The following is a 57413-nucleotide window of genomic DNA, read 5'->3' as shown; positions in this document are numbered from 1 at the left end:
GCGGGGGCGGCATGTTCCTGGCCTTCGGGATGGTGACAGGGATGCTCAAGGCCGCGCGCACCGGACAGGGCGACGTGGTGGATGCGGCCATTGTCGATGGAACCGCCGCGCTGATGACCATGATTTACAGCCGCCGCGCAATGGGTGTGTGGCGCGACGAACGGGCCGCCAACGCGCTGGACGGCGGGATGCCGTGGTACGGTGTCTATGAATGCGCCGACGGTGGCTGGATCACGATTGGCGCACTAGAGCCGCAATTCTGGGCGGTTCTGCTGGAAAAACTGGGACTGAGCGAAGCCGAACTGGGCGACCGCAAGGACCGCAGCACGTGGCCCGCCATGCGCGCCCGTTTCACCGAAATTTTCGCCAGCCAGCCGCGCGATTACTGGACGGCCCTGCTGCAAGACAGCGACGCCTGTTTTGCCCCGGTCCTGTCGCCCGCCGAAGCGGCGGATCATCCGCACAACCGGGCGCGCGGCATTTTTGGGGGCGCGCAGCAGCAACCCATGCCTGCGCCGCGCTTTGCATCCTCGCAAACGCCGCTGCCCAGCACGCCGCCAACCCCCGGCCAAAACAGCCGCGAGGCGCTGGAATGTAGCGGGTTCTCGGCTGACGAGATTGAAACACTGTTCGCAAAGGGTGTTGTGAGCTGATCGCAACGCAAAGGAGGAAACCGAACATGACTATGCCTGACGTTTTGAAAGACCTGCGGATTCCGCTGATCGGCAGCCCGCTTTTCATTATCTCGACCCCCGAACTGGTGCTTGCACAATGCAAGGCCGGGGTGGTCGGTTCCTTCCCGGCGCTGAATGCGCGCGAAAAGGACGGGCAGTCGCTGGACGAATGGCTGACCCGGATCAAGGACGATCTGGCACGGCACAACGATGCCAACCCCGACCGCCCCGCCGCCCCGTTCGCGGTGAACCAGATCGTGCATAAATCGAACACACGGCTGGAACGCGATGTGGAACTGTGTGTCAAACACAAGGTTCCGGTCTGGATCACCTCTTTGGGGGCGCAGAAATGGGTTTATGACGCGGCGCATAGCTGCGGAGCCATCGTTCTGCATGACGTCATCAATGATCGTTTCGCCCACAAGGCGATTGAAAAAGGCGCCGATGGTCTGATCGCCGTGGCAGCAGGTGCGGGCGGTCACGCGGGGGCGCAATCGCCGCTGGCCCTGATTCAGGAAATCCGCGCGTGGTTCGATGGCCCGCTGTTCCTGTCCGGCGCGATTGGCCGGGGCGATTCCATTCTGGCCGCGCAGGCAATGGGCGCAGACGGCGGCTATGCCGGGTCGATGTTCATCGCCACCGAAGAAGCGAATGCCGTGGATCGTTACAAGGAAATGATCACCGAAAACAGTGCATCGGACATCGTGTATTCCGATCTGTTCACCGGGGTCTGGGGCAACTACCTGAAACCTTCGATCGCTGCCGCCGGAATGGACCCGGACGCGCTGGAACGGTCCGACCCATCCAAAATGAGCTTTGCCGAAGATCGTCAGAAGCCCAAAAGCTGGAAAGAAATCTGGGGATCGGGTCAGGGAATCGGTGCCGTGAACCAGATCGTACCCGTGGCAGAACTGGTGGATCGACTAGAGCGCGAATACATCGCCGCACAAGAGCGTCTTTTGGGAACATTAGGGCGTGCGTGACGGCAGATAACCCCGTATCGGACACATTTAGATTGCTAGATAACATTTATCTTGCTATTTAAGTTAACAGGAAACGCGGGCGACATTCCGCAATCTTAGGGAGGAACATCATGAAACATCTGACGAAACGACTGCTGGCGGCTGCCTCGGTTTCGGTACTGGCCATCGCGGCGCAGGCGGAAACCCGGCTGATTGCGAATGAACCCGGTCCGAACAAGGGCGTTCGCGCGGCAGCGGTGAACTACATCGCGGAACAGATCGCAGAGCGCACCAACGGCGAAGTGACCGTCGAACAAAACTGGGGCGGCGCGCTGTTCAAAACCAACGCGGCGCTGCAATCCATCGGTCTGGGTGTGGCCGATATGGGCGTGCTGATCGGGGCATACTCGGCTTCGGAATTCCCGGAACTGCAACTGGCGGGCCTTCAGCTGAAACCGGCGCACCCTTGGGTGATGATGCAAGCCATGTACGAACTGATGAGCACCAACGAGCATCTTCAGCAGCGTTACGAAGAAATGAATATCGAGTATATCTCGACCTTCTCGCTGTCGCCGGGCATTCTGGCTTGCTCGGGTGAAGGTATCCGCTCGCTGGCGGATGTTCCCGGCAAGAAAATCGCGCACACCGGCAGCTCGACCGACATCTTCGGCGAACTGGGTGGCAACCTTGTGTCCATGCCGATCTACGAAGTGTATCAGGGCATGGAGACCGGACTGGTCGAATGTTCTGTGACCTACGCCTATTACGCGGTTGCCTCGAAGCTGAACGAGCTGGTCAACACCGTGACGGACATGCACTTCTCGCCGCTGGCCAGCCTTGCCACGTTCATGAACAAAGACACCTACGATTCGCTGACGCCTGAACAGCAGGCCATCATCAAGCAAATCGGCCGTGACACGATGGACTTCTACGGTGAAATGCTTGCTGACGCAGACGTGAAGGCAATGGAAACCCTGACCACTGGCCCCAAAGCTGTGGATCTGGTCGAACTGCCCGCCGAGGATTACGCCCGCATTGCCGAACTGTTCAAACCGTCCGTTGCAAACTGGAAAGCAGATGCTTCGGCCGTTGGGACCGATGGCGAGGCGCTGATGGCCGAGCTTTACACGCTGATCGACAAATGGACTGCCGTCATGGAAAAAGACGGTCTGCCTTGGGAACGCAAGTAAGCTGCACGACCACTACCGGCCCGGACGCCCCTGCGCTCCGGGCCGTGTATTATACCATCCGACAGAATGAGACCGACTATGAAACGCATCGAGCATATCCTCGATACGATGGCGGCTGTCGCCATCGTTCTTCTGGGCCTCTTGATCACAGCCAATATCGTTGCCCGCGAGGTCATCCAGACCGGCGTTCCCGACATCATGATCATGGTGCAGGAACTGATGATCCCCGCAATTCTTTTCCCGTTGGCCAGCGCAACCGCTGCGCGTGCGCATATCGCAATCGAAGTGATCGCCAATCTTTTCCCGGCGTCGCTTAATCGCTGGATCGCAGTTTTTGCAGGTTTGACCGGCTTGCTGATTGCGTCTGTGTTGCTGTTTGCCGGATGGATGGAATTCTGGAAAACCTTCAATTCGCACGCCCACTACGGCGGAACCTTCTTCTGGCCGAAATGGCCGGGCCGGGCGCTGTTCGTGCTTGCAATTGCCTTCTTCGAACTGCGGCTGCTGACCGTTGTCTGGGCCGACCTGCGCGCCGCCCTGACCGGGCAACCCGCCCCCGAAACACTCTGAGCCGAAAGGAACTGACATGGACCTGGCTACCGTCGGATACATTGCGTGCGCCGCCGTCATTCTTCTTTTGGCGATCCGCGTACCTATTTCGTTTGCCATTGGTGGCGTTGCCGTGACCGCGATTTTTATCGTGTTCGCGTTCCGCACCGGCACGTTCCTGCCCGAACGTGCGATCAAGACCACGTTGTCTTTGGCGTTTTCTTCCAGTTTCGACCTTGTACACAGTTACGACCTGTCGATGATCCCGCTGTTTATCGCGCTGGGGCATGTGGCCTATAAGGCCGGGATCACCACCGAAATTTACGAGGCCGCCCGCGTCTGGCTGGCCCGTCTGCCCGGTGGTGTTGCTATTGCATCGGTTGCCGGTTGCGGTGGGTTCTCGGCCATTTCCGGGTCGTCGATTGCCTGTGCCTCGACGATGGGCCGCATATGTACCCCTGAAATGCTGCGTATGAACTATGACCCGCGCCTTGCCACCGCATCGGTTGCAGCGGGCGGGACGCTGGGATCGCTGATCCCGCCGTCGGTTCTGTTCATCATCTACGGTATCTTCACCGAAAGTTCGATCAGTCAGCTTTTCCTTGCCGGTTTCCTGCCGGGGATCATTTCGATGATCGGCTATTCGCTGGTAATTGTGCTGTGGGTCAAGCAAAGCCCGGAAATCGCGCCGCGCCCCACCGAAACCGTGCCGATGGCGCAGAAAATGCAGGCCGCCATCCGTAGCTGGCCCGCGGTTCTGCTGTTCGTACTGGTGATCGGTGGTATCTATGGCGGTATCTTCACCGCGACCGAAGCCGCCGCACTGTCGCTGTTGTTTGCAACGGGGTTGGGCATCTCGCGTGGGCATATCCGGTTCCGCGACATCATTCCGCTGCTGCGTGAAACGATGGCAACCACCGGGGCGATTTTCTTTATCGCTGCTTGTGCCAAGATTTTCGTCGCGCTGATTGCACTGACTGGTTTGTCCAACTCGCTGGTTGGCCTGCTGGATAACGCGGCAATCGGGCCGGGCGTTTTCCTGCTGCTGGTCTGCCTGATCTATCTGGTGCTGGGCATGTTCCTTGATCCGGTTGGCATCATGGTTCTGACCCTGCCGCTGATGATCCCGATGGTGGAAAGCTATGACATGAACCTGATCTGGTTCGGCGTGGTGATCGTGAAGCTGCTGGAAATCGGCCTGATTACGCCACCTGTAGGTCTGAACGTCTTTGTCTTGGCCAGCGTGCTGGAAGACAAGGTCGACATCGGTCAGATCTTCTCGGGGCTGTGGCGGTTCCTTGGGATTGACCTTGTGGTTCTGACCCTGCTGATCCTGATCCCGTGGCTGTCGCTTGCCATCCCCATGTCCATGAATTGAGGTGAATGATGTTACGTTTCGTCCCATCTACCGTTGAAAACGAAACCCTGCTGAATTTCGGCCAAGAGATCGCGCGCAATGCCGCGCGGATGGGGGACAAGCCTGCCGTTATCGTTCCGGGTCGCACTGTCACCTGGTCTGACTTCGGCGCGATGGTGGCGCAGGTCACTGGTAAACTGCGCGCCGCTGGCGTGGGGCGTGGGACGTTCGTGGCAACATTGTCCGAAAATTCACTGGAAAATGTTGTGCTGTTCTGCGCAACTCTTTCGGCTGGGGCCTGTGTTGTGCCCCTGCCGTTTTCCGCCACGTCCGAGGCGCTGACCCGGATGATGAGCGATAGCGGGGCGGGGATGTTGTTCGCCTCGCCCACCCAAATGGACACCGCCAAGGGGCTGGGCGCGCCGGTTCTGCTGGACCTGTCCGACCTGATGGATTGGGCTGCCGATGCCGAACCTTTGGCCCCGCAAGAGGTGCAGGCGGATGATCTGTTCAATATCATCTATTCGTCTGGCACCACGGGCCTGCCCAAGGGGATCATCCACGATCACCGTTTCCGGTCGCGGCAATTGGCGCGGATCACCCGGTTCGGGCTGGATCAGGACGCGCGGTTGATCATTTCCACCCCGCTTTATTCCAACACCACCCTGTTTGGGATGCTGCCCACATTGTCGTTGGGCGCGACGCTGGTCGTGATGCCGAAATTCAACACGATTGAATTTCTGGACCTATCGCAACAGCACGCGCTGACCCATGCCATCTTGGTGCCTGTGCAATACATGCGCCTGATGGCCGAACCCCGGTTCGACGACTTCGATCTGAGCGCCTATCAGTGCAAATTCTCGACTTCGGCCCCGCTGCCGGGGACGCTGATCAGCAAAATCATAGACCGCTGGCCCGGCAACCTGATCGAGGTGTACGGCATGACCGAGGGCGGGATTTCTACCGCGCTGAACTGCACCGCCTTCCCCGACAAATGGGACACGGTTGGCAAGGCTGGCGAAGGGATCGACGTCCGCGTGATTGACGAACAGGGCAACGAACTGCCTGCGGGTGAATTTGGCGAACTGGTGGGCCGTGGTCCGTCCATGATGCCCGGCTATCACAACGCCGAAGACAAAACCGCCGAACTGCTTTGGACCGATGCAGAGGGCAACCATTTTATCCGCACAGGCGATATGGGCCGCATTGATGAAGATGGCTTCATTCACCTGATGGATCGTAAAAAGGACATGATCATTTCCGGCGGGTTCAATATCTACGCCGCCGATCTGGAGGCTGTTTTGCGCCAGCATCCCCAAGTGGCCGACGCCGCCGTCATCGCCATCCCGTCAGAGGCATGGGGCGAAACCCCACTGGGCTTCGTAGTCCTGTCCAACGGCGCGGACACCACCCCCGAGGACGTCTGCGCATGGGCGAATGAACGGCTGGGGAAAACCCAACGCCTGTCCCGCGTCATCGGCATGGATGAATTGCCCCGCAGCGAAATCGGCAAAGTGCTGAAAAAAGACCTGCGGGCGCCTTACTGGGAAAAGTAAGCGATCCTTCACAGTTAACATGGCCCGCCCCGTCAGTGGCGGGCCATTTGCGTTACAGCGGGGCGGCGGCGTTTATGCGGCGATACCCAGCTGTCCCGTGATAAAATCCATTGCTGACTTTTGTGCCGCCACACAGATTTTCCAAGGACTCCTGCGCTTGGTCCAGCTCCAGGGTTTCATCCAGTACGCACCGGAACAGCGTGGCAACGGCCACCATATCCACCACCTGCGGCATCAGGCGCAAATGGGTGACGCCATCGCCGACCAGCCGCGCGGATTCCGGCAGTAAATCAACATAGCTTTCTGATTGGGTTTGAATCCCATTCACGCGCAGGATCGGGTTTTGATCCGTGGTGCGCAGGGGCATCCCATCCGGGTCGTCCTCGCATACGAACAGGCAATTGTCTTTGGTGCGGTTATGGGCGCGGGCGTGATAGCAGCGGGCCGAAACAGCCAATGACGCGCGGCCAAACGCCTGCACCTCGACGCCCAGCCCCAAATCCCGCGCGGCCTTGGCAGCGACAGCAATGGCCGGACCGGGCAATTCCGTGGGCAGGCAGACATGGGTCGCGCCGTTCGTCGCCATCCATGCAATCGTGGCTTCGTTATAGGCGTTCATAAATGGCCCGATGCGATGCGGGCGTTTGCCCCGCGCGAACAGGCCAGCGGCGTTATTGAATTCGATTTCCGGGCTGTCCAGCTCAGCCAGATCCGCCGTGGCCTTGCGTTCGCGTTTCAGCATCACTTCGGCCAGTGACGACAGGATCACGGTTTTTCCCCCGCGTTCCAGCCGCTCGATGATGTCAGGCAAATCCGCCTCTTGAAAGGGCGCGCGTTTGGAACAGATCACTTCGCCAAGGTACACCTCGTCCACGGGGGCTTCGTCAGCGATTTTGGCGTAAAAATCGCGCCGGACCTCGGGGGACCAGTGATAGGCAATCGGGCCAAGGGTCAGTTTGGTCATGGGTCTTACCGCCATTTCTTTGTTTCAAATGCACCTTGGGTCTGTTTTTGGCCTTCGGTCAGGGCCACCAGATCGGCGATATTGGCGGGGCGACCCGCGCGGATGTCATCCACGGCCTGCCGAAAGGCGGAAACCACCCCCCGCACATAGGATTTGGATCGCTGGCGGCCTTCGATCTTGAAGGCGTGAACCCCTGCGTCGATCAAGTCGGGCAACAGCCGCGACAGGTTCAGGCTGATCGGTTCCTCAAAGGCATAATACCCGTCCGGGCGGTGGGGGGCCGTGTAGCGCCCCTTGCAGATGGTGGGATACCCGGCCTTTTCATTGGGTCCGAAGCAATCAATGGTGAACCCCGCCAGTTGCGACGACATCGACCCGTCCTCGTGGCGGCGATAGTCCACGTCAGAGGCGGGGGAACACACCCCGTCCATATTGGTGGATTGCCCGGTCAGGTAATTCGTCAGGCTGCACCGACCTTCGACCATCAGCCCGTGATTGCCAAAGATAAAGGTTTCGATCTCACAGGGGATTTCCTTGCGGATCTGGCGGATTTCCGGGATCGTCAGGATACGCGGCAACACCACACGTTTGACGCCGAAGTTTTCGCAATAATACCGGATCGCCTCGGGGCTGGATGCGGCGGCTTGCACGGACAGGTGCAGGCGGACCTGTGGGTGGGTTTGGGCGATATATTGCGCCACACCCATATCCGCGACGATAAACGCATCAACCCCGAACTGCGCGCCAGTATCTGCCGCGTGCCGCCACAGATCGACCTTTCCCGCCGGGGGATAGGTGTTCAGCGCCAGCAGCACTTTGGTGCCTTTGGCATGGGCATAGGCCACGGACGCTGCCAACTCATAGGGCGTGAAATTCAGCCCCGGAAAGTTGCGGGCGTTGGTCGCATCCTGAAACCCACAATATACGGCATCCGCACCAGCATCCACCGCAGTACGCAACGCGGCCGGGGTGCCAGCGGGACAGATCAGTTCGGCAAGGCTCATGGCTGGGGGTATCCTTTGGTATCATCGGAATAGGACCGGCGCAGGCGTGACAGGATGGCCCGCCCCGGTTTTCCGAACATGGCGGCGGTGTCTTCGGCGATGGACCCATCAATGTCATCCAGCGCATTCCTAAGCCGGACAATGGCCTCGGTATCGCCGGACACCTCCAGATCGCGCGAGAAAAAGGCCGCGTCGCCGTCCTGTTCGGAATCAAGCAGTTCCAGAAGCAACAGGAACTGCCCCCGGATCGTGGCGCCAGCATCGGGGGCGGCATCACGCGGGACGGCGCGGAAAATCAACGCCTGCGGATCGGGGCGCAAATGCAGGGCAAAGGGCAACTCCACCGGATCAATCAGGAAATCGGTGGATTGATGCGCCCCAAGGCGGGCAAAAAGGGATGGGTGTTCCTGTGCAATGCGCCGGACGATCCGGGACAAGAGCGGTTGAACGACGGTGCAGGCCATGCGTGACACGAATAATCGTGCCGGGTTTGGCGTGCCGGTTTGCGGCGGTATCGGGGGGGCTGTATCTGTCATATCTGGGGTGCAGGATGGTTGCTGATGGCGGCAAACTGTGTCCCGAAGCGCGGCGCGGCCTTGATAATTGTCAATTATACTGGTGTTTCCTATGTCGCACCCCGTTTGAGACGGCCCGCGCAGTCGCGGCCATGTTGACCTGAGTGTTTTTGTCGTCTACTGGCTGATCGCATAACCACGCAGCCAGGTTGCCGTCCCCGACGTGCTTTCAAGCAACGTAATCGCACTCAAGGGGACATTTATGACTATTCGCCTGACTGGCCGCAGCCTGTTGCTGCTTGGCACTTGTTTCATTGCATCACCACTGACCGCCCAAGACGGTAACGCGCTGGATTTGGGAACACTGCGCATTGATACCGCCGCCGCGCAAAACGTGCTGGGCAATGACGAAATCACCGAAGAAGAAATCGAAAATCGCGCACCCGCCACGATGGGCGATGTGTTCAAAGGGGAATCCACCGTAACCGCCAGCGGCGGCGCGGCAATCGCCCAGAAGATTTTCGTGAACGGGATCGAGGAAAGCCTGCTGTCCGTGACCATCGACGGCGCACGGCAGAACAAATCGGCGTTCCACCATTCGGGGAATATCCTGTTTGATCCGGCCCTGTTGAAATCGGTCGAGGTCAGCGAAGGGATCGCGCCCGCCGATGCGGGGCCGAATGCGCTGGCGGGGGGTCTGGCCTATACCACCAAAGATGCCCGCGATTTTCTGACAGCCGGGCAGCGGTTTGGCGGGCTGGCATCGCTGGGCAGCAGTTCCAATGAAAACGGCTTCCGCCGGTCGCTGACCCTGTTCGGGCAGGAAGGCGGGTTTGAATGGCTGTTAAGCGGCACCCGCCACACCAGCGATGAATATACCGATGGCGATGGCGCGGTGGTTCCCGGCACCGAGGCAGACCTGAGCGCCTATGTGCTGAAGCTGGCCTATACCACGCAGGGCGGCAAACGGCTGTCGTTTTCGGCCTCGCAAACCGAGGATACGGGACTGCGGGCTGCGCAGGCGGGGCCGGGTGGGATTTTGTTCATCCGCCCGGATTTCGCCGGTGTGGTCGGACGGCCCAGCACCTTTGTCGAGGCAATGTCGCGGCGCACCTCCTATACCGTGACCTATACGGATGAAGCCCCGCAAGGCTGGTTCGCGCCCACGGTGCAGTTCAGCTATAACGAACAGGAACTGGACGCGTCCGGCGTGTGGGGTCTGAACACCAGCCTGAGCGGCGTGGCCAAAAATGAATGGCAGCTTCGCAACGGGACGCTGACCGCCGGGGTGGATTTCTTTCATGAAACCGCCGAGGGCGAAGGCCGTGGCACGGGGGCTTATGGGTCCAACGGAAAAGAAAAGCTGAACAGCGTAGGACTGTTCGCACAGGCGCGACAGGATTTGACCAACAGCATTTCGGTATCTTATGGCGGACGGGTGGACCGGCAGGAATTCACCGCTGCCGATGGCACCACGTTTGACGATACCGGCGTCAGCGTGAACGGCGCTGTGGATATGCGGCTGACAGATACATTGAGCCTGAATGCCGGTGTCGCCTCAAGCTGGGGTGGCTATGAGCTGGGCGAGGCGGCGCTGATCAATTTCGGCACGCCCTGGACCTATGCGGGGTTCACCTCGTCCCGGTCGCAAACGGCGCGGATCGGTCTGCGCTATGATACCGGGCGCTGGTCTGCCAGCGGGGCGCTGTTCCGCAGCGAAATCAAGGATCTGAACGCGGTTCTGCCCTCCGGCGGGGATCGCGGTGCGCTTAGCGACCTGTCCTCGCAGGGGTTTGACGGATCGCTGACCTATACCGGCGACCGGGGCTATGCGCGGCTGAATTACACCTATGCGGATGTGGAACTGGACGACGCGGCGATTGGCACAACGGCCTATTACTATGGGCGTCCGATGGGGCATATTTTCGGGCTGGAAGCCGGGTATGATCTGTCCAAGGAAATGCGCATCGGCGGCACCGCGCAAATCGCGCTGAAGAACACCGATGGCGGGCTGGACCTGCCGGGATATACCGTGCTGAACGCCTATGTCAGCTATCGCCCGGCGCAGTTGAGCGGGATGGAATTCCGGATGGCGGTGGATAACCTGCTGGACGAAACCTATGCCAGCCGCAGTTCCGACGGCGTGGGGCTGGGCAATGTCGTCGCCCTGAACGAACCGGGGCGGACAATTTCGCTGACCGCATCCATGCGGTTCTGATCCGGGCGGTTCTGATCTGAAACGGGGCGGCCTGCGGGCCGCCCCGATTTTTTGGGCAGGGCGATTACACCGCCTGCCATGACATGCCCTCGAACCCTTCGCGAAAGGCGAAGCGTTTCAAGTGGTCGTCAATGACGTGGCGGGCGCGGGTCAGGCCTTCGGCGTCCTCGGCAGTGATTTCCACCCGTAGCCCGGTGGCGCTGGCGTACAAACGGGCCGGGCCAGCAGGCAGGGCGGCCAGCCCTTCTTTGTCGTCATATTCGACGATCACCTTATGGGCGAAGTGTTTGCACAGTTGTTGCAGATATTTCGATCCGTTGGGCGTTTCAAACTGCCCGGTTTCTGTAAGCGGCATGGAAAATCCTTCCTGATTGTTTTTGTCAGAATAAGGCTTGCGTTCCCATCGCGCAATCCGTTACCACCTCGCAGACACGCACAGCCACCCCGCGCCAATGCACCGGGCCAGCCATGTTTGACTCAGTTCAAAAGGATGCAGCCATGCGCATGATGGTACGGGGCGGGGTTTTGGCCGCTGTGATTTCCGTGGTCGCGGCCGGGGCCGTATGGGCCGATACAGTGACAATTGAAACCGCAACAGGGCCGGTGGCAGTGCCGGAAAATCCAACACCGCTGGCGGTGTTCGATCTGGCGGCGATTGATACCTTGCAGGCGTTGGGGATACCGATGGAGGGCACCCCGCGCCCGCTGTATCTGGACAGCCTCAGCGATGTAGCCAAACAGACCAAACCCATCGGCACCCTGTTTGAACCAGATTTCGAGGCACTGGCCACCCTGCAACCCGGGCTGATCGTGGTGGGGGGGCGCTCCTCGGCTCAGGGGCAGGCGCTGGCGGCGATTGCCCCGGTGGTCGACATGTCGATCTGGGGCAGCGATATGGTGGGACAGGCCAAGGCCCGGATCGCGGCCTATGGAACGCTATTCGACCGCCGCGATGTGGCTGACGATCTGACCGCCCGGCTGGATAGTGCCCTGACCCGCGCCCGCGCGGCGACACAGGGCAAGGGAACGGCGCTGATCGTGCTGACCAACGGTGGCAAGATTTCCGCCTTTGGCGCGGACAGCCGATTTGGTTGGTTGCACGGCGCACTGAATTTGCCCGAGGCGGCGGCGGGGTTGGAATCCTCCTCGCACGGGCATCCGGTTTCGTTTGAATTTCTGCTGGAGACAAACCCCGATTGGCTGCTGGTCATTGACCGGGGGGCCGCGATTGGCGCGGCTGGGCAGGGGGCCAAGGCGACGCTGGACAATCCCATCGTGGCCCGCATGAAAGCCGCGCAATCGGGGCAAATCGTCTATCTGGATGCCGCGCCGCTGTATCTGGCCGGTGGCGGGTACAGCGCGATGATGCACACGCTGGACGAAATCATCGCGGCCTTTGACGGCGGCAACGGCTAAGTGCGATGCGGTTCCAAACCCCGGTTCTGTTGGTTGCGCTGTTGGCGCTGGTGGGGATCAGCCTGTGGCTGGGCGCGGCCTCTGTGACCTCATGGCAGGATGCGTGGCTGTTTGGTGTCAGCCGGTTGCCGCGCACGGCGGCGGCGCTGCTGGCCGGGGCCGGGCTGGCGCTGGCGGGGGTGGTGGTGCAACAGGTGGTGCAAAACCGGCTGGTTGAACCATCGCTGACCGGCACCACGGAATCCGCCATGCTGGGATTGCTGCTGGTCACGCTATGGGCGCCGGGCATGGCGATTGCGGGGAAAATGACGCTGGCGGCATTGGCGGGGCTGGCTGGAACCGGCGGGTTCCTGATGCTGGCGCAACGCGCCCCGCGCCAAGACCCGATGCTGTTGCCGATTGTCGGGCTGATCTATGCCGGGATCATCTGGGCGGCGACCACATGGATCGCGTGGTCCACCGATTTGCTGCAATATCTGGGGGTTTGGCGACTGGCGGAATTTTCCGGCGTGATGCAGGGGCGTTATGAATGGCTGTGGGCCGTGGGGGCGTTGGCGCTGCTGCTATATGCCGTCGCGGATCGCATCACGATTCTAGGACTTGGCCGGGAACAGGCCCGGTCCTTGGGTCTGAACTACGGGCAAACCCGCGCCTTGGGATTGGTGATCGTATCGGTGCTAAGCGCGCTGGTGCTGGTGACGGTGGGGGCATTTCCCTTTGTCGGGCTGATCGCGCCCAATCTGGTGTCCCGCTGGCGGGGCGATAATTTGCGGGGCAACCTGCCGATAATCGCGCTTGGCGGTGGCGGGCTGGTGCTGGCATCCGATGTGATCGGGCGGGTTCTGCGCTATCCGTTTGAAATCCCTGCGGCGCTGGTGTTTTCCGTCTTTGGGGCGGTGATTTTCCTGTGGTTGCTGTTTGCCGCGCCCGCCCGGTCCGGGGGGCAATCATGATCCGGTCCCGGCTGCTCCTGTTGGCGGCGGGGCTGGTGCTGCTGTCAGCGGCGTTCTTGCTGTGGAAGCTGCAAGAACCCACGGGGTTTATCCTGTCGCTTCGGGGCAGCAAGCTGGCGGTGCTGATCTGCGTGGGCGCCGCCACGGGGGTGGCGACAATCCTGTTTCAGACCGTTGCCATGAACCAATTGCTGACCCCCGGCATCGTGGGGTTTGATGCGCTGTTCGTGCTGCTTCAAACCGGGCTGGTTGCGATACTTGGGGGCGTTGGGGCGGCGTTGTTTCCGCCGATGGCGCAGTTTTTGATGGAAACCGCGCTGCTGATGGGCGCCGCGTTGCTGCTATTCGGCGGGCTGCTGCGGCGGGGCGCGGGGGATGTGACGCGGGTTATCCTGACAGGTGTCATTCTGGGAATGTTGCTGCGTGGCCTGACCGAGGTGGTGCAGCGCATGTTGGACCCTGCCGATTTTGCCATCGTGCAACAGGCAATGTTCGCCAGCTTCAGCCGGGTCAGCACCCCCCAAATTTGGACCGGCGGCGGGGTGATCGCGGTGGCGCTGGCGGTGGCGCTGTGGCAGGCCCCGGCGCTGGATGTGGCCGGGTTGGGGCGCAGCACCGCCCGCAGTCTGGGGCTGGCGCATGATCGTGTGGTGCTGATCGTGCTGGGGCTGGTGGCCGCGCTGGTGTCGGTGTCCACGGCGCTGGTGGGGCCGCTGACCTTTTTGGGATTGCTCTCGGCCAGTCTGGCCCGGCAGGTGTTACAGACCCATCGGCATGACGCGCTGATCCCGGCGGCGGCGCTGATCGGGGCGACGATCCTTGTGGCGGGGCAATTCGTATTTGAACGACTGCTGGCCAGCCAATCGGCGCTGGCTGTCATCGTGGAATTTTTCGGCGGCTTGCTGTTCCTTTTCCTTGTTTTCAGGCGGAAACCATCATGATCCAGATCGAAGGCTTGTCGTATCGCGTGGGGAAAACCCCGATCCTGCATGATATTTCGCTGACCCTGAAACCGGGGGGGATTACGGCGCTGATCGGGCCGAACGGGGCGGGGAAATCCAGCCTGTTGCATTGCATTTCCGGGCTGCATGATCTGGCGGCAGGGCATATCCGCATTGATGGGCTGGACCCGCTGCGCGCCCCGGATCGGGATCGGGCGCGGGTGGTTGCGCTGTTGCAGCAATCGCCGGGCGTGGTCAGCCGTTTGCGGGTGCGTGAATTGGTGGGATTTGGCCGCTGGCCGCATCATCAGGGACGACCGACAGCACAGGATACCGCGATGGTCGATGCCGCGCTGGAAAGTTTCACGCTGACCGATCTGGCGGACCGAACGTTGGAGTCGCTGTCCGGCGGGCAGCGGCAACGGGCGTTTATCGCGATGACCTATGCACAGGATACGCCGTGGCTGTTGCTGGATGAACCGCTAAACGCGCTGGACCCGCGCCATGCCCGCGATTTGATGGCGCGATTGCGCCGGCTGGTGCAGGACACGGGGCGCAGTATTGTCATCGTGTTGCATGACATCAACGCCGCCGCGGGATGGGCTGACCGGATCGTGGCGATGAAAGACGGGCGGGTGATCGGGCATCAGGATACGCCAGACCTGTTGACCCCGGACATGTTAGAAACCGTGTTCGACATGCGCTTTGACGTGCTGACGCACCAAGGGCGGCCCGTGGTCATTTCACGCTGAACGCCTGTGTCTGGTGCTGCATCATAAGCGGGCTGGGGGGAATTCGTGTTGTCGCGGGGACGGGTTTCGTTTTGGGTATCCGTTCAGGGGCAAAGCCCTATATGCCAATTATGGTATAATACGGCACTGATCTGAAAGGAGACCCGGAATGGAAATCAGACGCAGCGGCAGCACCCCGTCAACCAAGGGATCGCCGGATTATTTTACCGGAACCGTGCGGTTCGACGCGCCGTTCAAAGGCACGGGTGACGCGCGGATCAGCGGGGCGACCGTGACCTTTGAACCCGGTGCGCGGACGGCATGGCATACGCACCCGTTGGGGCAAACGGTGATGGTAACGGCCGGGTTGGGCTGGGCGCAGCGCGAGGGCGGCCCGAAAGAGGAAATCCGCCCCGGCGATATCGTGTGGTTTGCCCCCGGTGAACGGCATTGGCATGGCGCAACGGAAAGCACCGCAATGACCCATATCGCCATTGCCGAAACGGTGGATGGCGTGGCCGTCGACTGGTTGGAACATGTCGCGGACGCCGATTATACCGGCTGATGGGGGCGGGTCCGGGGCAGGCGGTTGGGGCAGGCGGTTGGGGCTGCCCCGGCGATGCGGATTTTACAGCGCCAGTTTCAGACGACCGCCGTTTTTGGCACGCGAACAGCAGCTCATGACGCGGCGGTTTTCCTGCCGTTCCGCGCGGGTCAACACCACGTCGCGGTGGTCGATGTCGCCCTCTAACACGGTGACTTCGCAAGAGCCGCACAACCCTTCGCGGCAGTCTGATCCCACGTCGATTCCAGCGGCCAGAATGGCATCCAGCATGGTGCCGTCGCGCGGCACCTGAACGAGCAGACCGGAATCGGCCAGCTCCACCTCGAACGGCAGTTCCTTGTCCGGGTCCAGCCCCGAAGACCCCGCGCTGAAATGTTCAAAGTGGAACGTGCCTGCCGGATGGTCGGCGGTCAGGGTTTCCAGCGTGGTCAGCAGATCGGCGGGGCCGCAGGCGTAAATCTGCCCGCCGTCCGGCACCGTCGCCACCAGCGCGGGCAGGTCCATACGCTGACCCTGATCGCTGGGATGCAGGGTTAGTGCCGCGCCATGATCGGCCCGCAAACGATCCAGCAGGGCCATGCTGCGCAGCGCCCGGCCCGCGTAATGCAGCGCATAGGGTTTGCCCAGATGTTTCAGCCGATCCGCCATAGCAAGGATCGGGGTAATCCCGATGCCGCCCGCAATCAGCGTATAATGCGGGGCGGTTTCATCCATCCGAAACAGATTATGCGGCCCACGCATTTTCAGGGTCTGCCCCGCCTGCACCGTATCGTGAATATAGCACGACCCGCCGCGCCCGGCATCCTCGCGCAGGATGGCAATCTGGAACGCGTCATCGCCGGGAGTGCCACACAGGGAATATTTGCGGTCATAGTCGCCCACGCAGATTTCGATATGGGCGCCTGCGCTCCAGCGGGGCAGGGGGCGGTTTTGCGGGTCTTCCAGCGTCAGGCGGATGATACCGTCTGTTTCATGATGCAAATCGCGCACCCGGACCTTGCGGGCGATGTCACGGCGGGCGGGGGCGCCAACGGGGAAATCGCGGTCCGCCTCTCGCAGGGCGGGGGTGATGCGTTCAGGGTTTTGCGCCGGGTTCCATTCCACCCACAGGTGATCAGGCCCCCGGAATGACGTGTTGGGCAGATAGGTGAATTCCTGTTCCGCAAGCCGCAGATGCGGCAGGCGGCGGGTCATTTCTTCGAGGAAGATACGCATTTCCATACGGCCAATGTTTTTGCCCATACATTGATGTGCGCCATAGCCAAAGGTCAGGTGATCCACCGCGTTATCGCGGTAAATGTCGAATGTGGCGGCGTCCTCAAAATGGCGGTCGTCCTGATTGCCCGAGGCCTGCACGATCAGCAGTTTCGCGCCTTCGGGCAGGTCAATGCCGTTCAGGGTGGTCGGGGCGGTGGTCTGCCGCCGCCATGCCACGATGGACCCGGCATAGCGCAGGCATTCTTCGACGGCGTTGGGGATCAGGGACGGGTCGGCGCAAATGTCATCCCACGCCTGACGGTTGGTCAGCAGGGTTTTGAACATGTTGGTTGACGCCAAAGACGTGGTTTCATGCGCTGCAACGATGATCGCCATCATCATGGAATGCACATAGCTGTCGGTGACAACCTCGGGGATTTCCTGATTCATACGAATGGTGTGGTGCATCCATCCGGTGCCGTCTGGTTGCTGGCGCATCTTTTCGATGACCTGCCCGGCGTATTGCCAGAACCGGCCTACGTCATGGGCCACCGCAATTTGTTTTTCGTCGCTGGGTTTGCCCCAAGTATTGACCGAATGCGCGACAGAAAAGGTGCGCAAGGTGGCGATTTCATCCTCGGGGACGCCAAGGAAATGCAGGGCGACCAGCAGCGGCACCTCGTACAACATAGCGTCAACCAAATCGACACGGCCTGAATCAATAAAGGCGTCGATCTTTTCGCGGGTCAGGCGGCGGATCATATCCTGATGCTGTTCCAGATTGGCGGGGATGAAATGATCCATCAACGCCCGCCGCCGTTCCATGTGGGCTGGCTCATCCTCGTTCACCATAGTGCGGTTCATGGCGTAGTCGTAGCTTTTGAGGATTTCCATCGCGTCGGGCGTGGCGGGGGTGATTTTTTCCAGAACGTTTTTAGGGGAAAACAATATGTTATCCCGAAACACGGCTTTGATGTCATCATAACGGGACACCACCCAATAGCCCAGTTTGGGGGCGTAGAACACTGGAAGCTGATCACGCGACCAACGCAGGGCCTCGGCCGGGTCCAGTTGATAGGGGCCATCGAACGGATCGAAGCTGTCGGCCATCATGGGCAGATCGGCATCGGGCATTTGCGCGCCGCTGAACGGACAGGTGCCGCCCGGATTGGTTTGGGGGGATGCGGAACCGGGCATGTCATTTCCTCTCTGGCTGCGTCGTGCGGAAATTTTATGTTACGAATAATGAACAATCAAGCGCGAATAATGATACACATGTTTTGATTATCGGACAGTTTCTTGCACATTGAGGGAAACTGGGGCAGATCAGGCCAAAGGTAGGACAGCGAGGCATATCCATCATGGCGGCAAGCACGCTACAGACATTGGACCGGGGGCTGGATGCGCTGGTGCTGGTGTCACGGACACCGGGGGGGCTGAAAGTGGGCGATCTGGCAGCAAAGCTAGAGCTGCACCGGGCGATTGCCTATCGGATCGTCGCCACGCTGGCCGAACACGGGATGGTGCGTCGGTTAGAGGATGGGCGGATCGTACTGGGTGCAGCGGCGTTTCTACTGGGGGCGCAGACCACGGACACGATCCGCAGCTTTGCCCGCCCGGTTCTGGAAGAACTAGCCGACCGCACCGGGGCAACGGCGTTTTTATCAATGGCCGAAGGGGACGATTGCGTGGTCAGCCTGACTGCCGAACCGCGCGAGGCGATGATCAATCTGCATTACCGGATCGGCACGCGCCACCCTGTCAGCAAGGGGGCGGCAGGCATTGCCATTCTGGCATCACGTCCGGCTGGACCCGAGGACAGCGAGGCCGTGCGGTTCTGCCGCGACCACGGCTATAGCGTGACACGCGGCGAATTGCACAAGGGCGCGATCGGCGTTTCCAGCCCGGTTCACCTGCCGCAAAGCGGTTTTGCCGGGGTAGAGTTATCCATTGGCGTTGTCGCGCTGGAAGAGTTGGATCTGGACAGCGCCACAATCGCGGTGCCAGAGGCCGCGCGAGCCTTGGCGGGGCGGTTTATCTAACGCGCCCCGCGCGGTGATTGGGCGTCAGACCAGCACGTGATCGGGGACGTCCCGTGTCAGGGATTGGTGCGTAGACAACGGGGCCAGAAGACCGGGGATTTTCGGCACTTCGACCGCATAGAAATAGCGGCAGGCCCATGTTTTTTCCTGCGCCATATCCAGCCAAATCCATGCGACGACGCACAGCCCAAAGGCATCAAGAAAGGCCGTGGCATTGGACAGCGCATCGGCGGCGGACCCATCGGCCAGAAGCTGCGAAACCGTGGTTTCAAACAGATCGGCCAGCCCCGCCAGTTGCCCAGCCTGTTCGGCAAAATCGGGATCGGCATTTGCGGCGCTGGCGCGTATCTGCGCGATGAAATCGGCAAAGCACCGCCCCCGGTCCGACAGGATTTTACGGCCCATCAGGTCAATCGCCTGAATGCCTGTGGTGCCTTCGTGGATGGGGTTCAGGCGGCTGTCACGGTAAAGCTGCTCCACATCGAAATCACGGGTGTAGCCATAGCCGCCGTGAATCTGGATGGCCTGATGCAAGGAAACCAAACCCTGTTCCGAAGGCCATGATTTGATAACCGGCGTCAGCAGGCCCAGCAGCGAATCCGCCGCTTGCCGGGTGGGGGCGTCCGGGGCGGTATTGGCCAGATCGCACAGCAGCGCGGCCTTCAGGCACAGGGCCAGCGCGCCTTCGGACAGGGCTTTTTGTTGCAGCAACATGCGGCGCACATCGGGGTGTTGCAGGATGGCGACGGGTTTGGCTTGTGTCTTATCATGGGCGGGGCGGCCCTGAATCCGTTCGGCGGCGTATTGTCGGGACAGCTCGTACCCGCGATAAGCCATTGCCGCACCGCTAAGCCCAACATTGGTGCGGGCTTCGTTCATCATTTGGAACATGATTTTCAACCCATCGCCCTCGGCCCCGATCCGCCAGCCAATTGCCCCGTCTTTTTCACCGAAATTCAGCAGGCAATTGGGGGTGCCGCGATAGCCCATTTTGTGATTCAGACCGGCCACGGCAATATCGTTGCGGCTGCCATCGGGCAGGATTTTCGGAACGATGAACAGGCTGGTGCCTTTGGGGCCGGGCAGGGTGGTGCCGTCCGGTTGCACGGCCTTGGCCAGAACCAGATGCACGATATTGTCCGAGACGTCCTGATCCCCGGCGGAAATCCACATCTTGCGCCCGCTGAGCCGATAGCGCGCGCCCAACGTATCGGTGCCATCTGGCGCGGCCTTTGTGGTGATGTCCCCCAGCGATGATCCCACATCGGGTTCGGACAGGCACATGGTGCCAAGCGCGGTGCCATCGAATTGCGGCTGCGCAAAGGTGGCAACCTGTTCGGGCGTGCCAAAATCCGCAATGACCCGTGCATTGGCAATGGACAACATCACAAAGCCCGAAGCGGCGACATTGGCCGCCATCACCTCGGTCATGGCGCCGGTGGCAATGGCAAAGGGAAAGCCCATGCCGCCAAGTGCGGTGTCCACGGTCGCAAGATGCAGACCGGCCTGCATATAGGTGTGCAAGGCCTGCTTGATGTCCGGCTGAACATGCACATCACCGTTCACCAATTGCGGTTCATCCCGGTCCGCGATTTTGTAGCAGGGCAGGAATTCATTTGCCGAAATCGCCCCGGACAGGTCCAGAAACGCGTCCCAATCCTGACGGTCCTGTTCGGGAAAAGCGGCGGTGCCGATCAGGGTTTCAACCTTCAACCAGTCATAAAGAAGAAAGTCGATTTCGCGGCGCATTGCGGCTGCCATTTGCGTACTCCTGCCTGAATATCATTGTCGGGGATGACTTTACGGTGTGTGCGCAGGCGCGTCTTGTCCCAATCTGCTGCTTGTTGCAATTCTCTGCGTCGGGTGCAGCGGCTTGGGACAAGTGGGGCGGGAAAAGCTGTGCAATGCTTTTGGCAACACACTGCACCGGAGGCCCGCAATGTTCGACAGACCCCAACCCGATCTTTACTTTTCACAGGACCATCTGGCCTTTCGCGCGGTCCTGCGCAGTTTCGTGGACAGGGAAATCACGCCCAATATCGCAGCATGGGAAGACGCCGGGCGCTTGCCCCGGTCGCTGTACAAAAAAGCGGGTGATCTGGGCGTGATGGGCGCGCTGTACCCCGAAGAGGTGGGCGGGATCGGTGGCGACATGTTTTTTCATGTCGTCGTGTCCGAGGAAATCAGCCGTTGCGGGGCCGGGGGTGTTGCGGCATCGCTGGGGTCGCATTCCATCGGTACGCCGCCGCTGGTGAAGCTGGGCAGCGATGCGCTGAAACAGCAATACGCGGTGCCGGTGATTGCGGGCGATATGATCAGCGCGCTGGCGGTGACGGAACCGGGCGGCGGGTCTGACGTGGCGGCGCTGCGGACGCGGGCGGTGCGGGACGGCGATCATTACGTTATCAGTGGGGAAAAGACGTTCATCACATCCGGGATGCAGGCAGATGTTTTCACCGTGGCGGTGCGGACGGACCCGGATCAAAAAGGGGCCGGGGGCATTTCGTTTATCCTTGTGCCGGGGGATACGCCGGGGCTGTCGCGCACGCCGCTGGCGAAAATGGGTTGGCTGGCATCGGATACCGCGCATCTGGTGTTCGATCAGTGCCGCGTGCCGGTGGACAACGTGATCGGGGCCGAGGGCGAGGGCTTCAAAGCCGCGATGATGAATTTCAACAACGAACGCCTGACCATCGCTATTCAGGCCTATAGCATGGCCGAGGTCTGTTACCGCGAGGCGCTGGAATGGGCGCAGCAGCGCCACGCCTTTGGCGGGCCGATTTCCCAGCAGCAGGTGATCCGGCACAAGCTGGTGGATATGGCCGCCCGGATCGACGCGGCCCGCAGCCTGACCTATGACATCATCTGGCGCTATCAAAACAAAATGGACCCGCTGAACGTGCATGTCGCCCGCACCAGCATGGCCAAGGTGACAGCCACCAACGCCATGAAATTCTGCGCGGATGAAGCGGTACAGATTTTGGGCGGCATGGGGTTCATGCGCGGCACCGCGTCCGAACGGATTTACCGAGAGGTCAAGGTGCTGACCATCGGCGGCGGCACGGACGAAGTGATGAAAAACCTTGCCGCGTCGCAGCTTGGGATTTGAAGGAGAGATCGGATGACACAGGCAAAGCTGTTGCGCGAAGGTGATTTGGGCATTCTGCGGATCGACAATCCGCCTGTGAATGCTTTGGGAGAACAACTGGTGGGGGATCTGATCGACGGGTTCGCCCAGTTCGAAGCAGATACATCGCTGATCGGGTTGGTGATTGAATGTGTGGGGCGTACTTTTGTTGCCGGGGGTGATATCGCCGCGTTCGAGAACCCAGAGTTTTCAGCCATACCTATGAATGCTTTGCTTGGCCGGATCGAGGGCTGTTCGCGCCCCGTGGTCGCCGCATTGCATGGTACGGTGCTGGGTGGGGGGCTTGAACTTGCGATGGCCTGCCATGTGCGCGTGGCCCATCCGCAGACAATATTCGGACTGCCGGAAATTTTGTTGGGTCTGATCCCCGGATCGCTGGGCACACAGCGGTTGCCGCGTTTGGTGGGGTTGGAACTGGCCTATCAGATGATTTCGACAGGCAAGCCGATTTCGGCGGCACATGCCTTGTCTGCTGGTCTGGCTGATGCGCTGGACGATCTGCCGGGTGTTGCGGCCCGCACTATGGCACATGATTGCGCCGGGGCTGATCTGCGCCGGACCAGCGAACTGACGCCCCCGGACATAGGAAATGCAGGTGCGGTTCTGGATGCGGCGCGGCGGGCCTCGGACAAGGCACCGTGGTTGCTGACACGGCGCGCAGTGGCAGACTGCATGGCGGCTGCGGCTACGTTACCCTTTGCCGAAGGCGAAGCTGCCGAGGCCCGTGCGTTTAACGGGTTGGTGCATAGCACGCAATCGCGGGCGCAGCGGCGATTGTTCTTTGCGGAACGCGAAGCGCAGAAAATTCCCGGCCTGTCTGGTGATCTGAGGCCCCGTAATATTCAGCGGGTCGGAATTGTTGGCGTGGGCACGATGGGAGGCGGGATTGCCATGTGTTTCGCCAATGCGGGGTTCCCCGTGACTTTGGTTGAAACCACCCCAGAGGCGCTGGAGCGCGGTCGGGGGCTGATTGCCAAAGCCTATGCCGGATCGGTCAAACGCGGGATATTAAGCGCCGAGGCTGCCGCCGAGCGCGAGGGGGCGATGACCGGCAGCACTGACATGTCTGCCTTGGCGGATTGTGACATCGTTGTTGAAGCGGTGTTCGAAGATATGAAGCTGAAACTGGATGTCGCCCAAAAGCTGGGTGCCATCTGCAAACCCGGCGCAATCATCGCGACCAACACATCTACGCTGGATGTGGATCAGATCGCCGCAGCCACCGGACGCGCGGCGGATGTGATTGGGACGCATTTTTTCAGCCCGGCCCATATCATGAAATTGCTGGAGGTTGTCCGCGGGGCGCAAACGGCACCTGATACCCTGTTGACGGTGATGAAACTGGCCAAACGTATTGCCAAGACAGCGGTCGTCAGTGGTGTGTGTTATGGGTTCATCGGCAACCGCATGGCCGAAGTATACGGGCGCGAAAATGAAGCGATGCTATTGGAAGGCGCTTCGCCCGCGCAGATTGATGGGGTGGCGCAATCGCCGGATTTTATCGGGTTGGCGATGGGACCAAACCGTATGCTGGACATGGCTGGGGTTGATGTGGGGGCGCGTACCGTTATCGAATGGATCGCCAGCGGTGAAGGCCCACAGGAACCGAACTATCGTGTGGTGTGTCAGGCCCTGTTTCAACGCGGTCAGAACGGGCAGAAAACTGGCCACGGGTATTATTTGTACAATGATGGTAAACCCGTTCCCTCCAATGCAACAGCCGCGCTTTGTGCGCAGTTGGCGGCAGAACATGGCGTGACCCGGCGGGATAATATCCCCGATCAAGAAATATTCGAACGCCTGTTATTCCCAATGGTGAACGAGGCTGCGCTGATTTTGGAAGAAGGGATCGCCTATCGCGCTGGTGATATAGATGTGGTGTGGACATCGGGCTATGGGTTCCCGGCGTGGCAGGGGGGGCCGATTTTCATGGCGGACGAAATCGGTCTGGACCGGATCGTGGCGCGTATGGATCACTATGCGCAGGTTTTGGGGAACCCGCATGGGTATTGGACCCCGGCCCCGCTGTTGCGGAAACTGGCGGAATCGGGGGGGCGCTTGTCGGATTGGAAACGCGTGTGAGCTGCACAACATTTGGTAACGGGCGGTTCTGGTCGGAATTGCGGGCAGAGCGCGAATATCGCGTTCTGCTGATATGTGCCGAAGGCAAACGGTTCTGCGTTGGCGCGGCGCTTGTACAGCCCAGCTAAGATAAAAAATTGCGCGGACAGCCCTTATATCGTCAGACGATATAAATTGACGAGATTGATTGAAGTGCCTAATCTTTGACCAGAACAGACAGGTGAAGACCCCGATATAATGATAAAACAAGGGGCCATTTGGTTTCTGCACCGCCATGTCTTTGGGAGGAGACGCCATGAAACAATTGCCGATTCAGCAGAAAATTATGCTGATGAACCGGGACCGCGTTTATTATTATGGCCTGCTAGGCGCACGGATGCAGAACCGTTGTATGGGGGCCGTCAGCATTTATCTGGCCCCGGTGGACAGCATCCATGTGCGTATCGGGAACCAGGCGTGGCAGACACGAACCTGCGTAGTGGTGCCACATTCGGTTCCGCATCAGGTGGCAACGAACTGTCAGCGTGTTGTCAATTTGCTGATTGAACCGGAACGGATTGACCCAATCGCGCTGGAAGAGTTGGGCCGGGTCTGTAACGGGCTAAGCATGGACCACGAAGCCGTTGCCCGTATTCGTCTGGCGGCGGACAGCCTGAAAGGATCTTGGGGCAGCAACGGGTTAAGCACCGCCGAATTTGATCAGCTAATCTTGGGGCGGACCTTACCCCGGCGCGAACTGGACCCCCGTGTTGAGATGGTTTTGGAAAGTTTCGAAGGCGACTTTGGCGAAAGCGAGCTATCCGCCGAAGCCTGCGCCCACAGGGTCGGATTATCGAAGTCGCGGTTTTTACATTTGTTCAAGGATCAAACAGGCGTTTCTTTCCGCAATGTACGGATGTGGAAACGCGCCCGGCGGTTTTTGGAATGGGCCAACCAAGAAGGCAGCCTGACAGATGTCGCGCTGGATTTGGGATACCCGGACAGCAGTCATTTCAGCCATTCCATCCGTCGTATCTATGGCCTGAAACCGCGATCAATCCGCAATGGTTCACGCGGATTACAGGTGCTTTCCAATGCCCCGGCGTTACAGTTGGGCGCGCCCCCCACAGGGGCGTGATTGGCGTTAGCGATAAAACGCAAGTAAAAATCGGCACCTTCCCCAACTTTGAAATGACAGACAAAGATGGGAGGAAATCATGTCGTTCACCAAGTTCCTTGTGGGTGCGGGGGTGTCACTGATCACCCTAGCCACTGCCGCCAGCGCAGAGATTACAATGCGCTATTCCAACTGGCTGCCCGCAACGCACCCGTTTAACGCCGAAGTCATTACCCCTTGGATTGAAGATGTGGAACGCGTCACCGAAGGCCGCGTGAAAATTCAGGTTTTGCCCAAGGTCGTCGGCACGGTTCCCACCCAATTCGAAGTAGTCCGAGACGGTCTGGCGGATGTGTCGCTGATCATTGACGGTTATTCGCCCGGTCGTTTTAACCTTGGGGCGATTGTCGAACTGCCGTTTGTGGGGAACGATGCACGGTCTATGGGGATGGCCTATTGGCGGTTGTTGAACAGCACCCTGTTGAAATTCGGTGAATTTGAAAATGTTGTCCCCGTTGGGGTTGGTGTGGTTGGGGCATCGGCGCTGACCACTGTGCCGGGGCCAATTACGTCTGTCGCAGAAATGAAGGGGATGAAACTGCGCGTCCCCACGGCGACCGGATCAAAGGTGGTTGCGGCACTGGGGGCTGTGCCTGTCAACAAGCCGATCAGTGAAATGTATGAACTGATCTCAACCGGCGTTGTGGATGGGATGGTGTCTTCGACCGAGACGATCAAAAGCTTCAAATTGCAGGACGCGGTGAAAAACGTGACCGTGGTAAAGGGCGGCTTCGGCAGCGCTGCGATCAGTTTCATCGTGAACGGCGATACGCTGGCTGAACTGTCCGAGGAAGATCAAAAGGCGTTTTGGTCCGTTTCAGGCGAGGTGTTCACCCAAAAGATTTCGAATGTTTACGCCCGTATGAACAAAGACGGGATGGCGCTTCTGGAACAATCCGGTGGCAAGATCACCTATGCTTCGCCCGCATTCGAGGCAGATTTGCGTACCGCCCTGAGCGGTGTTGATCAGGCTTGGATCGAAAAGGCTGAATCGCTGGGCCTGAAAAATGCGGCACAAGTCTTGGCTGATTTCCGGGCAGAAATTGCCGAGATGGAGAAAGACCTTGGCGATAACTGACCGTAAAGGTGTTCGGGCGGGTGTTTTTGCACCCGCCCTGTTCTTGCTTAAATCCGGGGATTGGCTGGGGGCGCTGGGGCTGTTTGCCATGATGGCGGTCACATTCGTTGACGTGCTTGGGCGGACGTTTTTCAACCAGCCATTATTAGGAGCCACCGAGCTGACAGAAATCCTTGTGGCTGCGACGGTTTGTTTTGTGTTTCCGTCGCTCAGCTATCACGGGCTGCACGCCACGATTGATGTGCTGGACCCGTTGTTGCCGCGTTGGATCAAACCCGTGCAACACGTTATGGCAAACCTGATCGGGGCCGTGGCCTATGCGGTGGTGGCTTGGCGTGTTTGGATCGAGGCAGGCAAAACTGCCCGTTTCGGTGGCATGACCCCCTTGCTTGAAATTCCCATGGCGCCGGTGCTGATGATGATTTCGGTTCTGGCGGGGATCACAACACTGGCCTTTGTTCTGGCCATCATACTGCCCGGAGATTCTGACCAATGATCGAAGCCTTTTTGGGTGTCGCCGCCGCGTTTTTCCTGATCTTTGCCCGCGTGCCACTGGCGATTGCGCTGGGTGTGGTTGGGTTTATTGGCTTTGGGATGCTGACATCATGGCGCCCGGCCTTTTCGATGGTGGCACTGATCACGAAATCCAGTGTCCTGAATTATTATCTGTCGGTTATTCCGCTGTTCATCCTGATGGGGAATTTCCTGACCAAAGCGGGAATTTCGCGGGAACTTTATGCGGTTGCCTATGCGTTTCTGGGGCATCTGCGCGGGGGGCTGTCATTGGCAACGGTCGCGGCCTGTGCCGGGTTCAGTGCGGTTTGTGGATCGTCTTTGGCGACAGCGGCGACAATGGCCAAAGTGTCCATGCCGTCAATGCGGGAATATGGCTATGATGACCGACTGGCCACCGGATCAATCGCGGCGGGCGGGACGCTGGGCATTCTGATCCCACCGTCTGTTATCCTGATCCTTTACGGGATTATGACCGAAACCAATATCGGTGCGTTGTTTGCGGCTGGTATGATCCCCGGCTTGTTGGGTCTGGTAGGGTATATGCTGGCGGTGCGCTATGTGACGTGGCGCCATCCTGACATGGGACCGGCGGGTGAAAAGGCCACGGGGCAACAGCGCCTGACCGCGCTGCGCGGGGTCTGGGCGGTGCTGGCCTTGTTCGGTATCGTTGTGGGGGGGATTTATGGCGGCCTGTTCACCCCGACCGAGGCCGCAGGGGTTGGCGCAGGCATCAGTTTCCTGTTCGCGGTGATGCGCCGCACCATGCGATTTCGGGATTTTGTCGATGTTCTGGTGGATTCCGCGCGTACCTCGGCGGTGATGTTCGCGGTGTTGATCGGGGCCACGATGTTCAGTGAATTTATCAATTATACAGGTATGCACAGCAGCTTTCTGGATTGGGTGACAAGCCGGGAACTGTCACCGCTGCTGATCATTTCTGTCATCGTGATCATCTATCTGGTGCTGGGCTGTATCCTGGAAAGCCTGTCGATGGTGTTGCTGACAGTGCCGATATTTTTCCCGATCATTGTGGAACTTGGGTATGATCCGATCTGGTTTGGTGTTGTCGTCGTTGTGTCTGTGGAAATCGGGCTGCTGACGCCACCCATCGGGATCAATGTTTTCGTGCTGCGGTCGGTTTTGCCGGATGTCAGCACAAGCACGATTTTCCGGGGTGTGGCCCCGTTCTGGGTGGCGGATATCGTGCGGATTCTTTTGCTGACCTTTGTGCCTGCGATTTCTCTGTTTTTGCCGCGCCTTCTTTTTTAGGGGCAGCGGTAAGGCACAAGAAGGGCGTTTTTGCGCTTGTTAGAAGGCGGCACAGGGTGAGGGCTGACGCCGTCGCCCCCCAATGAACAACGCGGAAGAAACATGGCAAAAATCCTGAGTTCCCTTTCCCCCAATTCGGACAGTTTCCAAACCAACCGCGCCGGGATGCTGTCGCTGTTGGAGGAGTTGGCGCAGATCGAAGGGCGCACGCGGGCGGCCTCGGAGCGGTCGCGCAAGCGGTTCGAGGATCGCCATCAATTGCTGCCGCGCGACCGGGTGGCGCTGTTGCTGGATCCGGGGCGGCCGTTTATCGAACTGTCGAAACTGGCGGGCTATGGGCTGGATCATCCCGACCCGGCCAAATCGGTGCCGGGCGGCGGGATCATTGCCGGGATCGGCTATGTGTCCGGGGTGCGCTGCATGATCAACGCCAGCGACAGCGGGATTGCGGCGGGGGCGTTGCAGCCCAAGGGGCTGGATAAAATCCTGCGGGTGCAGGAAATCGCGCTGGAAAACAAGCTGCCCTATGTGCAACTGGTCGAAAGCGCGGGCGCGAACCTGATGGCCTACCGGGTCGAGGATTTCGTGCAGGGCGGCAGCCTGTTCCGCAATCTGGCGCGGTTTTCGGCGGCGGGCCTGCCGGTGATCACGGTCACGCATGGCAGCAGCACGGCGGGCGGGGCGTATCAAACCGGGCTGTCGGATTACATCATCATGGTGCGCGGGCGCACGCGGGCGTTTCTGGCCGGACCGCCGTTGCTGAAAGCCGCCACCGGCGAGATCGCGACCGAAGAAGACCTGGGCGGCGCGGACATGCACACCGGGATTTCCGGCCTTGGCGATTATCTGGCCGAAGATGACCGCGAGGCGCTGGGGCTGGCGCGGTCGATCCTGTCCAACATCGAATGGAACGGCGCGGCGGAACCGGCGCGCGATGTCATCCCGCCCGCCTATGATGCCGAGGAATTGCTGGGCGTGATGCCGTTGGATCACCGCCAGCCCGCCGACATGAAAGAGGTCATCGCCCGTTTGGTTGATGGCTCGGATTTCGTGGAATTCGGGCAACGCTATGGCGGGGCTACGGTGTGCGGCAACGCCAAAATCGGCGGCTGGCCCATCGGGATCATCACCAACAACGGCCCGATTGATCCGGCAGGCGCGTCCAAGGCCACGCATTTCATTCAGGCCTGTTGTCAGGCGGGCACCCCGCTTTTGTATCTGAACAACACCACCGGGTTCATGGTCGGCAAATCCTATGAGGAGGCGGGGATCATCAAACACGGATCGAAGATGATCCAGGCCGTCACCAACGCCACCGTGCCGCAATTCACCATCTATTGCGGGGCGTCCTTTGGGGCGGGGAATTACGGCATGTGCGGACGCGGGTTCCATCCGCGGTTCTGTTTCTCATGGCCGAATGCCCGCACCGCCGTGATGGGGGGCGAACAGGCCGCCGGAACGATGGCCGTGGTTCAGGAAGCCCGCGCCGCGCGTCTGGGCGAGGAGGTGGATCACGCCAGGCTGGACGCGCTGAAGCAAAAGATCATCGACAATTTCAACAGCCAGATGGGGGCGGTCTATACCTCGGCCCGGTTGCTGGATGATGGGGTGATCGACCCGCGCAACACCCGCGAATTGCTGATCGAACTGATGGAAATCACCCGCGCCGAAGCCGCACGTCAGCCCAACAAGATACAATTCGGCGTGGCCCGCCCGTAATCCTGCGCAACCGGAAAGAACAGATCATGGACAAGAAAACACCGTTCAAAAAGCTGCTGGTTGCCAACCGGGGGGAAATCGCCGTGCGCGTGATGCGCACCGCCCGCGCGATGGGCTATCGCACCGTGGCGGTTTATTCACAGGCCGATGCCGGGGCGGAACATGTGGCGCTGGCCGATCAGGCGGTCTGCATCGGTGGCAATGCGCCCGCCGACAGCTATTTGCGGATCGACCGCATCATTCAGGCCGCGCAGGATACCGGGGCGGATGCCATTCATCCCGGCTATGGGTTTCTGGCGGAAAACGAAGGGCTGCCAGCGGCCTGTGCCGCCGCCGGGATCGTGTTTGTCGGCCCATCCGCGCAGGCGATCCGCAGCATGGGCGACAAGGCCGGGGCCAAGGCGTTGATGATTGACGCGGGCGTGCCCTGTGTGCCGGGGTGTCAGGGCGATGACCAATCCCCCGACACCCTGCTGGAACAGGCGCGGCGCATCGGTTTCCCGCTGATGATCAAGGCCACCGCCGGGGGCGGCGGGCGCGGAATGCGGCTGGTGACGGACGACAGCAGCTTTGCCGATCATCTGATCTCGGCCAAATCCGAGGCAAAATCGGCCTTTGGCAATGATGTAGTGCTGCTGGAAAAGGCGATCATCAACCCGCGCCATGTGGAAATTCAGATCATGGCGGACCGCTATGGTAACGCGATCCATTGCGGCGAACGGGATTGTTCGGTGCAGCGCCGCCACCAGAAAGTGATCGAAGAAGCCCCATCCCCCGCTGTCGATGCGGATTTGCGGGCGCGGATGGGCGCGGCCTCGGTCGCGGCGGTGCAGGCGATTGGATACGAGGGCGCGGGGACGTTTGAATACCTGCTGGATGCGGATGGCAATTTCTACTTCATGGAAATGAACACCCGCCTTCAGGTGGAACATCCCGTGACCGAGGCCATCACCGGGCTGGATCTGGTGGAGCTGCAATTGCGCGTCGCGGCAGGCGAGACGCTGCCGCTGACACAGGATGATGTGCAGTTTCGCGGTCACGCGATCGAGGTGCGCCTGTGCGCCGAAGACCCCGCCGCCGGGTTCATGCCGCAAAGCGGGGTGTTGAACACATGGCGGCCCGCACCGGATTTGCGGGTGGAACACGGGCTGCGTGACGGGGCCGAAATCCCGCCCTATTACGATTCCATGGTGGCCAAGCTGATCAGCTATGGCGCAACCCGCGAAGACGCCCGCCGCAAACTGCTGGCGGGGCTGGCGGAGACGCGGGCCTTTGGCGTGCGCACGAACCAAACTTTCCTGTCCGCCTGTCTGGCCCATCCCGTGTTCGCCGCCGGGCAGGCGACGACGGGGTTTATCGCGGAAAACGCGGATGCTGTCCTGCCCGATCCCGCGCAGGCCGATGCACGCGGCGCGATGATTTTGGCGGCGCTGTTGCGGGCGGGGCCGGATACGGGGCTGAACCACGACTTCCCCACGCCGCTGCGCCTGTCGCGCAATGATGCGGAATTCGTGCCACAGGTGCGGGCCTTCAAATACGGCGCCTGTCATGTGGCAATGCCCGACGCACCGGATATGGACCTGCGGGTGCTGCGCCGCGCCGGGCAGGAGGTGGCTTTTGAACTGAACGACAGCCTGCATCACGCGGTTTTGGGGCAGGGGGCTGACGGGCCGGTTTTGCAACTGGACGGGCAGGTGCTGGACTATAGCGACCTGACCTTTGCCCCGACGGTATCGGCGGATGCGGCCGGGGGCGATGGCAAGGTCCGCGCCACGATGAACGGGGCGGTGGTGTCTGTGGACGTGGCCGTGGGCGACAGCGTGACCGCCGGGCAAAAGGTTGTCGTGCTAGAGGCGATGAAGATGGAACACACGCATATCAGCACCGTGGACGGCATCGTGTCCGCCGTACATGTCACCGCCGGGGCGCAGGTCACGGCTCATTCCATCGTGGTCGAGGTAGACCCGGCATGACCGATATCGTTCTTCATGAAAAACGCGGGGCGGCGTTCTGGATCACCCTGAACCGCCCCGAAAAGCGCAACGCGATCAACGCCGATCTGATCGCCGGTATCCGCGCGGGGATGGATGCGGCCTGTGCCGATCCTGACATCCGGGTGATCGTGCTGACCGGGGCAGGGGATCAGGCGTTCTGTGCGGGCGGCGATTTGCAACCCGGCGGCGGGTTCAATTTCGATTTCGCCAATCCGCGCAGCGCATACGGCGATCTGCTGCGGGCGGCGCAGGACTGCCCGCTGCCCTTGGTGGCGGCGATTAACGGCACCTGTGTGGCCGGGGGCATGGGGCTGCTGTCGATGGTCGATCTGGCGGTGTCGGTGGATCACGCGAAATTCGGCCTGCCCGAGGCCAGGATCGGCCTGTTCCCGATGCAGGTTCTGGCGCTGATGAAACAGATCGTGCCGCCCCGCGTGTTGCGGCGCTGGATGCTGACCGGCGATCTGTTCGACGCGCCCGAGGCACAGGAGGCCGGGTTGCTGAACCAGGTCGTCCCGGCGGCAGAGTTCCCGACAGCGGTACAGGCCTTGGTGGACAGCCTGTGCAAAGCGTCACCTTCGGCCCTGCGGCGGGGAAAATACGCCGCGCGCGCGATGGACAGCATGACCTTCGATCAGGCCATCGCCTTTGCCGAGGGGCAACTGGGCCTGATGACCCTGACCGAAGACGCCCAAGAGGGGCTGGCGTCCTTCAACGAAAAGCGCAAACCACAGTTCACGGGGAAATAACACAACAAAGGGTTAGGCCTTGCCGCGTGTTTTCACAATCAGGAAGCGCGCGAATGACAAGGCCGCCCCGGCAAAACCAAGGATGGAAAACAGGCTGAACGTCGTCGAAAAATCCCCGGCCAGACCGTAAAGCGCGGAAAACATGGCCGGGCCAACCATAACACCGACAAAGGTATAGGTCAGAACCTCGCCCGTCAGGGTGCCAGTACCGGGCGAGGCCGCCGCCGTTTCCGCCAGCATCACGCCGTTCCACCCCGATCCTGCCAGCCCCGCAACGATTGTTGCGGCAATGCCAAGCGCAGGGGCAAATCCGAAGGCCCCAAACGACAGGGAACACAGCCCCGTCAGGGTGCCGATGATGGCCAGCACCAAAAAGCCCGACCCCAGCCAATCTGCGACCAGCCCCCAGAACACGCGCCCGACCGCCCCGAACCCCTGCATCAGGGCCGCAATCAGCGCCGCCGTCAGCGGGTTCCAGTTGAATTGCTCGATCAACATCGCAACGACAAAGGCCGAAATCGACAGTTGAACGCCGGAATACAAAAACCCGATGATCGCCAGAACCCCCAGTGACGGGGTGTTCCAGACCTGTTTTTGCCCCGCCCAGATACCCCGCGCGACCGGGGCCTTAGGGTTCTTTTCGGTGTCCCAGATGGGGCGGAAACCTTGATAAATCGCGGCCAGACCAAGCGGGAAACAGGCGAACAGCAGCAGCGCCCATTGCCATCCGATCACTTTGGACAGCGGCGGCAGCGCCAGTGCGGCCAGCATCCCGCCCAGCGGAACCCCCGCCTGCTTGATCGAAAAAATCAGATTGCGGCGCTTGGGCGGGGCCAAGCGGGACAGCACATGGGACGAGGACGGGTTATTCAGCGCATAGCCGATTCCGATCATCACCGACCCCAGCGCAATCCCCGCCAGCGTGCCGGTCGCCATCGCCAGAAATCCAAACCCTGCGCCGATCAGCGCCAGTTGCCCCACTTGTCCCGGCCCCCAGCGTTTCACCAAGCCCGAGGCCAACATCGAGAAAAACACCCCCGACGCATAGATCAGCGACACCTGATACCCCAGCAGATGCGGCGCAATTCCAAGCGCCACAGCCACCATCGTGGGGATTGTGGTCAGCGCCAGAACCGAGGACGTGGCGGCAATCTGTGAAAGCGTGGTCAACGTCAGCGCGGACCCAAGCTGAGGTTCGCGCGTCAGGGTCATCGGGTGGCCTGTGGCCGGATCGGATGTCAACGAAGTGTCTTTCATAAATACGGACTTATGCAGCTAGGTCCGCAGGCGCCAAACGCCCGCCGGAGTGAATTTCCTTTGTTATGTTAGTCGTATGCAATGGTACGCCCTGTCAATTCGTATGAGCGCTAAGATTTTCTCAGTATGTATATGTACGAACTTAACATTGACTGAAATCGCCCCTCCACCGTCTGATGAACCCATGCCGCACGTGCCGAGTCAACGGTTTGGCACCGGCTCTAACAGATAAAATCAGTCTAACATACCAATGGGGAATATTCGGATGACACGCAGTTTTTTGACCAAGGTCCAGCGCCGGGCGTTTGGCGGTGTATCGGCCCTGATGCTGGCAGCAACGGCCATGCCCGCCGTAGCCGAGGCCGATCTGGCCGCCGCGCAGGCCATCATTGACGCCCATAAATCGCTGCCCACGTTTCAGGCACCGGGCAAACCCTTTGATGCGCGGGCCTGCATGGCGGACAAAAAAATCCTTTCGATCCCGGCATCGTCATCCATCCCGTTCGCCGCAGGGATCGGCGTTGGCATGGAAGCCACGGCCAAGGAAATCGGGTTTGAACTGCGCGTCTGGCAGAACCAGGGACAACCGACCCAATGGGTGCAGGGTGTCGAATACGCCATCGCCAACGGATATGACGCGGTTGACGTCATGGCCGGGATCGACCCGAACACGCTGGCCCCGCAGCTCAAGGCCGCCAGAGATGCAGGCCTGAAGGTTTACGCCACCCACCACCGGGACGTGGCAGATGATACCGTGGATCAGAACACCGATGTGTCGCTGCCGCTGGACTATTCCGGAGTGGGTGAAATCATCGCCGCGTGGATCGTGGCCGAAACCAAGGGTAACGCGAATGTCCTGGTCGTCGGCACCGATGACGTGCCGCCCTCGCAACCCTATTGGAAATCGTTTCAGGCCAAGCTGAGCGACCTATGCCCCGATTGCAAAGCCACCTATTACAACGTGCCGCTGGCCGATTGGGCGACCAAGATCCAGACGGTGACGCAATCGGCGCTGCTTCAGGATCCGTCGATCAACTATCTGTTCCCGATCTACGATTCCATGTCGCAATTCATGCTGCCCGCCAAGGCCATCACCGGGCGTCGTGATCTGCCGATTGCGTCGTTCAACGGCACGCCCTTTATTCTGGACATGATCCGCAACGGCGATGTGACGATGGATGTCGGCGAAAGCCTTGGCTGGATCGCCCGTTCGGCGATTGATGCCTATATGCGCGACCTGTGCGATATCGGGGACACGCCGGACACGCTGTATGTGCCGTTCTATATCTTTGACGCCGCGAATGCCGAAACCGCAGGCATCCCTGCCGAATTGGACAAAGGATATGGCGACGCCCATGTGCCCGGTTATCGCGCCTTGTGGGGGCTGGAATAATGTCCCCCGAGCAGGCGCCTTCGGTCGATCTGAAGGATGGTTTCCCCCGGCGTATACCGGGCGAAGCCCCCGCCCTGCTGGCCCGCAATGTGTCCAAGATTTTTGGCACTACCAAGGTGCTGGATGATGTGACACTGGCCGTCATGCCCGGCGAGGTTCACGGGCTACTGGGGGCCAATGGCTCGGGCAAGTCGACCTTCATCAAAACCATCGCCGGGCTGCATGACCCGGAACCGGGGGCCGAACTGATCCTGTATGGTCAGGGCGCGCCGCTGCCCATGCCCGCAGGCGGAGCGCGGCGGCTGGGTATTTCCTTTGTGCATCAGCATCTTGCGCTTATGCCCTCGCTGACGGTTCTGGAAAATATGCTGCTGAACGATCTGGCGGTGGAACAGAATTTCAACATCCGCTGGGGCAAAGCGAAAAAACAGGTCGCCGAAACATTTGAACGTTTCGACATCAAGATCGACCCTATGACGCGGGTGCAGGATTTGGCGCAGTCGGATCGTGCGCTGATCGCAATCTGCCGCGCCTTCGAGGAAGTCCGGCTGAACGCGGGCGCGGGGCGGGGTATCCTGATTTTGGACGAACCCACGCCATTCCTGCCCAAATCCGGTGTGGATCAGTTGTTTTCGCTGGTGCGCAGCGTTGTGGCGGATGGGGCCAGCGTGATCCTTGTGGCCCATGACATTGACGAAATCCGCGAAATCACCGACCGCGCGACGATCCTGCGCGATGGGAAACTGGCGGGTACGGTCGTGTCGGAACAGGCCAGCCACGAGGATTTCATTGAACTGATCGTGGGTGAAAAAGTCACCATGTTCCAATCAGCCCGCACCCCGGACCACAGCAAACCCATTGCCGCCTCGGTCCGCAAACTACGAGCCAGCCCGGCAGAGAATGTTAGTTTCGACATCCGCGAAGGCGAAATTCTTGGGCTGACCGGGTTGATCGGGTCGGGGTTTGATCGTGTCCCCGAGGCGATTTTCGGCGCACAAAAAGACAGCGACGGCACACTTGAAATCGGCGGGCAATCTTTTGCGCTGAATGCGATGTCCCCCGGCAAAGCGATGGGGCAGGGCGTTGCCTTTTTGCCCGCCGACCGGCTGGGGCGTGCGGGGATTGGCACCCTGTCGATTGCCGAAAACATGATCCTTCCGGTGATGGGGGATTTCCGTAATCTGCTGGGGATCGACTGGGGCAAGATCAATACGCATGTGTTTGATATGGGGCGCAAATACGACATCCGGCCCAACCGCCCGTATCAGGATTTGAAATCGCTGTCGGGCGGGAATGCCCAAAAGGTGCTGATGGCAAAATGGCTTCAGACCCTACCCAAGCTGCTGATGCTGGATGAACCCACCCAAGGCGTCGACGTGGGCGCGCGGCAAAAGCTGTTTCAGGCCATTGACGAGGCCAGCCGCAAGGGATCGGCGGTGCTGGTCGCCTCAACCGATGCCGAACAACTGGCCCAAATCTGCCACCGCGTTCTTGTCTTTGCGAAGGGGCAGATCGTCACCGAACTGACCGGGGCTGACATCACCAAAGACAATATTTCACAGGAAACGCTGCGGGCGCACGGCACGCAGACAGAACCCAAGCAGGAGGTCGCATGACTGCCGAAAACACAAATATGACCGCCGCCACCCCACCGAAACGGCAGATCAACTGGGCCAGCATCGCCGAAAGCTATGCCTTGGTCGCGGCGTTGATGGTGCTGTTCTTTATCTTCGCCGCCCTGCTGCCCACCACGTTTTTCACATGGCCGAACGTGTCAACCATGCTGGGATCGCAGGCGGTACTGGTGTTCCTGACGCTGGCGCTGATTATCCCGCTGACCTCGGGGGATTTCGATCTGTCGGTGGCGGCAACGCTGACCATTTCCGCCATGACGGTGGCAGTGCTGAACGCGCGGCTGGGAATGCCCCTGCCCGTGGCGATCATCGCGGCGCTTGGGGTTGGGGCGATTGTTGGCGCGGTGAATGCGTTTTTCATCCTGTTCTTCCGCATCCCTTCGCTGATCGTGACGCTGGGGATCGGGACGTTCCTGAATGGGCTAACGCTGTGGATGTCCAATTCAGCCACGATTGGCGGGATTGATTTTGCCCTGATCATGGCAGTGGTCGGCACGCGCCTGTTCGGGATACCGCTGGCGTTCTACTATGCCATCGCGATGGCCGCGATCATCTGGTATGTCTTTGGATATACCGCGATGGGGCGGCGGCTGTTGTTCGTGGGCCGTGGCCGCGAGGTGGCCCGCCTGTCCGGCATTCAGGTGGACAAGGTCCGGTTCTTTTCGCTTCTGTCGGCCTCGGTGATTTCGTCCATTGCGGGGGTCGTCTATGCCGGAACCATCGGCGCGGCAGATCCCAATTCCGGCAACACCTTTCTGTTGCCCGCCTTTGCCGCAGCGTTTCTGGGGGCCACCGCCATCACCCCCGGACGGTTCAATCCCATCGGGTCTGTCGTTGCCGTGTATTTCATCGTTATCGGCATCACCGGCCTGACCATGCTGGGCATCCAAAGCTTTGTGCAAAACCTGTTTTACGGCGGGTCTTTGGTGCTGGCGGTCGCGCTAAGCCAACTGGCGCGCAAACGCGAAGAACAACAGGTAGGATAAAATCATGGAAATCGGAGTTTTTCTTCCCATCGGGAACAACGGCTGGCTTATTTCCCGCAACGCGCCGCAGTACAAACCCAGCTACGAGCTGAACAAGAACATCGTGCTAAAAGCCGAAGCAATGGGGATGGAATTTGCCCTGTCGATGGTGAAACTGCACGGGTTCGACGGCGAGACCGAGTTCTGGAACCACAATCTTGAAAGCTTCACGATGATCGCGACCATCGCGCCATCGACGACAACGATCAAGCTGTTCGCCTCGACCGCGATATTGACCCTGCCGCCTGCATTGGTGGCGCGGATGGCCGTGACCATTGATAGCTGCATTCCGGGCCGGTTCGGGGTGAACATCGTGTCAGGCTGGCAAGCGGCGGAATATTCGCAGATGGGGATGTGGCCCGGAAACGAATATTTCGGCTATCGCTATGACTATGCCACCGAATATGTGGACGTGATGCGCAAGCTTTGGGAACAGGGCCGGATCGACTATGACGGGCAGTATTTCCAGATGGATGACTGCATGATGATGCCCGGCCCGTCGCAAGGGTCTATCCCTATCGTGTGCGCTGGTCAGTCGCCGCGCGGGATGGAATTTGCCTCGCAACTGGGCGATTATAATTTTTGCCTTGGCACCGGCGTCAACACCCCCACCGCGCATAAACAAAACAACCTGAACCTGATCGAGGCCACACAGAAAACGGGCCGAGATGTTGGCACTTATGTTTTGTTCATGGTCATCACCGGCCAGACAGATGACGAAGCATTCGCCAAATGGGACCACTACCAGCGCGGGCTTGATGTGGAAGCGGCGGCCAATGTCACCGGCCGCGCAGCCGAGGATCTGTCAGGCACCGGGGCATCCAGCCTTCAGCTTCAACGCGAGGATCAGACCGTGACGATGAACATCGGGGCGCTGATCGGGTCCTATGAAAACGTGGCCCGGATGCTGGACGAAGCAGCCGCAATAGAAGGCACCAAAGGGATCATGATGATCTTTGACGACTGGGACAAAGGCATGGACGATTTCCGCGACTATGTTCAGCCCAAAATGGAATGCCGCAAAGAACGCCTGATGGCGGCAGAATAGGGAAAGACCATGACAACAGCAGAGAGTTTCAAAAATCTGGGCTATGGCTCGGGCAGTGTCGGGTTTGGCAGCAAGGTGGCGGTCGTGGTGGTGGATTTCCAGCGCGGCCTGACCGATCCGGCATTCCCGATGGGCAATCAACCCGCGATACAGACGGCTGTGGACAATACCGCCCGCCTGCTAAAGGCCACGCGCGCAGCGGGGCTGCCGGTTGTGTCCTGTTACACCGGCTATTCCACCGCACGCGACGCGCTTGGCTGGAAGGTGGACCAACCGCTGACATGGCGGATTGGTGGGCCGGAATGCGAACTGGACCCACGCATTTATCAACCCGACTATGACATTGTATTCGCCAAAACCGCGCCGTCGATCTTTTTCCATACTGGCGCGGCCCCGGTCCTGCACAAGGAAGGCGTAGACACCGTCATCATCACAGGCTGCACCACATCCGGTTGCGTGCGGGCCTCGATCATCGACGCGTTTTCCTATGGGTTCCGCGTGATCGTCGCCGAAGACTGCTGCGGCGACCCTGACCCCGCAACCCATCGCGCCAATCTGGAGGATGTCTCGCGCCGCTATTGCGATGTCCTGAGTCTGGATCAAATCCTGACACATATCCCGGTGGCCGAAGCGGCTGAATGACAAGAACGGAAAGGAATAAATATGCAAGCCATCGGTGATGAAATCGGCATGGGCGAATTCTGGCGGACCTTGGGCGAACGCGCCATTGGAGCCACGCTGGTCACAACGGACAGCGCCACAGGGCCAAACGGATTTCTGGGGCTGTCGGCAAGCCATGTCACGGCGAATCCACCGACGATGATTGTGTCCATCGACAAGAAAACCTCGGCGCTTCAGGGGGTGTTGGACAAGGGCCATTTCGCGGTGAACTTCCTGCCCGAAGGCTATGCCGAACTGGCGAACGCCTTTGGTGGCAAGGGCGAAAAACTGTTCGAGGACGGAAAATGGGACACGCTGGCAACTGGCGCGCCGGTGCTAAAGGATGCCCTGGGGGTGTTCGATTGCGAGGTTGAAAAAGTGGTCGAACACGGTGACATTTCAATCATCATCGGGGCCGTCAAAGGGGTTCGCGCCGCAGGCACAGGCGAACCGCTGGTGTTCTTCCGGGGTAAATTCCTGTCGGACTGACGGGCACCCGTCAGCGCAAGGCCCGCCATTGGCGGGCCTTTGTCGTTTTCACAGACACCCGGCCAGACGTGCGGCCACGTCCAGAACTTGCCGATCAAAAGCGCGTTTGCCGATGACGGAAATCCCCAACGGCAGCGGCAAACCGGCCACCGGCACATTCACCACTGGCACCTGCATCGCCGTCCACGGCGCATTGAAAACCGGATTGCCCGGCGTGCGCCCCACCGGCGCGAAACCGGGGGCCGAGGGCGCAATCAGCGCATCCACATCAGAAAGCCGCTGTTCCAGATCAATCCGCAGCATCGCCAGCTTGTCATATGCCTCGAAATGGTCGCGCCGGGTGAAACCCATTTTCATCTCGACCCGGTCGTGGAAATCCTTGTGCAACAGGGCGCCACGGGTGCGAGCCATATTCAGCATCGCGCTGGCCCCTTCGGAAAACATCACACAACGGTGCAGATCGTCCACCACGTCGAACCCATCGGGCAGGTCAAAATCCATCAGATCCGCCACGGGGGCCAGTCGTTCGGGCAAATTGCGGAACAGATCATGGGTTTCAGGTTCCAGCAGATCGGCAAAGGGCGTCTGCGTGATACCGATCCGCAAGCGGCCCTTGTGCAGCGCCGGGGCGGGCGGCAGCGCATAGACATCGGCCAGCAAGGACAAATCCGCAACCGAGCGCGCAATCAGCCCCACGGTATCGAAGCTGACAGAATAGCGTTTCACCCCCTCGGTCGAAATCAACCCCCAAGATGGTTTCAGCGCGAAATCCCCGCAAAAGCTGGCGGGGCGGATCGTCGACCCTCCTGTTTGTGTCCCCAGCGCCAAAGGCACCTGACCATCCCCAACCGCCGCCACCGATCCCGAGGACGACCCGCCCGGCGTGCGCGTCACGTCATGCGGATTGCCGGTGATGGCGTTGCGCCCGGCGGCGGCAAATTCGGTGGTGTCGGTTTTCCCCAGAATGATCGCACCCGCCGCCCGCAGGATTTCCACGCAGGGCGCATCATTGGCCGGGCGGTTCGTGCCATAAAGCGGGGAATTATGCGTGGTCGGCATATCCGCCGTGTCGATCATATCCTTCACCCCAACCGGGATACCGGCCAGCGGGCGGGTGTCATCGGGGGTGATTTTTGCCGCCTCCGCCTCGGCTTGGGGGTTCAGGGTGATCCACGCCCGCACCGCATCATCGCGGGCAGCAATCCGGCCAAGACAGGCGCGGGTCAGATCAAGCGCGGTGATGTCGCCGGATCGGATCAATCCCCGCGCCTGCGTGGCGGTCAATTGCGTCAGGTCTTGCGTGTTCATTGGGCCGTCCATGTTACTCTCCATCGAAAAAGGCCCGCGTTTGGGAAAACGCGGGCCGGGCTTTATGAAAATCTGATCGTATTATTCGGCTGCGATTTGCACGCTTGAACGCGACTGCATCAACGGTTGAATCTTGGTCCCGAAATCGTCCATCCCCACAAGGAAATCATCAAAGGTCATCATGATGCCTTTGACGCCGGGAACGGCGGCGGCCTCGTCCAGCATTCGGGCGCAGCTTTCATAGGACCCGACGATCGTCCCCATGTTAAAGTTCACCGCACCTTCGGGCAGGTTGATCGCCTTTGCGGTTGCCCCGTCACCGGCCTGATCGTCCTGCGCCCCCTGAACACCCATGTATTTCAGGGCTTCCATATCGGCACCCAAACGGAAGCTTTCCCATTTTGCCTCTGCCTTTTCATCGGTTTCATCGGAAATCACCATGAACAGCACATAAGCGCCAACATCGCGCCCGGCTTTTTCTGCGGCATCCGACAGTTGTTTTGCCACCGGGGCGAATGCGGTCGGGGTGTTAATGCCCATCCCCATCACAAAGGAATAGTTTGCATAGGTGGCCGAAAACTCCATCCCGCGCTCGGACTGACCTGCCGCAACCATTTCAATCGGTTTAGAAGGCATGGGCTTCATCATGCAGTCGTCCATCTGGAAATGTTCGCCCTTGAAATCGGACGATCCGGTTCCCCACAGGTCTTTCAAAACCTGACAGTATTCAGACGCGTAATCATAACGATAACCGAAATATTCGTTCCCCGGCCAAATGCCCATCTGGGTGTATTCAGCAGGCGCCCAACCCGTCACGATGTTCACGCCAAACCGCCCCGGCGCGACAGAATCGATGGTCGTTGCCATGCGGGCCACCAGCGCGGGCGGCAGGGTCAGGATCGCGGTCGACGCGAACAGCTTGATCTTCGACGTGACCGCCGCCAGCGCCGACATCAGGGTAAAGCTTTCCAGATTGTAATCCCAGAATTCAGTTTCCCCACCAAAGCCCCGGTGCTTCACCATCGAAAGCGCGAAATCCAGCCCGTAATGTTCCGCCTTCAAAACGATCTGTTTGTTCAGCTCGAAACTTGGCTTGTACTGCGGCGATGCCTTCGAGATCAGCCAGCCATTGTTTCCGATCGGGATGAATACGCCCATGTCCATAAGAAGCTCTCCGTGTTGCTTGGTTCGTTTGTATGGACATTCGCAGGTCTTTTTCAGGATGACTAAGGAGTTTTCCTGACGCGGGTACTCAAAAAAATTCAGGGGGTGCCGAAATGGGCCGTTTCGCACAGACAAAAATCACCCTGCCCAAGACCTGAGCAGGGTGAAAACGGGTTCGATTGTGTGGGTTCGGTCAGGTTGATGAAAGCGTGGTGTGATAGGCGAACGTATCGCCCGGATAATACTGCACCGCATATTCCAAAAGGCGGCTGCCAGACCCAAGGTATCGGCGCGACAATCTCATACCCAAATCCCCCTGATTGCGCCCCAGATACCCCGCCTGCACCTCGTCCAGATGCACGGCCCGGATTTCCTGCTGAATTTCCTTCACCCGCTCGCCGGTACTAGCCTCGACCAGTGTGAACAGGGCGACGCGCAGAATGTCGATGTTTTCAACCACCTCTTTCAACCGGGGTTCAAGGAATACTTCGTTGACACAAAAGGGATTTTTATCACCAGAATAATACCGTGGCCCGCTAAGATGCAGGAATTTGCGACCGGGGCGAACCCCCATGTCAGCCGCCAGATTTCCGCGGACTTCGGTCATTTGTCGGTGTTTGAAATGCAGCTCCGTCGAACGGGCAAAATCGAACAACCCGCCGCGTGAATTTGCACTGAACCGGGACCGCCAGTCATCCTCGGGGGCTTCGACGCGCGTCCCCACCCCTTTGCGGGCCGAAAGCACCCCACGCTGGCGCAGTTGCCCGATGGCCTGACGGATGGTGTGGCGCGACACCGAAAGCTGCTGCGCCAGATCGGATTCGGGGGGCAAAAGCGTGCCAACCGGATAGGTGCCGCCGTCGATCAATCGCTGAAGAAGTTGCGCCACCTGAAGGTACAGCGGCGTCCCATCCTCGAATGTCATCACCAGTTCAGCATCTTGACCATTCATCAAATCCGTCCCTTATGTTCGTACTTATACTGAAAATATAAACCGGCCAATTCCAACCCTGCAACCAGCATTGCGCGGGATTGGGCCAACAGGAAAGGTAAAAATCTTGGATAAACTGATGGATATACTGGCGGGCCGGGCGCTTAGCCCCGCCGAAATGGCGATTTTGCCGGATCAGGCGCAACGGATGGTCAAAGGCGTGATGCAACACCCGATGTTGCGCGATGCGCACGACGTTCCGCAGCTTGTCGCCATCGACCCGGACGGAGATCGCCCATGACCGCCCTGACCATCGACCAACAGGCCGCCGCCCGCCTGACGGGCTGTGACGCCGCCAAAGCCACCGAAACCGCGCTGGCCGCAATCGACAATGAAACCACCATCTTTTCCCGGATCGAGGCCGATAACGCCCGCGCGCGGGCCAAGGCGCTGGACACGCTGGCCGCAACCGGGCAAAGCGCCGGGCCGCTGCATGGCGTGACGATGGCGCATAAGGACATGTTCGACCGGGCCGGATCAATCACCGGGTTCGGCGCCCACCCCGAGGCCGGGAAACTGGCGCAGCGCACCTCGACCGTGCTGGCCCGTCTGGACGCGGCGGGGCAGGTGGATCTAGGGCGGCTGTACATGTCGGAATTCGCGATGGGACCGACCGGGCATAACCACCACTGGGGCATTCCCCGCAATACGGCGCATCCCGGTGCGATTTCAGGCGGGTCGTCTTCGGGATCAGGTGCTGCGGTTGGTGCGGGTCTGGTCCGCGCGGCGCTGGGGTCCGATACCGGCGGATCAATCCGCCTGCCTGCGGCGGCGAACGGCGTGGTGGGTTTTAAACCCACACAGGGCCGGGTGCCCATGACGGGTGTGATGCCGCTGTGTTTTACCCAAGACACCGTTGGCCCACTGGCCCGCACCGTGGCCGAGGCGCGGCTGGTGCTGTCGGTTATCGCCGGGCCGGATGGGATTGATCCGGTTTGTGCCGACGTGGCCCCGATCCCACCGCGCGGAACCGGCGTGCCGGATGGGCTGCGGGTTGGGTTTTCCGATGCCGGGTTCCTGCCTGCGGTCAGTGAGCGGATGCACGACATGCTATCCACGCTGCGCAACGCGATGACCCATCAAGGCATTGCCACCGAAACGCTGGATATCACCGATTGGGCCAGCTACGGCGAGGCCGCCAACGTCATCGCCATGAGCGAAGCCGCCGCCGTTCACGCCGACCGGCTGGCGCTGGTGCCACATGTCTACGGCGATCAGGTACGCACCCGTCTGGCCCAAGCCGCCGCAATGCCCGGTTTCGCCTATGTTCGGGCGCGGCAGCTTCGGCAACTGGCCCGCAAACGTGCCTTGGAACAGGTGTTCGGCAAGGTTGACCTGCTGGTGATCCCCACCCTGCCAGACACCGCCCCTATGGCCGCCGATGTCGATATTGGCGGCGGTCAGGGGATTGCGCAATTGATCGGGTCGCTGGTGCATTTCACACGGCCGATCAATTTCTTTGGCTTCCCCGCCCTGTCCCTGCCTGTGGCCATGACCGAAGACGGCCCCTTGTCCGTGCAGGTCGTCGGGCCGGATTGGTCGGAATCCGTTATCGCCGATCTGGCCCAGTGGATCGAAAGCACCGTTTCAGCGGCAGCGTGAATAAATCTCAGGCGCGCCCGGTGGCGGGCGCGTCTAGAATAAGTTCGGACTTGTGAATGATGGGAAAGCACATGACGAACGTATGGGACAGATTTCTGAGCGATGATGACAAGCGTGTTTTGGCCGGGGGCAACCTGCGTGCGCCACATGGACCGGGCAAGGTGAACGCGCTGCTGTCAATCGACATGCAGATTACCGCAATCGGGGACAATGTGCCGATCCATGAACAGCGGGATCGTTACCCCGGTGCCTGTGGGCCGCACGCCTATGCCGCGATCCCGGTGCAACAGCGGTTGCTGTCCGCCGCCCGCACAGCCGGGATGCCGGTGATTTTCTCGAAACATATTTTCCACGGCTATACCGGGCTGAAACACGCACAGTCCGGCGTGTTTGCCGCCAGCGACCCCCGGTCAGACCTTTCCCCGGCAACGCCAATGCAGGATGGTGATATTCTGGTTGAAAAACAAACACCTTCGTGCTTCGCTTTCACCAATCTGCACCTGATCCTGCAAGCGATGGGCGTTGACGGGCTGATCGTTATGGGCAATTCCACCTCGGGCTGTGTGCGGGCCACCTGTGTCGATGGCGAGGCGATGGGCTATAAAATGCAAGTCGTCTCCGAAGCGGTGTTTGACCGGATCGAGATGAGCCACGCCGCCGCCTTGTTCGACATGCAGTTCAAGATTTGCGATGTCATCGACGAGGCGGCCGCGCTGCGCGTCATCAATCAGGATTCGGACCTGCCTGCCGCGTCTGCGGGAATCGCCGCGTCGCCCGCCAAGGTCGCGCCCATAGTTTAAGTCCGTACATATTTTATGCGCAAAGCTGCATCTGTGCTGAAGTTTTTAACATATCTGAGCACGGTCAAAATTTTTTGCATAAGTACGGTCTTATAATTACCCTGACAGATTGACCACGTGGTCCTGCCCATGCTGCCATACTCAAAGGGAGGCGACAGAAAGCAAAGGACAGGACCATGCGCAAACGCGTCCCACTGAATGCCATTCGCGCCTTCGAAGCCGTCGCCCGGAACACCTCGGTTGCTCGTGCGGCGGATGAATTATGCGTGACACCCACAGCGGTTAGCCATCAGATCAGGCTGCTGGAGGAATTCCTTCAGGTCGAATTATTCGTGCGTAAAAATTCGCGCATCTACCCAACCCCGGACGCGGTGGCGAACATGACGCGGGTCAGTCAGGCGCTGGATCTGATAGACGAAGCGGTTGCATCACTGGGCGCGGTTCGGGATGACTCGCATCTGCGGTTGGCGGTATCTGCGCCCGCGTCGCTGGCATCACTTTGGCTGGTGCCGCGTCTGGGGCATTTCCTTGCCTGTGAACCTGATGTTGATTTGTCGCTGCGCACCTTTTTGAACCGCCGGGATGCCGAAAGTCAGGACACCGACATTCGCATTTGCCCCTGGGCCGAAGGCGTGTCTGGCCTACATTCGGAACCGCTGGTCGAGGAAGCATCGGTTCCCGTCTGTGCGCCGGAATTGTTGGCGCGGTATGATGGGGATCGTGCCGAAACCCTGCGTCGTGCGCCGCTGATCCATGTGGACCGCGCCCCTTCGGGGTACGAGGGCGATTACCCCGATTGGGCGCGCTACATCGGGGAATACGGTGCCATCCGCCGCGACGTGGGCCACGGGTTACGCTTTAACCAGTCCAGTCAGGCGGTCGAGGCCGCGTTGTCGGGCGTCGGGGTGCTGCTGGGGCGGTCGCTACTGATCCAGAAGGCGCTGGAAGATGGTCGTCTGGTCCCGGTGGCAGAAACCTTCCCGGCCAGAGTGCCCTATTACCTGCAAAGCCCCTACAATTCCAAATCGCGGCAGATGCTTCAGAAATTCAAGGATTGGCTGTTTGAAAACGTCCGCACCGCACCCATCGCCGTCGCGGCCTGAGCGGTTGAATATTTCTCATCCCGGAGCAGAGAAACATGCCCTGCCGCTTTCGCTGGTGCCGTGGTTTCCTGATGCCGATGGACAGGAGGTTCGTATGAAAGACATGGATACCCGGCTGACCGCCCGCGTGGTGGCCGCCGATATTGCAACGGGGCACCGCAGCGTCAGCGACGTGGTGCAGGCCACATTAGACCGGATCGACGTGATGGAGCCGCAAGTTCAGGCGTTTGTTCACCTTGATCCAGCCTTGGTCCGGGCGCGGGCGCAGGAATTGGACGCGGCAGACAACAAGGGGCCGCTTGCGGGTGTCACGGTGGTGGTAAAGGACATGATTGCCACCCGTGACATGCCGACCGGACATAACAATGTCCGTTATACTGGCGTGATGACCGGGGTAGATGCCGCCCCCGTGGATACGCTGCGCGCCGCCGGGGCAGTGATCCTTGGCAAGACAGTCACCACCGAATTTGCCGCCACCGGGCGCGGCGGGAAAACCACGAACCCGCACGATCCAACCCGCACACCCGGCGGATCGTCGTCCGGGTCGGCTGCTGCGGTGGCGGCGGGCATGGCGGCTATCGGGCTGGGCACGCAAACCGGCGGATCGACAATCCGGCCCGCCAGTTATAACGGGATCTGGGGCTGGAAACCCACATGGAACGTCATCAGCCGCGAAGGGCTGAAAGTCTATTCCCTGACCTGCGATACACTAGGCCTGTATGCCCGCACCGCCGAGGATTTCACGCTGTTGGCTGATGTGTTCGATCTGGACGATGCGCCCCAGCCAGACACCCTTGCCGGATTGAAAATCGCCTATGTCCACCCCCCGGCATGGGACCGGGTCGAACCGCCGATGCGCGATGCGCTGGCCAAGGCCGCCGCAGCACTGCAAACCGCCGGGGCAACGGTCAGTGAACTGCACCTGCCTGACCTGTTTACCCGGATCGACGAAAGCCATGACATCATTCTGGCCCGCGAAGGCCGCGCCGCGTTTTTGAACGAGGCACGCAATCAGCCCGATACGCTGCATTCTGAATTTTTGTCGATGGTGGAAAACCGACGGCAGATCACCCCGCAATCCGCACGCGAGGCGTATAAAATCGCGGACACCTGCCGCGCCCTGATGGATGACATCCTGTCTGATTATGATGCAATCATCGCACCCTCGGCCACGTCCGAAGCCCCAGTCGGGCTGGAATGGACGGGTGATCCGTCAATGAATTCGTTGTGGACCTTGCTAAGCGTCCCTGTCGTTTCCGTGCCCGGTTTTAGCGGCCCGAATGGAATGCCGCTGGGAATTTCCGTCATCACCCGCCGCTACACCGATCGCACCGCCATCGCCATTGGTGCCTTGGCCGGGCCGTTATTTGCTGCCTCGGAATAGGAAAAACTCATGCCCCTGTGCGGGTTAATTCACTCGGGCCGGGACCGCTGGGGCGGTAGTCTGAACAAAAGTCTAACAAAGGTATGTGAAATGATCGCAAGCGAACTGGAACCCCTGACCCATGTATCCCCCGAGGATTTCAAGGAAGGTATGGCCGTGCTTTCGGGGGCGGTGAACATCGTCACGACAGATGGCCCCGGCGGACGTGCGGGGCTGACGGCCTCGGCTGTGTGTTCGGTAACGGCGGAACCCCCGACCTTGCTGGTCTGCGTCAACCGTGGGTCATCCGCGGCCCCGGCGTTCCTGCAAAACGATGCGATTTGCGTGAACACCGTTGGCCCCGATCACAAAGGGCTTGCCATGTTGTTTGGCGGCAAAACCCCGATGGAAGACCGCTTTGCCACCGCCGACTGGACCGAAGGCCCATCGGGTGCGCCAGTCTTGGGCGGGTCCGTCGCGTCCTTTGATTGCAAGGTGACATCCCGCAATGTCGTTGGCTCGCACGAGGTCCTGTTTTGCGAAATCATCGACATCACCCGCACCCAAGGCACCCCCGGACTGGTGTATTTCGCCCGCCAATTTCACGAACTACAGGCCTGAACCCATGCAGCTTGACGCAGTCATCCCCCGCCCAACGCTAAGCGATGTGCTGACCGAACTGGGGCTTGGCCGCCCCGTTGTCGTGACAGGAACGCGCGGCGGCCCGGTTATGCTGTGCGCCGCCGAAGAAACGACCCCCGACCAGATCAACCTGATGGCAACCCACGCACGCGGGCTGGTGGGGTTGGTGATGACCCATAAACGCGCTGCCGAACTGGGGCTGGACCTTCAGCCGCGTTCGGGGCGTCCGGGTGCGCCGCTTTACACCCGTTCGATCGAAGCGGCCAAAGGCACCACCACCGGCATTTCCACCGAGGACCGCGCCCGCACCATTCGCATCGCCGCGACAGGGGGCAAAGGTGACGTCATCACCCCCGGCCATATTTTCCCGCAGGTTTCGGATGGCGATCAGAACGGTGTGGCCGAAACCGCGATCCGGCTTCTGGCGGCTTCGGGCGGGCAATGCGCCGCAACGATCTGCGCCATCCTTGATGACCGGGGCGAAGTCGCTGACACCCCAACGGCACAGGCCTTGGCCCGGCGGTTGGGTCTTGCCACTGTCGACATGTCACAGGTCCGCGCCCTGACTGGCCCGGATGCCTTTTGGTAAAGGGACCAACCAGAACCGGACACCCCATTTGCTGCATTGCAGCGACGTTGACCGATTGACCCTGTGGCAAATGTCGGGCTTTCTGGCCCGAACCATTAAAGGGGGTGCAAATGTTCAATGCAATGAAATGGATCACTGGCGCGGTGGCGGCTGGTGTTATGGTATCTGCCCCGGCATGGGCGGAAACGCGCGTGACCTATAAATCGGCCAAGGCCGGGACATCCTATTACCAGATGGGCGTTCAGATTGCCGAAGGCATGAAAGCCGGGTCCGGTGGCAATATCATCGTCACCGTCGAAGAAGGGCAGGGGTCCGTTCAAAACGTGATGGAAGTGCGCGCCCGTGGCGGTGATTACGTGTTCACCACGCCGCCCAGCCTTGTCGGGCTGGCGCAAGCAGGCAAAGCCATGTTCGAGGGCAAGGGCGATCCCGCCTTTGCAGAAATCCGGGCATTGTTCCCAATCCCATCGCTGACCATGCATTTCGTGATGTCCGCGGACAGCGGCGCCAAGGATTTCGCCGGAATGGAAGGCAAAACCATCCTGCTGGGCAAAGGCAGCTTTGGGGCGCGTGAAGGTGAAAAATATCTGGGCCTGTTCGGGCTGGAAGGCAAAGTGAAAATCGCCGATGCCGAACTGTCCAACGCGGTGGCCGCGCTGAAAAACGGCCAGATTGACGGGTTCGTAACCGCCGGATCATGGCCCGCGCCGAATGTGGTCGAAGCAGCCGCATCGACCGGGGTTACGGTGCTGTCGCTGAACGACGATCAGGTTGCCCAAACCAAACGCACCCGTCTGGTGATCCCCGCAGGCACCTATGCCGGGCAGGATCAGGATATCGTCACGACCTCTTTGCCGGTGGTGGCTTATACAACCACCAAAATGGATGACGAAACCGCCTATCAACTGACCAAAACCTTTTGGGAAAATAAGGCCGCGATGGCCGAAGGCGCCGCATGGTGGGGTGGTGTTGACGCGGCAATGCTAGGCAACATCACCGGCAAGCTGCACCCCGGTGCCATCCGGTATTACCAAGAGGCAGGCATTGCGCTGACTGACAGCCAGATGTAACGCAAGCACATTGCGCAAGTGAAACAGGCCGGGCCGATTGCGCCCGGCCTTTGTGTCAGAAAGGTATACCGGAATGAGCGGACAACAGGATTTACCGGGCAACCCGTGGCTGCGGGGGCTGTGGCTGGTGCTGGGCCTTGGGGTGGTGGCGTTCCATATCGGGTTGATTTTTTCGGGTTTGGTTCCCAATCTGGTCAGCCGCCCGCTGCATTTGGCGCTGATCCTGCCGTGGGTGTTCCTGTTCGGCGTCACCGGCCCGGTGCGGCTGGCATCCGGTGCGGTGCTGACCGTGTTGGGTGTGGCCGCCGCCTGTTGGGTGGCGTGGAATGCCGACATGCTGGGCGATCAATACGGTTTTTTGGAAAATAACTTTCAGGTCGCGGTGGGTTTCACCCTGCTGGCCGTGGTGATCGAGGCAGCCCGGCGCGCTATTGGCTGGCCCTTGCCGCTGGTTGCGGTGCTGGCCCTGCTATACGCATTTTTCGGGGATCGGATACCGGGGGAATTCGGCCATTCCGGCGTTCCGCTGCGATCGTTCCTTGGCAACATGACCATCGCCGAGGGCGGCATCTGGGGCAGTCTGACCGCTGTTTCCGTGGGCGTCGTTTCAATTTTCGTGATCTTTGGCGCGGTACTGAACGCGGGCGAGGCGGGGCAGGGGTTCATGAACGTGGCCGCCGCTGCCGCCGGGCGGCTCAAGGGCGGCGCGGCAAAGGTATCTGTGCTGTCTTCGGCCTTGTTCGGGTCTATTTCGGGATCGGCCAGTGCCAACGTGGCCTCGACCGGGGCGATTACGCTGCCCGCAATGACGCGACTGGGTTATCCCAAACGGTTGGCTGCCGGGGTTGAAGCCGTGGCCAGTTCCGGCGGACAGATCATGCCGCCGCTGATGGGGGCCGGGGCCTTTGTGATGGTGGAGCTGACCGGCACACCTTACACGCAGATCATGGGGGCGGCGCTGCTGCCTGCGATCCTGTATTTCTGGGCCGTTTGGGTGGGGATCAATGCCTATGCCACCCGGTTCGACCTGCAAGGGCTGGATGCCGCCGACCGCCCCGCCGCGCGGGATGTGGCTGTGACCTCGGGTTTTTTTCTGGTGCCGTTCACGGTGTTGATGCTGGGCATGTTCGCCTTTGGCTATACCCCGCAATATGCCGCCAGTCTGGCCATTCTGGCGGGGGCACTGTTGCTGCTGATTGATGGGGATTTGCGCTTTGATCCGGCAAAAACCGCCACTCGTGTCGCGCAGGCGTTGCTGACCGCGTCCCGGCAGGTGGCGATGATTGCGGCGATTATCCTGTGTGCGTCAATCATTATTGGGGTGCTGGGGTCAACCGGGCTGGGGGTAAAAATCACCTCGGTCATTCTGGAAGGATCAGGGGGGACGCTGTGGGCATCGCTGCTGTTGACGGCGCTGGCCTGCCTGATTTTGGGCATGGAGGTGCCAACCACCGCCGCCTATGTGATCTGCGTTTCGGTGGCCGGTCCGGCGCTGATGAAACTGGGGCTGGACCCGTTGCAGGCGCATCTGTTCGTGTTCTGGTTTGCGCTGCTGTCCACCATCACCCCGCCGGTCTGCGGCGCGGTTTTCATTGCGTCCGGCATGGTCGAAGAAAACTGGATCAAGGTTGCCGTCACCGCGATGGCGCTGGGGGTTGGGCTGTATCTGATCCCGCTGGGCATGATCACATGGCCAGCACTGATCCGCCTGCCGACAGACCCCATTGGCGCATTGATCGCCTTTGCAGTGCTGGCCGTGGGATTGGCCGCGCTGTCCTTTGCGCTGATCGGCCGGATGGGCATCGCGTTGCGGGTTGGGTTGGCAGTGCTGGGACTGGGACTGCTGTTCGGGCCTGCGCTGATATGAACTGACGCGGGACAGGGCCGCAAACGCCCCGTCCCGTTTCTATCGCCCCCTTGCTTCAGCGGCTTTCAAAGTAGTTCAGCGGCAGCTTCAGATAGGACCGGCCGTTGTCCTCGGGGTCTGGCAGGCGACCGCCGCGAATGTTCACCTGAAGCGCGGCCAGCATCAGTTTCGGCAACGGCAAGGTGGCATCGCGGGCATCCCGCACGGCGCGGTATTCGGCTTCTGACGGGGCGGATTTCCAATGGATATTCGCCGCGCGGTGGTCGGCCACGGTAGCCATACATTGCGCCTCGCGGTTGGGGGCATAATCGTGACCGACGAACACCCGCGTGTCATCCGGCAGGGACAGGATCGCGGCAATGCTGTTATACAATGCCGCCGAACTGCCGCCGGGAAAATCCGCGCGGGAACTGCCGCTGTCGGGCATCATCAGCGTATCATGCACAAAGGCCGCATCGCCCGCGACATAGGTGATGGACGCCAGCGTATGCCCCGGCGAAAACATGACCGTGACCGGAACATTGCCCACCATGAAACTGTCGCCATCCGCGAACAGACGATCCCATTGGCTGCCATCAAGCGCGAAATCCGCAGGCAGGTTGTAAATGCCCTGCCATAGCTTCTGAACGCCTGTCACCTTTTCGCCAATCGCGGTGGGCGCGCCGGTTTGGGCCTTTAGCCAAGGCGCGGCAGAAAAGTGATCGGCATGGGGGTGGGTGTCCAGAATCCAGACCAGATCAATCCCGGTTTCCTGCGCATAGTCCAACAACCGTTGGGCATTCGTGGTCGAGGTGGCACCGGCCAGTGGGTCGAAATCCAGCACGGGGTCGACAATGGCGCCCTTCATCGTATCGGGGTCATGGAACACATATTGCCAGTTTCCGGTGGCCTGATCCCAGAATGATTTAACGATTGGATTGGTCATCTTATTGGTCCTGTTCTTCATTTCCTGCGTGAACGATGTGCCGATTAGGCTTGGCTGGCTTTCATCATCCACAGTTCTTTTTCGTGCCATTCCAGACGGTCTGTCAGCAGCCCGGCGCTCACCTCGTCGCCTGCGTCCCCAGCGGTAGAAATTGCATCGCGCAGGGTGGCTGCCAGTGTTTCGTGTTCCGCAATCAACGCCGTGACCATCGCATCGGCGGATTGCGCAGGGGCGGCTTCTGGCGCAGCAAGCGCCATCAGATCGGCCACGGTGCCGGGGGCATAGGCACCCTGTATCCGAATCCGTTCAGCGATTTCATCCAGAGCCGCCCAAAGGGTTTGATATTGGGCTTCAAACAGGGCGTGCAGTTGCCGGAAGTTCGGACCTTCGACATTCCAATGATAGCCGTGGGTTTGCACATACAAGCGAAAGATCTGCCCAAGAACGGCATTCAACGCAGCGATATTGGCCTGATCGGGGGTGGTCATGATGAAATCTCCTGTTGTCTGGTGTGTTGGGGACGGGCCACGCGGCCCGTCCAGCGTTCGCGGCAGCGGATCAAAGCGCGCGGGTCGAGAAATACCAATCGACAGTGTTATAGCCTTCGCCCGCGCGGGCCAGTGCGGCCTCGGGGGTGGCGGGGGTCGGCACGATCACCTCGTCGCCCGGTTTCCAGTTTTCGGGCATCGCGCATTTATTTTCATCGGCGGTTTGCAGCGCCACCAGCAGGCGGTGGATTTCATCAACCGACCGGCCCGCATTCATCGGGTAATACACCATCGCACGCAGCATCCCCTGCGGGTCGATGATAAAGGTCGCCCGCACAGCAGCAGTGTCGGACGCACCCGGTTGGATCATGCCATAGGCCTGTGCCACTGCCATGTTCAGATCCGCGATGATCGGGAAGCGGACGTCGACGCCGAATTTTTCCTTGATGTTCAGCACCCAAGCGATGTGGCTGTAATGGCTGTCGATGGACAGGCCCAGCAATTCGGTATTACGGGCTGCGAAATCGTCATGGCGCTTGGCAAAGGCGATGAATTCGGTGGTGCAAACCGGGGTAAAATCCGCCGGGTGCGAAAACAGGATCAGCCATTTGCCACGGTAATCTTCCAGTGTTTTACGGCCATGGGTGGTGGGCGCGTCAAAGGCGGGGGCAGCTTCGTTCATGCGGGGGCCAGTGGGGCGGGTCTGTTCGGTCATCGGTGTGTCTTTCTGGTTTGAATGTTGATGAGCCGAAGATAGAGGTTGCAATCTTATAGATGAAATTGAATGTTTGACTTAAAGATATAGAGGAAATCTATTATGGTCACACTGCGCCAGCTTCGGTTCCTGACCGCCGTAGCGGACACGCTGAATTTTTCCCGCGCGGCTGAAATGTGTTTCGTGACCCAACCCACGCTGAGCGCCGGGATCAAGGAACTGGAGGGGCGTTTGGGTGTGCCGCTGATCGAACGCACCCGCCGCCATGTCATGCTGACGCCATTGGGCGAAGACATAGCCCAACGCGCCCGGCGGTTGCTGCTGGACGCGACCGAAATCGAAGCGCTGGCCGAAGCCCATCGCAACCCGTATGAGGGGGATCTGAAACTGGGGTCGATCCCCACCATCGGGCCGTATCTGTTGCCCTCTGCGCTGCCGGCAATTCGCCGGGCATTCCCGGACTTGCGGGTCTACCTGCGCGAAGAAATGACCGAAAGCCTGATCGAGGGGCTGAATGCCGGGCGGTTGGACCTGGTGCTGATCGCGCTGCCCTTTGAAACCGGACCGCTGGAGGTTTTACCCCTGTTCGAGGATGGGTATCAACTGGCCTCGCCCGCCGATTGGCCCGCCCCGCGCGGTCCCGAGGCGCTGACCGAAAGCGGGCAGTTGATGTTGCTGGAAAAGGGTCATTGCCTGCAACGGCACGCGCTGGCGGCCTATCCGGGGCGGATCGACGTGACCGAGGACAGTTTCGCCGCCACCAGCCTGACCACGCTGATTGCTATGGTGGCCGAAGGGCTGGGGATCACGCTGTTGCCCAATCTGGCGGTACAGGCCGGGGTGGTGGGCAACGCACAGGTGCGGCTGACCCCGTTGCCGGATGCCTGCCCGCGCCGGGTGGTGCTGGCGTGGCGGCCCGGTTCCGTGCGGGCGGAATTGTTCCGTAAGCTGGCCACGCTGTTATAGGCCCAGATAGCTTTGGGGGATCGTTTCGCGCGAAAGACACGGAAACACCCCGAATGCAGCATTTCGCGGATGACTGCCCCCGGTCATGTTCCAAATTTCAGATTACAGTTATCGAAGTGTTTGAAGGGACATATTCATGGGGTTGCCTCGGGTTATCTGGACCTATTGGGCGCAGGGGTGGGACAATGCCCCGCCTGTCGCGCAAATATCACGGCGCGCATGGGCGGCGTGCAACCCAAACTGGACCCTGACACCGCTGGATAACGCAAGCTTGGATCGGTTTCTGCCTGCGGACCTGTGCCAATGGGTCCGTCAGTCCCCGGCAAGCTGGGCTGCAAAAAGCGATCGGTTGCGGTTGGAACTGTTACGCCGATACGGGGGCGTATGGGTGGATGCGACGACCTTGCCCAATCAACCGCTGGACCTGTGGCTGCCCGAGGTTCTGGGGGCCGGTTTTTTTGCCTTTTGGCAACCGGGGGCAGGGCGACCCATCGCAAGCTGGTTTCTGGTCAGCGAACCACAAGGAGAGGTGATTTCGGAATGGTCCCGGCGCTGTGATGCCTATTGGTCTGACCGGGCGCAAGCCGATAACTATTTCTGGGTGCATACCCTATTTGGCGACATGCTGTCGGAAAACGGGGACATTTCCGCCATCTGCGCGCGAATGCCCAAGATCGGCGCGGCGAATAATCTGCATTTCGGGCCAGACTCTGATCGGTTGTCAGTCCAGCCAACACAGCAGGATATTGCGGATTTGATAGTCCCGCCCGTTCCTGTCACGAAGCTGTCCCATAAGCAGCAGGATACCGGCGGGCAGGGGGCGCTGTTTCACAGGTTGCTGGCCCGTGCCAACCGCTATCCCGCAATCTACCGAACAGCGCCAGATCAGCAAACCCGCAAGCGTATTCTGCTGACATGGTACGGTTCCGAAGCTGGGCATGGCACCTTGGGGGATCAGCGCAGCGCCGAGGCGGCGGCGACCGCATTGGTTGCCGCAGGGCATGACGTTGTGGTGTCCAGCAGCGTTGCGCTGGATATTCCCGGCGTGCCCCTACAAGACTGGCGCACCGTGTCCCCCGATGCGATTGACGGGTTGGTTTTCGTCTGCGGCCCCATATTGGCACAGCATGAGGTGCTGACACCGATCATCGCCAAATTCCGCAACATTCCAAAATGCGGGTGCGGGGTGTCAATCTTAGCACCGGATAATCCACGGCACTGGCAGCCCTTTGATTACCTTATCGCCCGCGAAGGCGGCCCCGTCAGGTTCGGTGATATAGCAGCCCTGGCCCCCCAACGCCGACCTCGCACCGAACCCCGAAACCGGCTGCGCATTGGGTTGTGCCTGCGCGGGGCGCAAATTGAATACGGCGCACAAAACGCGCTGGCACAGGAAACAGAAACCTTAGGTCGGGCGATTATTCAAAAAATTGCCGGGGACCGGGACTATGAAATCGTGGAAATCGAAACGCATCTGGTCCGGTCCGGGCTGGGGGCAGATGGGATTGAACGTCAGTTGGTAGATTGTGACATCCTGATCACCTCGCGGTTTCATGGGGCAATCTTTGCAATCCTGCATGAAATTCCCTGTGTCGTGCTGGATCAAATACGCGGGGGCGGGAAATTGACAGCCCTGCTGGGGGACATACCGGGATTGTCGATCTTAGGCACAGATCAGGCCACCATTTCGCAAGTATCAGATGTGATCGGGCTGCTGAACCAACAAACAGCGGCAGACAGGCGGTGCTTGCGAATGGGGGCAGAAACAG

At 60.3% G+C, this 57413-nt stretch carries 53 protein-coding genes (2 of these 53 running past the window's edge); 40 read left to right on the top strand and 13 right to left on the bottom strand.

The window, feature by feature from the left end; all coding sequences use genetic code 11:
- From FN828_RS06640 to FN828_RS06615, 6 genes are all read left to right on the top strand, one after another.
- On the top strand, positions 1-653 hold the 3' portion of the coding sequence (locus FN828_RS06640; RefSeq protein WP_142492619.1) for a CaiB/BaiF CoA transferase family protein. Its footprint begins 502 nt before the window's first position; only the last 653 of its 1155 coding nucleotides appear in the window; its start codon lies off the left edge, out of view; the stop codon is at positions 651-653.
- A 26-nt stretch (positions 654-679) separates the two neighbouring features.
- Positions 680-1657, top strand: coding sequence for an NAD(P)H-dependent flavin oxidoreductase (locus FN828_RS06635; RefSeq protein ID WP_142492618.1), 978 nt, complete (start codon positions 680-682; stop codon positions 1655-1657).
- Positions 1658-1767: 110 nt separating this feature from the next.
- Positions 1768-2826: a C4-dicarboxylate TRAP transporter substrate-binding protein gene (locus tag FN828_RS06630; protein WP_142492617.1), complete on the top strand. Its 1059-nt coding sequence runs from the start codon at positions 1768-1770 to the stop codon at positions 2824-2826.
- Positions 2827-2904: 78 nt separating this feature from the next.
- The gene (locus FN828_RS06625; RefSeq protein WP_142492616.1) at positions 2905-3396 is read left to right on the top strand and encodes a TRAP transporter small permease; all 492 of its coding nucleotides are present in this window, start codon (positions 2905-2907) and stop codon (positions 3394-3396) included.
- 16 nt (positions 3397-3412) lie between these two features.
- Positions 3413-4753 carry a TRAP transporter large permease gene (locus FN828_RS06620; protein ID WP_142492615.1) on the top strand — a complete coding sequence of 447 codons (1341 nt, stop codon included), beginning with the start codon at positions 3413-3415 and terminating at the stop codon, positions 4751-4753.
- A 5-nt stretch (positions 4754-4758) separates the two neighbouring features.
- A complete protein-coding gene (locus tag FN828_RS06615) occupies positions 4759-6288 on the top strand; it encodes a class I adenylate-forming enzyme family protein (RefSeq protein ID WP_235891425.1) in 1530 nt (509 codons plus the stop codon).
- 52 nt (positions 6289-6340) lie between these two features.
- On the opposite strand, the gene ubiV is transcribed toward FN828_RS06615, so the two are convergent.
- The 3 genes from ubiV to ubiT are packed head-to-tail and all read right to left on the bottom strand — an operon-like array spanning position 6341 to position 8792.
- A complete protein-coding gene (gene ubiV, locus FN828_RS06610; RefSeq protein ID WP_235891424.1) occupies positions 6341-7252 on the bottom strand; it encodes a ubiquinone anaerobic biosynthesis protein UbiV in 912 nt (303 codons plus the stop codon).
- A 5-nt stretch (positions 7253-7257) separates the two neighbouring features.
- Complete coding sequence (ubiU, locus tag FN828_RS06605) at positions 7258-8256, bottom strand: ubiquinone anaerobic biosynthesis protein UbiU (protein WP_142492613.1); 999 nt, start codon at positions 8254-8256, stop codon at positions 7258-7260.
- Positions 8253-8792, bottom strand: a complete 540-nt coding sequence (gene ubiT / locus FN828_RS06600) for a ubiquinone anaerobic biosynthesis accessory factor UbiT (RefSeq protein WP_142492612.1) — start codon at positions 8790-8792, stop codon at positions 8253-8255. Before ubiT ends, ubiU begins: the two co-directional genes overlap by 4 nt.
- Positions 8793-9033: 241 nt before the next feature.
- Between ubiT and FN828_RS06595 the strand changes: the two genes are divergently transcribed.
- Positions 9034-10989 carry a TonB-dependent receptor domain-containing protein gene (locus FN828_RS06595; RefSeq protein WP_142492611.1) on the top strand — a complete coding sequence of 652 codons (1956 nt, stop codon included), beginning with the start codon at positions 9034-9036 and terminating at the stop codon, positions 10987-10989.
- A gap of 64 nt (positions 10990-11053) precedes the next feature.
- On the opposite strand, the gene FN828_RS06590 is transcribed toward FN828_RS06595, so the two are convergent.
- Positions 11054-11344: a DUF2218 domain-containing protein gene (locus FN828_RS06590; protein WP_142492610.1), complete on the bottom strand. Its 291-nt coding sequence runs from the start codon at positions 11342-11344 to the stop codon at positions 11054-11056.
- Between the two features lie 143 nt (positions 11345-11487).
- Between FN828_RS06590 and FN828_RS06585 the strand changes: the two genes are divergently transcribed.
- The 5 genes from FN828_RS06585 to FN828_RS06565 all read left to right on the top strand — a co-directional run bounded on the left by FN828_RS06585 (position 11488) and on the right by FN828_RS06565 (position 15595).
- Positions 11488-12405 carry a siderophore ABC transporter substrate-binding protein gene (locus tag FN828_RS06585; protein ID WP_456243322.1) on the top strand — a complete coding sequence of 306 codons (918 nt, stop codon included), beginning with the start codon at positions 11488-11490 and terminating at the stop codon, positions 12403-12405.
- A 5-nt stretch (positions 12406-12410) separates the two neighbouring features.
- Positions 12411-13358, top strand: coding sequence for an iron chelate uptake ABC transporter family permease subunit (locus tag FN828_RS06580; protein WP_142492609.1), 948 nt, complete (start codon positions 12411-12413; stop codon positions 13356-13358).
- Positions 13355-14299, top strand: a complete 945-nt coding sequence (locus FN828_RS06575) for an iron chelate uptake ABC transporter family permease subunit (protein WP_142492608.1) — start codon at positions 13355-13357, stop codon at positions 14297-14299. The genes FN828_RS06580 and FN828_RS06575 overlap by 4 nt, the downstream gene beginning before the upstream one ends.
- On the top strand, positions 14296-15051 hold the full coding sequence (locus FN828_RS06570; RefSeq protein WP_142492607.1) for an iron ABC transporter ATP-binding protein: 756 nt from the start codon (positions 14296-14298) through the stop codon (positions 15049-15051). The genes FN828_RS06575 and FN828_RS06570 overlap by 4 nt, the downstream gene beginning before the upstream one ends.
- 148 nt (positions 15052-15199) lie before the next feature.
- The gene (locus FN828_RS06565) at positions 15200-15595 is read left to right on the top strand and encodes a (R)-mandelonitrile lyase (RefSeq protein ID WP_142492606.1); all 396 of its coding nucleotides are present in this window, start codon (positions 15200-15202) and stop codon (positions 15593-15595) included.
- 63 nt (positions 15596-15658) lie between these two features.
- On the opposite strand, the gene FN828_RS06560 is transcribed toward FN828_RS06565, so the two are convergent.
- Positions 15659-17989: a cytochrome P450/oxidoreductase gene (locus tag FN828_RS06560; protein WP_185958956.1), complete on the bottom strand. Its 2331-nt coding sequence runs from the start codon at positions 17987-17989 to the stop codon at positions 15659-15661.
- Positions 17990-18153: 164 nt separating this feature from the next.
- Between FN828_RS06560 and FN828_RS06555 the strand changes: the two genes are divergently transcribed.
- Entirely contained in the window at positions 18154-18834 is a 681-nt protein-coding gene (locus tag FN828_RS06555; protein ID WP_142492605.1) for an IclR family transcriptional regulator, read from the top strand.
- 24 nt (positions 18835-18858) lie between these two features.
- Here FN828_RS06555 and FN828_RS06550 read toward each other — a convergent pair whose 3' ends face one another.
- Entirely contained in the window at positions 18859-20595 is a 1737-nt protein-coding gene (locus tag FN828_RS06550; protein WP_142492604.1) for an acyl-CoA dehydrogenase, read from the bottom strand.
- 178 nt (positions 20596-20773) lie between these two features.
- Here FN828_RS06550 and FN828_RS06545 point away from each other — a divergent pair, with 178 nt between their 5' ends.
- The 10 genes from FN828_RS06545 to FN828_RS06505 all read left to right on the top strand — a co-directional run bounded on the left by FN828_RS06545 (position 20774) and on the right by FN828_RS06505 (position 32545).
- Positions 20774-21943 (top strand): acyl-CoA dehydrogenase family protein, encoded by a 1170-nt coding sequence (locus FN828_RS06545; RefSeq protein ID WP_142492603.1) that lies wholly within the window; start codon positions 20774-20776, stop codon positions 21941-21943.
- Positions 21944-21955: 12 nt separating this feature from the next.
- Positions 21956-24064: a 3-hydroxyacyl-CoA dehydrogenase NAD-binding domain-containing protein gene (locus tag FN828_RS06540; protein ID WP_142492602.1), complete on the top strand. Its 2109-nt coding sequence runs from the start codon at positions 21956-21958 to the stop codon at positions 24062-24064.
- Positions 24061-24192, top strand: coding sequence for a hypothetical protein (locus tag FN828_RS20980; RefSeq protein ID WP_268987203.1), 132 nt, complete (start codon positions 24061-24063; stop codon positions 24190-24192). The genes FN828_RS06540 and FN828_RS20980 overlap by 4 nt, the downstream gene beginning before the upstream one ends.
- Positions 24193-24359: 167 nt before the next feature.
- Positions 24360-25181 carry a helix-turn-helix transcriptional regulator gene (locus FN828_RS06535; RefSeq protein WP_185958955.1) on the top strand — a complete coding sequence of 274 codons (822 nt, stop codon included), beginning with the start codon at positions 24360-24362 and terminating at the stop codon, positions 25179-25181.
- A gap of 79 nt (positions 25182-25260) precedes the next feature.
- Entirely contained in the window at positions 25261-26298 is a 1038-nt protein-coding gene (locus FN828_RS06530; protein WP_142492600.1) for a TRAP transporter substrate-binding protein, read from the top strand.
- Complete coding sequence (locus FN828_RS06525; RefSeq protein WP_185958954.1) at positions 26285-26794, top strand: TRAP transporter small permease; 510 nt, start codon at positions 26285-26287, stop codon at positions 26792-26794. Before FN828_RS06530 ends, FN828_RS06525 begins: the two co-directional genes overlap by 14 nt.
- Positions 26791-28083 carry a TRAP transporter large permease gene (locus FN828_RS06520; protein ID WP_142492598.1) on the top strand — a complete coding sequence of 431 codons (1293 nt, stop codon included), beginning with the start codon at positions 26791-26793 and terminating at the stop codon, positions 28081-28083. Before FN828_RS06525 ends, FN828_RS06520 begins: the two co-directional genes overlap by 4 nt.
- Before the next feature lie 102 nt (positions 28084-28185).
- A complete protein-coding gene (locus tag FN828_RS06515; RefSeq protein ID WP_142492493.1) occupies positions 28186-29802 on the top strand; it encodes an acyl-CoA carboxylase subunit beta in 1617 nt (538 codons plus the stop codon).
- A 26-nt stretch (positions 29803-29828) separates the two neighbouring features.
- Positions 29829-31775 carry an acetyl/propionyl/methylcrotonyl-CoA carboxylase subunit alpha gene (locus FN828_RS06510; RefSeq protein ID WP_142492492.1) on the top strand — a complete coding sequence of 649 codons (1947 nt, stop codon included), beginning with the start codon at positions 29829-29831 and terminating at the stop codon, positions 31773-31775.
- Positions 31772-32545: an enoyl-CoA hydratase-related protein gene (locus FN828_RS06505; protein ID WP_142492491.1), complete on the top strand. Its 774-nt coding sequence runs from the start codon at positions 31772-31774 to the stop codon at positions 32543-32545. The genes FN828_RS06510 and FN828_RS06505 overlap by 4 nt, the downstream gene beginning before the upstream one ends.
- A gap of 12 nt (positions 32546-32557) precedes the next feature.
- Here the strand turns inward: FN828_RS06505 and FN828_RS06500 are convergent, their stop codons facing one another.
- The gene (locus tag FN828_RS06500; RefSeq protein ID WP_142492597.1) at positions 32558-33802 is read right to left on the bottom strand and encodes an MFS transporter; all 1245 of its coding nucleotides are present in this window, start codon (positions 33800-33802) and stop codon (positions 32558-32560) included.
- Positions 33803-34067: 265 nt separating this feature from the next.
- On the opposite strand from FN828_RS06500, the gene FN828_RS06495 reads away from it, so the two are divergent.
- From FN828_RS06495 to FN828_RS06470, 6 genes are read left to right on the top strand one after another with little or no spacing between them, the layout of a single operon-like run.
- Entirely contained in the window at positions 34068-35195 is a 1128-nt protein-coding gene (locus FN828_RS06495) for a sugar ABC transporter substrate-binding protein (RefSeq protein WP_185958953.1), read from the top strand.
- A complete protein-coding gene (locus FN828_RS06490) occupies positions 35195-36811 on the top strand; it encodes a sugar ABC transporter ATP-binding protein (protein WP_142492595.1) in 1617 nt (538 codons plus the stop codon). Before FN828_RS06495 ends, FN828_RS06490 begins: the two co-directional genes overlap by 1 nt.
- Positions 36808-37815 (top strand): ABC transporter permease, encoded by a 1008-nt coding sequence (locus tag FN828_RS06485; RefSeq protein WP_235891423.1) that lies wholly within the window; start codon positions 36808-36810, stop codon positions 37813-37815. The genes FN828_RS06490 and FN828_RS06485 overlap by 4 nt, the downstream gene beginning before the upstream one ends.
- 4 nt (positions 37816-37819) lie before the next feature.
- The gene (gene rutA, locus FN828_RS06480) at positions 37820-38902 is read left to right on the top strand and encodes a pyrimidine utilization protein A (protein ID WP_142492594.1); all 1083 of its coding nucleotides are present in this window, start codon (positions 37820-37822) and stop codon (positions 38900-38902) included.
- Positions 38903-38911: 9 nt separating this feature from the next.
- Positions 38912-39544: an isochorismatase family protein gene (locus FN828_RS06475; RefSeq protein WP_142492593.1), complete on the top strand. Its 633-nt coding sequence runs from the start codon at positions 38912-38914 to the stop codon at positions 39542-39544.
- Between the two features lie 21 nt (positions 39545-39565).
- Entirely contained in the window at positions 39566-40051 is a 486-nt protein-coding gene (locus FN828_RS06470; RefSeq protein WP_142492592.1) for a flavin reductase family protein, read from the top strand.
- Positions 40052-40099: 48 nt separating this feature from the next.
- Here the strand turns inward: FN828_RS06470 and FN828_RS06465 are convergent, their stop codons facing one another.
- The 3 genes from FN828_RS06465 to FN828_RS06455 all read right to left on the bottom strand — a co-directional run bounded on the left by FN828_RS06465 (position 40100) and on the right by FN828_RS06455 (position 43475).
- Positions 40100-41371: an amidase gene (locus FN828_RS06465; protein WP_185958952.1), complete on the bottom strand. Its 1272-nt coding sequence runs from the start codon at positions 41369-41371 to the stop codon at positions 40100-40102.
- 69 nt (positions 41372-41440) lie between these two features.
- Complete coding sequence (gene rutA / locus FN828_RS06460; protein ID WP_142492590.1) at positions 41441-42523, bottom strand: pyrimidine utilization protein A; 1083 nt, start codon at positions 42521-42523, stop codon at positions 41441-41443.
- Positions 42524-42716: 193 nt separating this feature from the next.
- Positions 42717-43475 carry a GntR family transcriptional regulator gene (locus tag FN828_RS06455; protein ID WP_142492589.1) on the bottom strand — a complete coding sequence of 253 codons (759 nt, stop codon included), beginning with the start codon at positions 43473-43475 and terminating at the stop codon, positions 42717-42719.
- A gap of 106 nt (positions 43476-43581) precedes the next feature.
- Here FN828_RS06455 and FN828_RS20460 point away from each other — a divergent pair, with 106 nt between their 5' ends.
- From FN828_RS20460 to FN828_RS06415, 9 genes are all read left to right on the top strand, one after another.
- The gene (locus FN828_RS20460) at positions 43582-43755 is read left to right on the top strand and encodes a hypothetical protein (RefSeq protein WP_185958951.1); all 174 of its coding nucleotides are present in this window, start codon (positions 43582-43584) and stop codon (positions 43753-43755) included.
- A complete protein-coding gene (locus FN828_RS06450; RefSeq protein WP_142492588.1) occupies positions 43752-45116 on the top strand; it encodes an amidase in 1365 nt (454 codons plus the stop codon). Before FN828_RS20460 ends, FN828_RS06450 begins: the two co-directional genes overlap by 4 nt.
- 71 nt (positions 45117-45187) lie before the next feature.
- Complete coding sequence (locus tag FN828_RS06445) at positions 45188-45916, top strand: cysteine hydrolase family protein (protein WP_142492587.1); 729 nt, start codon at positions 45188-45190, stop codon at positions 45914-45916.
- A 176-nt stretch (positions 45917-46092) separates the two neighbouring features.
- On the top strand, positions 46093-47019 hold the full coding sequence (locus FN828_RS06440) for a LysR substrate-binding domain-containing protein (RefSeq protein WP_142492586.1): 927 nt from the start codon (positions 46093-46095) through the stop codon (positions 47017-47019).
- A 94-nt stretch (positions 47020-47113) separates the two neighbouring features.
- A complete protein-coding gene (locus tag FN828_RS06435; protein ID WP_142492585.1) occupies positions 47114-48403 on the top strand; it encodes an amidase in 1290 nt (429 codons plus the stop codon).
- A 90-nt stretch (positions 48404-48493) separates the two neighbouring features.
- Entirely contained in the window at positions 48494-49003 is a 510-nt protein-coding gene (locus tag FN828_RS06430) for a flavin reductase (RefSeq protein WP_142492584.1), read from the top strand.
- 4 nt (positions 49004-49007) lie between these two features.
- On the top strand, positions 49008-49613 hold the full coding sequence (locus tag FN828_RS06425) for a 3,4-dihydroxy-2-butanone-4-phosphate synthase (RefSeq protein ID WP_142492583.1): 606 nt from the start codon (positions 49008-49010) through the stop codon (positions 49611-49613).
- Between the two features lie 110 nt (positions 49614-49723).
- The gene (locus tag FN828_RS06420) at positions 49724-50683 is read left to right on the top strand and encodes a TAXI family TRAP transporter solute-binding subunit (protein ID WP_235891422.1); all 960 of its coding nucleotides are present in this window, start codon (positions 49724-49726) and stop codon (positions 50681-50683) included.
- Between the two features lie 73 nt (positions 50684-50756).
- A complete protein-coding gene (locus FN828_RS06415; RefSeq protein WP_142492582.1) occupies positions 50757-52550 on the top strand; it encodes a TRAP transporter permease in 1794 nt (597 codons plus the stop codon).
- A gap of 55 nt (positions 52551-52605) precedes the next feature.
- Here the strand turns inward: FN828_RS06415 and FN828_RS06410 are convergent, their stop codons facing one another.
- The 3 genes from FN828_RS06410 to FN828_RS06400 form a co-directional block, all read right to left on the bottom strand.
- Positions 52606-53475 (bottom strand): MBL fold metallo-hydrolase, encoded by an 870-nt coding sequence (locus FN828_RS06410; RefSeq protein ID WP_142492581.1) that lies wholly within the window; start codon positions 53473-53475, stop codon positions 52606-52608.
- 44 nt (positions 53476-53519) lie between these two features.
- The gene (locus tag FN828_RS06405; RefSeq protein WP_142492580.1) at positions 53520-53963 is read right to left on the bottom strand and encodes a Dps family protein; all 444 of its coding nucleotides are present in this window, start codon (positions 53961-53963) and stop codon (positions 53520-53522) included.
- Positions 53964-54033: 70 nt separating this feature from the next.
- Positions 54034-54678, bottom strand: a complete 645-nt coding sequence (locus FN828_RS06400; RefSeq protein ID WP_142492579.1) for a peroxiredoxin — start codon at positions 54676-54678, stop codon at positions 54034-54036.
- A 102-nt stretch (positions 54679-54780) separates the two neighbouring features.
- Between FN828_RS06400 and FN828_RS06395 the strand changes: the two genes are divergently transcribed.
- Both FN828_RS06395 and FN828_RS06390 read left to right on the top strand, forming a co-directional pair.
- Positions 54781-55644, top strand: coding sequence for a hydrogen peroxide-inducible genes activator (locus FN828_RS06395; protein ID WP_142492578.1), 864 nt, complete (start codon positions 54781-54783; stop codon positions 55642-55644).
- Between the two features lie 136 nt (positions 55645-55780).
- Positions 55781-57413, top strand: the 5' portion of a protein-coding gene (locus FN828_RS06390) for a capsular polysaccharide synthesis protein (RefSeq protein WP_142492577.1). The gene runs 50 nt beyond the window's last position; 1633 of the gene's 1683 nt are visible here — the first part of the coding sequence; it begins with the start codon at positions 55781-55783; its stop codon lies off the right edge, out of view.

Origin of the sequence: Thalassovita litoralis, from assembly GCF_900182725.1 — a bacterium.
GTDB classification, from domain to species: Bacteria; Pseudomonadota; Alphaproteobacteria; order Rhodobacterales; family Rhodobacteraceae; genus Thalassobius; species Thalassobius litoralis.
This window is presented reverse-complemented; position numbering and strand designations above follow the sequence as displayed.

What these genes read in the sequence shown, in the direction of transcription:
- FN828_RS06410 (WP_142492581.1), bottom strand. Translation starts at nt 53,475, where the DNA reads ATGACCAATCCAATCGTTAAATCATTCTGGGATCAGGCCACCGGAAAC.
- FN828_RS06420 (WP_235891422.1), top strand. Translation starts at nt 49,724, where the DNA reads ATGTTCAATGCAATGAAATGGATCACTGGCGCGGTGGCGGCTGGTGTT.
- FN828_RS06595 (WP_142492611.1), top strand. Translation starts at nt 9,034, where the DNA reads ATGACTATTCGCCTGACTGGCCGCAGCCTGTTGCTGCTTGGCACTTGT.
- FN828_RS06565 (WP_142492606.1), top strand. Translation starts at nt 15,200, where the DNA reads ATGGAAATCAGACGCAGCGGCAGCACCCCGTCAACCAAGGGATCGCCG.
- FN828_RS06450 (WP_142492588.1), top strand. Translation starts at nt 43,752, where the DNA reads ATGACCGCCCTGACCATCGACCAACAGGCCGCCGCCCGCCTGACGGGC.
- FN828_RS06555 (WP_142492605.1), top strand. Translation starts at nt 18,154, where the DNA reads ATGGCGGCAAGCACGCTACAGACATTGGACCGGGGGCTGGATGCGCTG.
- FN828_RS06535 (WP_185958955.1), top strand. Translation starts at nt 24,360, where the DNA reads ATGAAACAATTGCCGATTCAGCAGAAAATTATGCTGATGAACCGGGAC.
- FN828_RS06505 (WP_142492491.1), top strand. Translation starts at nt 31,772, where the DNA reads ATGACCGATATCGTTCTTCATGAAAAACGCGGGGCGGCGTTCTGGATC.
- ubiT (WP_142492612.1), bottom strand. Translation starts at nt 8,792, where the DNA reads ATGACAGATACAGCCCCCCCGATACCGCCGCAAACCGGCACGCCAAAC.
- rutA (WP_142492594.1), top strand. Translation starts at nt 37,820, where the DNA reads ATGGAAATCGGAGTTTTTCTTCCCATCGGGAACAACGGCTGGCTTATT.
- FN828_RS06550 (WP_142492604.1), bottom strand. Translation starts at nt 20,595, where the DNA reads ATGGCAGCCGCAATGCGCCGCGAAATCGACTTTCTTCTTTATGACTGG.
- FN828_RS06530 (WP_142492600.1), top strand. Translation starts at nt 25,261, where the DNA reads ATGTCGTTCACCAAGTTCCTTGTGGGTGCGGGGGTGTCACTGATCACC.
- FN828_RS06415 (WP_142492582.1), top strand. Translation starts at nt 50,757, where the DNA reads ATGAGCGGACAACAGGATTTACCGGGCAACCCGTGGCTGCGGGGGCTG.
- FN828_RS06585 (WP_456243322.1), top strand. Translation starts at nt 11,488, where the DNA reads ATGCGCATGATGGTACGGGGCGGGGTTTTGGCCGCTGTGATTTCCGTG.
- FN828_RS06470 (WP_142492592.1), top strand. Translation starts at nt 39,566, where the DNA reads ATGCAAGCCATCGGTGATGAAATCGGCATGGGCGAATTCTGGCGGACC.
- FN828_RS06425 (WP_142492583.1), top strand. Translation starts at nt 49,008, where the DNA reads ATGCAGCTTGACGCAGTCATCCCCCGCCCAACGCTAAGCGATGTGCTG.
- ubiU (WP_142492613.1), bottom strand. Translation starts at nt 8,256, where the DNA reads ATGAGCCTTGCCGAACTGATCTGTCCCGCTGGCACCCCGGCCGCGTTG.
- FN828_RS06575 (WP_142492608.1), top strand. Translation starts at nt 13,355, where the DNA reads ATGATCCGGTCCCGGCTGCTCCTGTTGGCGGCGGGGCTGGTGCTGCTG.
- FN828_RS06515 (WP_142492493.1), top strand. Translation starts at nt 28,186, where the DNA reads ATGGCAAAAATCCTGAGTTCCCTTTCCCCCAATTCGGACAGTTTCCAA.
- FN828_RS06615 (WP_235891425.1), top strand. Translation starts at nt 4,759, where the DNA reads ATGATGTTACGTTTCGTCCCATCTACCGTTGAAAACGAAACCCTGCTG.
- FN828_RS06395 (WP_142492578.1), top strand. Translation starts at nt 54,781, where the DNA reads ATGGTCACACTGCGCCAGCTTCGGTTCCTGACCGCCGTAGCGGACACG.
- FN828_RS06490 (WP_142492595.1), top strand. Translation starts at nt 35,195, where the DNA reads ATGTCCCCCGAGCAGGCGCCTTCGGTCGATCTGAAGGATGGTTTCCCC.
- FN828_RS06570 (WP_142492607.1), top strand. Translation starts at nt 14,296, where the DNA reads ATGATCCAGATCGAAGGCTTGTCGTATCGCGTGGGGAAAACCCCGATC.
- FN828_RS06540 (WP_142492602.1), top strand. Translation starts at nt 21,956, where the DNA reads ATGACACAGGCAAAGCTGTTGCGCGAAGGTGATTTGGGCATTCTGCGG.
- FN828_RS06510 (WP_142492492.1), top strand. Translation starts at nt 29,829, where the DNA reads ATGGACAAGAAAACACCGTTCAAAAAGCTGCTGGTTGCCAACCGGGGG.
- FN828_RS06495 (WP_185958953.1), top strand. Translation starts at nt 34,068, where the DNA reads ATGACACGCAGTTTTTTGACCAAGGTCCAGCGCCGGGCGTTTGGCGGT.
- FN828_RS06465 (WP_185958952.1), bottom strand. Translation starts at nt 41,371, where the DNA reads ATGGACGGCCCAATGAACACGCAAGACCTGACGCAATTGACCGCCACG.
- FN828_RS06430 (WP_142492584.1), top strand. Translation starts at nt 48,494, where the DNA reads ATGATCGCAAGCGAACTGGAACCCCTGACCCATGTATCCCCCGAGGAT.
- rutA (WP_142492590.1), bottom strand. Translation starts at nt 42,523, where the DNA reads ATGGACATGGGCGTATTCATCCCGATCGGAAACAATGGCTGGCTGATC.
- FN828_RS06435 (WP_142492585.1), top strand. Translation starts at nt 47,114, where the DNA reads ATGAAAGACATGGATACCCGGCTGACCGCCCGCGTGGTGGCCGCCGAT.
- FN828_RS06635 (WP_142492618.1), top strand. Translation starts at nt 680, where the DNA reads ATGACTATGCCTGACGTTTTGAAAGACCTGCGGATTCCGCTGATCGGC.
- FN828_RS06500 (WP_142492597.1), bottom strand. Translation starts at nt 33,802, where the DNA reads ATGAAAGACACTTCGTTGACATCCGATCCGGCCACAGGCCACCCGATG.
- FN828_RS06580 (WP_142492609.1), top strand. Translation starts at nt 12,411, where the DNA reads ATGCGGTTCCAAACCCCGGTTCTGTTGGTTGCGCTGTTGGCGCTGGTG.
- FN828_RS06485 (WP_235891423.1), top strand. Translation starts at nt 36,808, where the DNA reads ATGACTGCCGAAAACACAAATATGACCGCCGCCACCCCACCGAAACGG.
- FN828_RS06405 (WP_142492580.1), bottom strand. Translation starts at nt 53,963, where the DNA reads ATGACCACCCCCGATCAGGCCAATATCGCTGCGTTGAATGCCGTTCTT.
- FN828_RS06445 (WP_142492587.1), top strand. Translation starts at nt 45,188, where the DNA reads ATGACGAACGTATGGGACAGATTTCTGAGCGATGATGACAAGCGTGTT.
- FN828_RS06630 (WP_142492617.1), top strand. Translation starts at nt 1,768, where the DNA reads ATGAAACATCTGACGAAACGACTGCTGGCGGCTGCCTCGGTTTCGGTA.
- FN828_RS06400 (WP_142492579.1), bottom strand. Translation starts at nt 54,678, where the DNA reads ATGACCGAACAGACCCGCCCCACTGGCCCCCGCATGAACGAAGCTGCC.
- ubiV (WP_235891424.1), bottom strand. Translation starts at nt 7,252, where the DNA reads ATGACCAAACTGACCCTTGGCCCGATTGCCTATCACTGGTCCCCCGAG.
- FN828_RS06560 (WP_185958956.1), bottom strand. Translation starts at nt 17,989, where the DNA reads ATGCCCGGTTCCGCATCCCCCCAAACCAATCCGGGCGGCACCTGTCCG.
- FN828_RS06475 (WP_142492593.1), top strand. Translation starts at nt 38,912, where the DNA reads ATGACAACAGCAGAGAGTTTCAAAAATCTGGGCTATGGCTCGGGCAGT.
- FN828_RS06440 (WP_142492586.1), top strand. Translation starts at nt 46,093, where the DNA reads ATGCGCAAACGCGTCCCACTGAATGCCATTCGCGCCTTCGAAGCCGTC.
- FN828_RS06455 (WP_142492589.1), bottom strand. Translation starts at nt 43,475, where the DNA reads ATGAATGGTCAAGATGCTGAACTGGTGATGACATTCGAGGATGGGACG.
- FN828_RS06625 (WP_142492616.1), top strand. Translation starts at nt 2,905, where the DNA reads ATGAAACGCATCGAGCATATCCTCGATACGATGGCGGCTGTCGCCATC.
- FN828_RS06590 (WP_142492610.1), bottom strand. Translation starts at nt 11,344, where the DNA reads ATGCCGCTTACAGAAACCGGGCAGTTTGAAACGCCCAACGGATCGAAA.
- FN828_RS06620 (WP_142492615.1), top strand. Translation starts at nt 3,413, where the DNA reads ATGGACCTGGCTACCGTCGGATACATTGCGTGCGCCGCCGTCATTCTT.
- FN828_RS06545 (WP_142492603.1), top strand. Translation starts at nt 20,774, where the DNA reads ATGTTCGACAGACCCCAACCCGATCTTTACTTTTCACAGGACCATCTG.
- FN828_RS06520 (WP_142492598.1), top strand. Translation starts at nt 26,791, where the DNA reads ATGATCGAAGCCTTTTTGGGTGTCGCCGCCGCGTTTTTCCTGATCTTT.